This window comes from Chryseobacterium sp. CFS2 (assembly GCF_036543225.1).
Lineage (GTDB): Bacteria > Bacteroidota > Bacteroidia > Flavobacteriales > Weeksellaceae > Chryseobacterium > Chryseobacterium culicis_A.
Window position 1 is genome coordinate 576,716 of record NZ_JAZHQU010000001.1, and the last position, 57,671, is coordinate 634,386.

Annotated in this window: 50 protein-coding genes and 1 riboswitch (1 of these 51 cut by a window edge); of the genes, 27 read left to right on the plus strand and 23 right to left on the minus strand. The window is 37.0% G+C overall.

Annotation, left to right across the window (positions count from 1 at the left end):
- The first annotated feature begins 201 nt into the window (after positions 1-201).
- Positions 202-1,212 carry an SDR family NAD(P)-dependent oxidoreductase gene (locus tag ODR02_RS02545; protein WP_309511528.1) on the plus strand — a complete coding sequence of 337 codons (1,011 nt, stop codon included), beginning with the start codon at positions 202-204 and terminating at the stop codon, positions 1,210-1,212.
- A gap of 42 nt (positions 1,213-1,254) precedes the next feature.
- On the plus strand, positions 1,255-2,061 hold the full coding sequence (locus tag ODR02_RS02550; RefSeq protein WP_209785354.1) for a helix-turn-helix domain-containing protein: 807 nt from the start codon (positions 1,255-1,257) through the stop codon (positions 2,059-2,061).
- A 255-nt stretch (positions 2,062-2,316) separates the two neighbouring features.
- Here the strand turns inward: ODR02_RS02550 and ODR02_RS02555 are convergent, their stop codons facing one another.
- Positions 2,317-3,483, minus strand: a complete 1,167-nt coding sequence (locus ODR02_RS02555; protein WP_309511529.1) for a THUMP domain-containing class I SAM-dependent RNA methyltransferase — start codon at positions 3,481-3,483, stop codon at positions 2,317-2,319.
- Between the two features lie 137 nt (positions 3,484-3,620).
- Here ODR02_RS02555 and ODR02_RS02560 point away from each other — a divergent pair, with 137 nt between their 5' ends.
- Together ODR02_RS02560 and ODR02_RS02565 are read left to right on the plus strand one after the other, a co-directional pair.
- On the plus strand, positions 3,621-4,346 hold the full coding sequence (locus ODR02_RS02560) for a class I SAM-dependent DNA methyltransferase (protein WP_309511530.1): 726 nt from the start codon (positions 3,621-3,623) through the stop codon (positions 4,344-4,346).
- Complete coding sequence (locus tag ODR02_RS02565) at positions 4,346-5,077, plus strand: ZIP family metal transporter (RefSeq protein WP_209785442.1); 732 nt, start codon at positions 4,346-4,348, stop codon at positions 5,075-5,077. The genes ODR02_RS02560 and ODR02_RS02565 overlap by 1 nt, the downstream gene beginning before the upstream one ends.
- 60 nt (positions 5,078-5,137) lie before the next feature.
- Here ODR02_RS02565 and ODR02_RS02570 read toward each other — a convergent pair whose 3' ends face one another.
- Both ODR02_RS02570 and ODR02_RS02575 read right to left on the minus strand, forming a co-directional pair.
- A complete protein-coding gene (locus tag ODR02_RS02570) occupies positions 5,138-6,523 on the minus strand; it encodes an OmpP1/FadL family transporter (protein WP_309511531.1) in 1,386 nt (461 codons plus the stop codon).
- A gap of 53 nt (positions 6,524-6,576) precedes the next feature.
- Complete coding sequence (locus ODR02_RS02575) at positions 6,577-7,686, minus strand: prolyl-tRNA synthetase (RefSeq protein WP_209785444.1); 1,110 nt, start codon at positions 7,684-7,686, stop codon at positions 6,577-6,579.
- A 144-nt stretch (positions 7,687-7,830) separates the two neighbouring features.
- Between ODR02_RS02575 and proS the strand changes: the two genes are divergently transcribed.
- The 6 genes from proS to ODR02_RS02605 all read left to right on the plus strand — a co-directional run bounded on the left by proS (position 7,831) and on the right by ODR02_RS02605 (position 15,249).
- Positions 7,831-9,306 carry a proline--tRNA ligase gene (proS, locus tag ODR02_RS02580; protein ID WP_309511532.1) on the plus strand — a complete coding sequence of 492 codons (1,476 nt, stop codon included), beginning with the start codon at positions 7,831-7,833 and terminating at the stop codon, positions 9,304-9,306.
- Positions 9,307-9,424: 118 nt separating this feature from the next.
- On the plus strand, positions 9,425-10,756 hold the full coding sequence (locus tag ODR02_RS02585) for an OmpA family protein (protein WP_209785446.1): 1,332 nt from the start codon (positions 9,425-9,427) through the stop codon (positions 10,754-10,756).
- Between the two features lie 113 nt (positions 10,757-10,869).
- Positions 10,870-12,204: an Nramp family divalent metal transporter gene (locus ODR02_RS02590; RefSeq protein WP_209785447.1), complete on the plus strand. Its 1,335-nt coding sequence runs from the start codon at positions 10,870-10,872 to the stop codon at positions 12,202-12,204.
- Positions 12,205-12,716: 512 nt separating this feature from the next.
- Positions 12,717-13,253: a nucleotide exchange factor GrpE gene (locus ODR02_RS02595; RefSeq protein WP_309511533.1), complete on the plus strand. Its 537-nt coding sequence runs from the start codon at positions 12,717-12,719 to the stop codon at positions 13,251-13,253.
- Between the two features lie 101 nt (positions 13,254-13,354).
- Entirely contained in the window at positions 13,355-14,473 is a 1,119-nt protein-coding gene (gene dnaJ / locus ODR02_RS02600) for a molecular chaperone DnaJ (protein WP_309511534.1), read from the plus strand.
- Between the two features lie 95 nt (positions 14,474-14,568).
- Positions 14,569-15,249 carry a DUF4304 domain-containing protein gene (locus ODR02_RS02605; protein WP_309511535.1) on the plus strand — a complete coding sequence of 227 codons (681 nt, stop codon included), beginning with the start codon at positions 14,569-14,571 and terminating at the stop codon, positions 15,247-15,249.
- Positions 15,250-15,421: 172 nt separating this feature from the next.
- Here ODR02_RS02605 and ODR02_RS02610 read toward each other — a convergent pair whose 3' ends face one another.
- Positions 15,422-16,306 (minus strand): DUF808 domain-containing protein, encoded by an 885-nt coding sequence (locus ODR02_RS02610; protein ID WP_209785451.1) that lies wholly within the window; start codon positions 16,304-16,306, stop codon positions 15,422-15,424.
- Between the two features lie 155 nt (positions 16,307-16,461).
- On the opposite strand from ODR02_RS02610, the gene ODR02_RS02615 reads away from it, so the two are divergent.
- The 3 genes from ODR02_RS02615 to ODR02_RS02625 all read left to right on the plus strand — a co-directional run bounded on the left by ODR02_RS02615 (position 16,462) and on the right by ODR02_RS02625 (position 19,376).
- On the plus strand, positions 16,462-16,944 hold the full coding sequence (locus tag ODR02_RS02615) for a tetratricopeptide repeat protein (protein WP_245169750.1): 483 nt from the start codon (positions 16,462-16,464) through the stop codon (positions 16,942-16,944).
- 120 nt (positions 16,945-17,064) lie between these two features.
- A complete protein-coding gene (locus ODR02_RS02620; protein ID WP_309511536.1) occupies positions 17,065-18,456 on the plus strand; it encodes a serine hydrolase in 1,392 nt (463 codons plus the stop codon).
- Between the two features lie 50 nt (positions 18,457-18,506).
- Complete coding sequence (locus ODR02_RS02625; protein WP_209785454.1) at positions 18,507-19,376, plus strand: alpha/beta hydrolase; 870 nt, start codon at positions 18,507-18,509, stop codon at positions 19,374-19,376.
- Positions 19,377-19,706: 330 nt separating this feature from the next.
- Here ODR02_RS02625 and ODR02_RS02630 read toward each other — a convergent pair whose 3' ends face one another.
- The 5 genes from ODR02_RS02630 to ODR02_RS02650 form a co-directional block, all read right to left on the minus strand.
- Positions 19,707-20,405: a DedA family protein gene (locus ODR02_RS02630; protein WP_105683992.1), complete on the minus strand. Its 699-nt coding sequence runs from the start codon at positions 20,403-20,405 to the stop codon at positions 19,707-19,709.
- Between the two features lie 86 nt (positions 20,406-20,491).
- Positions 20,492-21,604, minus strand: coding sequence for a peptide chain release factor 2 (prfB, locus tag ODR02_RS02635; RefSeq protein ID WP_105683991.1), 1,113 nt, complete (start codon positions 21,602-21,604; stop codon positions 20,492-20,494).
- A gap of 130 nt (positions 21,605-21,734) precedes the next feature.
- A complete protein-coding gene (locus ODR02_RS02640) occupies positions 21,735-22,223 on the minus strand; it encodes a hypothetical protein (protein WP_209785455.1) in 489 nt (162 codons plus the stop codon).
- A gap of 28 nt (positions 22,224-22,251) precedes the next feature.
- Positions 22,252-23,358 carry an NAD(P)/FAD-dependent oxidoreductase gene (locus ODR02_RS02645; protein WP_309511537.1) on the minus strand — a complete coding sequence of 369 codons (1,107 nt, stop codon included), beginning with the start codon at positions 23,356-23,358 and terminating at the stop codon, positions 22,252-22,254.
- A 103-nt stretch (positions 23,359-23,461) separates the two neighbouring features.
- On the minus strand, positions 23,462-24,817 hold the full coding sequence (locus ODR02_RS02650) for an AAA family ATPase (protein WP_209785457.1): 1,356 nt from the start codon (positions 24,815-24,817) through the stop codon (positions 23,462-23,464).
- 116 nt (positions 24,818-24,933) lie between these two features.
- On the opposite strand from ODR02_RS02650, the gene ODR02_RS02655 reads away from it, so the two are divergent.
- The 3 genes from ODR02_RS02655 to ODR02_RS02665 all read left to right on the plus strand — a co-directional run bounded on the left by ODR02_RS02655 (position 24,934) and on the right by ODR02_RS02665 (position 27,437).
- A complete protein-coding gene (locus ODR02_RS02655) occupies positions 24,934-25,836 on the plus strand; it encodes an ABC transporter ATP-binding protein (RefSeq protein WP_209785458.1) in 903 nt (300 codons plus the stop codon).
- Between the two features lie 2 nt (positions 25,837-25,838).
- Positions 25,839-26,684, plus strand: a complete 846-nt coding sequence (locus ODR02_RS02660) for an ABC transporter permease (RefSeq protein WP_309511538.1) — start codon at positions 25,839-25,841, stop codon at positions 26,682-26,684.
- A 162-nt stretch (positions 26,685-26,846) separates the two neighbouring features.
- A complete protein-coding gene (locus tag ODR02_RS02665) occupies positions 26,847-27,437 on the plus strand; it encodes a hypothetical protein (protein ID WP_309511539.1) in 591 nt (196 codons plus the stop codon).
- Between the two features lie 43 nt (positions 27,438-27,480).
- Here ODR02_RS02665 and msrB read toward each other — a convergent pair whose 3' ends face one another.
- The 4 genes from msrB to ODR02_RS02685 form a co-directional block, all read right to left on the minus strand.
- Positions 27,481-28,578 carry a peptide-methionine (R)-S-oxide reductase MsrB gene (gene msrB / locus ODR02_RS02670; protein WP_309511540.1) on the minus strand — a complete coding sequence of 366 codons (1,098 nt, stop codon included), beginning with the start codon at positions 28,576-28,578 and terminating at the stop codon, positions 27,481-27,483.
- Positions 28,579-28,601: 23 nt separating this feature from the next.
- Positions 28,602-29,039, minus strand: a complete 438-nt coding sequence (locus tag ODR02_RS02675; RefSeq protein WP_309511541.1) for a DUF417 family protein — start codon at positions 29,037-29,039, stop codon at positions 28,602-28,604.
- 79 nt (positions 29,040-29,118) lie between these two features.
- Positions 29,119-29,388 carry a hypothetical protein gene (locus ODR02_RS02680; RefSeq protein ID WP_309511542.1) on the minus strand — a complete coding sequence of 90 codons (270 nt, stop codon included), beginning with the start codon at positions 29,386-29,388 and terminating at the stop codon, positions 29,119-29,121.
- A 5-nt stretch (positions 29,389-29,393) separates the two neighbouring features.
- Positions 29,394-29,948 carry a sigma-70 family RNA polymerase sigma factor gene (locus tag ODR02_RS02685; RefSeq protein WP_209785464.1) on the minus strand — a complete coding sequence of 185 codons (555 nt, stop codon included), beginning with the start codon at positions 29,946-29,948 and terminating at the stop codon, positions 29,394-29,396.
- Positions 29,949-30,225: 277 nt separating this feature from the next.
- On the opposite strand from ODR02_RS02685, the gene alaS reads away from it, so the two are divergent.
- From alaS to ODR02_RS02715, 6 genes are all read left to right on the plus strand, one after another.
- Positions 30,226-32,829, plus strand: coding sequence for an alanine--tRNA ligase (gene alaS, locus ODR02_RS02690; RefSeq protein WP_309511543.1), 2,604 nt, complete (start codon positions 30,226-30,228; stop codon positions 32,827-32,829).
- Between the two features lie 608 nt (positions 32,830-33,437).
- The gene (locus ODR02_RS02695) at positions 33,438-34,916 is read left to right on the plus strand and encodes a hypothetical protein (protein WP_309511544.1); all 1,479 of its coding nucleotides are present in this window, start codon (positions 33,438-33,440) and stop codon (positions 34,914-34,916) included.
- 65 nt (positions 34,917-34,981) lie between these two features.
- Complete coding sequence (locus ODR02_RS02700) at positions 34,982-36,796, plus strand: cytochrome-c peroxidase (RefSeq protein WP_309511545.1); 1,815 nt, start codon at positions 34,982-34,984, stop codon at positions 36,794-36,796.
- A gap of 297 nt (positions 36,797-37,093) precedes the next feature.
- Positions 37,094-39,421: a hypothetical protein gene (locus ODR02_RS02705; protein WP_309511546.1), complete on the plus strand. Its 2,328-nt coding sequence runs from the start codon at positions 37,094-37,096 to the stop codon at positions 39,419-39,421.
- A 73-nt stretch (positions 39,422-39,494) separates the two neighbouring features.
- Complete coding sequence (locus tag ODR02_RS02710; RefSeq protein ID WP_047381259.1) at positions 39,495-39,731, plus strand: hypothetical protein; 237 nt, start codon at positions 39,495-39,497, stop codon at positions 39,729-39,731.
- A gap of 8 nt (positions 39,732-39,739) precedes the next feature.
- Positions 39,740-41,209 (plus strand): M20/M25/M40 family metallo-hydrolase, encoded by a 1,470-nt coding sequence (locus ODR02_RS02715; protein WP_209785469.1) that lies wholly within the window; start codon positions 39,740-39,742, stop codon positions 41,207-41,209.
- Between the two features lie 504 nt (positions 41,210-41,713).
- Here ODR02_RS02715 and ilvA read toward each other — a convergent pair.
- From ilvA to folP, 7 genes are all read right to left on the minus strand, one after another.
- The gene (gene ilvA, locus ODR02_RS02720) at positions 41,714-42,976 is read right to left on the minus strand and encodes a threonine ammonia-lyase (protein ID WP_309511547.1); all 1,263 of its coding nucleotides are present in this window, start codon (positions 42,974-42,976) and stop codon (positions 41,714-41,716) included.
- 11 nt (positions 42,977-42,987) lie between these two features.
- Positions 42,988-44,034, minus strand: coding sequence for a ketol-acid reductoisomerase (gene ilvC / locus ODR02_RS02725; RefSeq protein WP_105683973.1), 1,047 nt, complete (start codon positions 44,032-44,034; stop codon positions 42,988-42,990).
- 46 nt (positions 44,035-44,080) lie between these two features.
- Positions 44,081-44,362 (minus strand): hypothetical protein, encoded by a 282-nt coding sequence (locus ODR02_RS02730; RefSeq protein ID WP_062671248.1) that lies wholly within the window; start codon positions 44,360-44,362, stop codon positions 44,081-44,083.
- A 5-nt stretch (positions 44,363-44,367) separates the two neighbouring features.
- A complete protein-coding gene (gene ilvB, locus ODR02_RS02735) occupies positions 44,368-46,098 on the minus strand; it encodes a biosynthetic-type acetolactate synthase large subunit (protein ID WP_309511548.1) in 1,731 nt (576 codons plus the stop codon).
- 6 nt (positions 46,099-46,104) lie between these two features.
- A complete protein-coding gene (gene ilvD / locus ODR02_RS02740) occupies positions 46,105-47,787 on the minus strand; it encodes a dihydroxy-acid dehydratase (protein WP_309511625.1) in 1,683 nt (560 codons plus the stop codon).
- Positions 47,788-47,966: 179 nt separating this feature from the next.
- Positions 47,967-48,839 (minus strand): branched-chain-amino-acid transaminase, encoded by an 873-nt coding sequence (gene ilvE / locus ODR02_RS02745; RefSeq protein ID WP_209785473.1) that lies wholly within the window; start codon positions 48,837-48,839, stop codon positions 47,967-47,969.
- 369 nt (positions 48,840-49,208) lie between these two features.
- Positions 49,209-50,075, minus strand: coding sequence for a dihydropteroate synthase (gene folP, locus ODR02_RS02750; protein WP_209785474.1), 867 nt, complete (start codon positions 50,073-50,075; stop codon positions 49,209-49,211).
- Between the two features lie 312 nt (positions 50,076-50,387).
- Here folP and ODR02_RS02755 point away from each other — a divergent pair, with 312 nt between their 5' ends.
- The 4 genes from ODR02_RS02755 to tpiA all read left to right on the plus strand — a co-directional run bounded on the left by ODR02_RS02755 (position 50,388) and on the right by tpiA (position 53,310).
- Positions 50,388-50,954, plus strand: a complete 567-nt coding sequence (locus tag ODR02_RS02755) for a DUF1599 domain-containing protein (RefSeq protein ID WP_209785475.1) — start codon at positions 50,388-50,390, stop codon at positions 50,952-50,954.
- Position 50,955: 1 nt separating this feature from the next.
- The gene (locus tag ODR02_RS02760) at positions 50,956-52,065 is read left to right on the plus strand and encodes a BT_3928 family protein (protein ID WP_209785476.1); all 1,110 of its coding nucleotides are present in this window, start codon (positions 50,956-50,958) and stop codon (positions 52,063-52,065) included.
- Positions 52,066-52,166: 101 nt separating this feature from the next.
- Complete coding sequence (locus tag ODR02_RS02765) at positions 52,167-52,514, plus strand: TerB family tellurite resistance protein (RefSeq protein ID WP_209785477.1); 348 nt, start codon at positions 52,167-52,169, stop codon at positions 52,512-52,514.
- A gap of 37 nt (positions 52,515-52,551) precedes the next feature.
- Positions 52,552-53,310: a triose-phosphate isomerase gene (tpiA, locus tag ODR02_RS02770; protein WP_209785478.1), complete on the plus strand. Its 759-nt coding sequence runs from the start codon at positions 52,552-52,554 to the stop codon at positions 53,308-53,310.
- A gap of 96 nt (positions 53,311-53,406) precedes the next feature.
- Here tpiA and ODR02_RS02775 read toward each other — a convergent pair whose 3' ends face one another.
- Positions 53,407-54,675: an esterase-like activity of phytase family protein gene (locus tag ODR02_RS02775; RefSeq protein WP_309511549.1), complete on the minus strand. Its 1,269-nt coding sequence runs from the start codon at positions 54,673-54,675 to the stop codon at positions 53,407-53,409.
- A 234-nt stretch (positions 54,676-54,909) separates the two neighbouring features.
- A riboswitch (cobalamin riboswitch) is annotated at positions 54,910-55,099 on the plus strand.
- A 64-nt stretch (positions 55,100-55,163) separates the two neighbouring features.
- Between ODR02_RS02775 and ODR02_RS02780 the strand changes: the two genes are divergently transcribed.
- Positions 55,164-56,270: a T9SS type A sorting domain-containing protein gene (locus tag ODR02_RS02780; RefSeq protein WP_309511550.1), complete on the plus strand. Its 1,107-nt coding sequence runs from the start codon at positions 55,164-55,166 to the stop codon at positions 56,268-56,270.
- Positions 56,271-56,597: 327 nt separating this feature from the next.
- Here the strand turns inward: ODR02_RS02780 and clpP are convergent, their stop codons facing one another.
- Together clpP and dnaG are read right to left on the minus strand one after the other, a co-directional pair.
- On the minus strand, positions 56,598-57,284 hold the full coding sequence (clpP, locus tag ODR02_RS02785) for an ATP-dependent Clp endopeptidase proteolytic subunit ClpP (protein ID WP_027373257.1): 687 nt from the start codon (positions 57,282-57,284) through the stop codon (positions 56,598-56,600).
- Between the two features lie 111 nt (positions 57,285-57,395).
- A protein-coding gene (dnaG, locus tag ODR02_RS02790) for a DNA primase (RefSeq protein WP_309511551.1) crosses the window boundary here: on the minus strand, positions 57,396-57,671 show its 3' portion. Its footprint extends 1,713 nt past the window's final position; only the last 276 of its 1,989 coding nucleotides appear in the window; its start codon lies off the right edge, out of view; it ends in the stop codon at positions 57,396-57,398.

Sequence of the window (57,671 nt, forward strand, 5' to 3'; positions counted from 1 at the left end):
ATTTTTCAAAATTACTTATTCGCAGAACAATCTACAAACAGTTTAACAGCTTATTCAGAGAAATTAACGAAGTTCTATTTTATCCTTCTCATTGTATGGGTTTTACTGATGAAATTCTGAGCCAACAAATTTGACATTTTAAACAAAATGAACACAGGAAATCCATCCTAATTTTGCTATAGAAATTTAAAACAATAAAAAATGGAATTTACAATCAATGCATTGCAACAGCCTGTTCAATCAGGATTCAATGCGTATTCAACAGCACAGGAGGTTATTAAAGGAATCGATCTTACCGGAAAAACAGTGATCATCACCGGCGGTTATGCAGGAATTGGTCTTGAAACCACAAAAGTATTGATCTCAGCCGGAGCACAGGTTATTATTCCGGCAAGAGATATTGAAAAGGCACGAAAAAATCTCTCAGGGATTGAAAATTTTGAACTTGAAGAAATAGATCTGATGAATCCATCTTCTATTGATGCTTTTGCAGAACGATTTACAGCATCAGGAAAAAGCCTGGATCTGCTTATTAATAATGCTGGAATCATGTGGGTTCCTCTTCGCAGAGACAGCAGAGGTTTTGAATCTCAGTTGGCGACCAATTACTTTGGGCAGTTTCACCTTACCGCAAAATTATGGCCGGCTCTGAAAAAAGCTAACGGCGCAAGGGTGATCAGTGTTTCTTCTTATGGACATCAGATGTCGCCTTTTGATTTTGAAGACCCTAATTTTGAGAGAAGAGACTATGATACCCTATCCGGATACGGACAATCCAAAACAGCCTGTAATCTGTTTGCTGTAGCACTGGATGAAAGAGGAAAAGAGTTCAATATCAGAGCCTATTCTCTTCATCCCGGTTCTGTATATGGAACTGACCTGGGCAGAGAAGAGCCTATTGAACTTTTTAAACAGCTTGGAACCCATGATGAAAACGGAAATATCAAACCAGAGGTTGAGGCAAGATTAAAAACTGTTCCCCAAGGGGCTGCCACTACAATCTGGTGTGCCGTAAGCCCACAGCTTAAGGAAATTGGCGGTGTGTACTGTGAAAACTGTGATATTGCAGAAATAGACCATGGACAAATAGAGCACCGGTTTGATGAACCGGCAACCATCCGGGGAGTCCAGTCCTATTCCATTGATAAAAAAAATGCTGAGCGTTTATGGAAATTAAGTGAAGAAATGCTGGGTTTCCGGTTTGATGCCTAATAATTGTTTTTTAAATACATTTGTAATGCAAAACTTCTGACAATGGATTTCCAGATACAATACCTCACACCGGATATCAAGCTTTCCAGTTATGATGATAAGCTGTTCAAAACCGAAACAGTGTTTGAATACCATATGCTGGTTTGGTTCATATCAGGAGAAACGAAGATTATTCAGGCCGATAAAACCTATATTTTCAAAGCAGGAGATATTTTTCTGATCCCAAGGAATCATCTGGCCACGATTATTAATTATCCTAAAGACGGACTTCCTCATAAAGCAGTAGCCATGCATCTTACCACAGAACGTCTGAAAGATTTTTACCGTTCGGTTGGGGAGCAAAGAAAGACAGGATATCGGGAAGCCAGCATCCACAGCTTTGACAGTCATCCGCTTTTGAACAGCTGTCTTGCTTCTCTAATCCCCTATTTTGAGATGGAAGGGCCGTTTCCTGAAAATATTGCTCATCTAAAGATTACTGAGGCGATCAGTATTGTAAGGGAAATTGATCCGGATATAGATTCTGTACTCGCCGATTTCGATGAGCCTGGGAAAGTGGATCTGATTCATTTTATGGAAAAGAATTATATGTTCAATATGCCTTTGGAACGGTTCGGATATCTTACGGGAAGGAGTTTATCTACTTTCAACCGTGATTTCAGAAAGATTTTTCAAACGACACCGCAGCGTTGGCTCACCCAAAAGCGTCTTGAACTCGCCTTTTATCATTTGTCTGAAAAGAATAAAAAGCCTTCTGATGTTTTCCTGGAAGTAGGTTTTGAAGATCTGTCGCATTTTTCGCACGCATTTAAAAAGCAGTATGGCTTTGCGCCTTCACTGGCACGATAAAATAAAATAGGTTGTACTTATGGGTACAACCTATTTTTTATTATTTTAATAAACTGATCATCTACTGCAGTTATTTTTCCTTAGAAATATCCGGATCTTTCGGATTCTTCTTTTGAGATATCACATTATGATTTAAAGCCTTTCTTTCAGGTTTTGAGCGTGGCGATTTGGATCCGGAACTAAACAATCCAAACGCATCCAAAACTATATCAAATACATCTAAAAAATTCCAGGACATTTTAATCTCAAAGTTTATTAATTATTACCTTCCAGTTTATGTACTTTCTTCGTTCCCTCATACATTTCGTACTGTAAAAATCTCGTTTCCAGTTTTCCGTTGAAAAGTTTGATCTTTCTTGAAGGACGTAAACCGATTTTCTTCACCGCTTCAAGGTCAGAAGAGATCAGCCATGCTAAGGTATTCGGATAATTGGTTTTAAAAGTATCTCCGATTTTCTTGTAGAAATCATCATCATTGATGGAAATTCTCTCATCATACGGAGGGTTGAAGACCATTAATAATGGGAACAATTCTTTTTTAGAATCAAAGAAATTCTGTTTTTTGATCTCAATTACATCTTCCATCTCTGCCGCTTCTACGTTCATTCTTGCAGCATTCAGCATTCTTGCATCAATGTCATACCCAACAATTTTTCCATCAAACTGTCTTACTCTGTTAATTCTGAATTCTTTGATTTTCGAGAACAATTCTGCATCATAATTATTCCAGTTCTGGAATCCGAATCTTTTTCTGAAGATCTGAGCCGGAAGATCCATTGCAATCATTGCTGCTTCAATCAATAATGTTCCGGAACCGCACATAGGATCCAGGAAATTTCCTTTTCCGTCCCAGCCCGCCAGCTGAAGCATTCCGCTTGCCAACACTTCATTAATAGGGGCTTCTCCTTGTTCTGTTCTATATCCTCTTTTGAATAAAGGGTCTCCTGATGAATCCATTGAAATCATCACCAATTCCCTGTCAATATGAAGGTGGAATTTGATATCCGGATTTCTTGTTTCTACATTCGGACGTCTTTTGAATTTGTCCTGAAAATAATCCACGATGGCATCCTTCATTTTTAAAGTCACAAACTGAGAATGTTTGAACGTTTCAGAATTTACTGTAGCATCAATAGAGAAAGACTGGTCAACATCCATGAAGTTTTCCCATTCAAATTTGAACAGTCTGTCATAAAACTGATGTTGATTAAAAGCCTTGAACTCATGAATCGGAACCAGAATCTTCAATGCTGTTCTCGCAGAGTAATTGATTTTATAAAGAAAACCAAGATCTCCTTCACAATTTACTGCTCTGTTTTTGATTTCAACATTTCTTCCCCCCAATTTTTTGATTTCTTCTGCCAGAATTTGCTCCAATCCGAAGAATGTCTTTATCTGTATTTTAATATTTTCTGTATCCATAAGTATGAATTAAAAGATTTAAAGTTTTAAAAATTAAAAGATTAGCTATCCAACTTCTTGTCCAATTGAAATTTTCAATCTCTTAATGTTGTAAAATACTTTGCTTTTAACCGCACAAATTTAGTTATTTTTGCATTATGGAATGGTTTGAATCTTGGTTTGATACCCCTTATTATCATTTGCTTTATAGCAACAGAGACTATACTGAAGCTGAAAACTTCATTACAAAGCTTACTGCGGACCTTCAGCTTCCGCCTCAGTCGAAAATCATAGATCTTGCCTGTGGAAAGGGAAGACACTCTGTTTTCCTCAATAAATTAGGGTATGATGTTTTGGGTCTTGACCTATCAAGACAAAGTATTGAATCTGATAAACAGTATGAAAATCAAACACTTATTTTTGAAGTTCATGATATGAGAAACCCAATTGATGCGGATCCTATGGATGCTGTATTCAACCTATTTACAAGTTTTGGGTACTTTGATAATGAAAATGATGATAAAAAAGTATTTCAATCGGTTTATAATGCATTGAAGCCCGGAGGATATTTTGTCCTTGATTATCTGAATGAAGCGTATGTAAGAAATACACTGATCCCTGAAACAACAGCCACACGCGGTGATATTGATTTCAGGATCCTGAAAAACATCGAAGGCAGACATGTCATCAAAGATATCCGTTTTGAAGCTGACGGTAAACCGTTTCATTTTTTTGAAAAGGTAAAGCTTCATACATTGGAAGCCATTCACAACTATGCCTCTGAATGTGGCTTTGAAAGAATAAAAATCTGGGGAGACTATCAGCTGAATGAATTTAATAAAGAAAATTCCCCACGTTGTATCAATTTATTTAAGAAAAAATAATGACAACAGTACTTTTACTGATTTTAAGTGTCGTAACAGGCGTATTTCTGGGAAAACACTTTGGTAAAAAAGAAAAACTGGCTAAAAATCTTTTGATATTGAGTGCCGGTTTTTTAATTACGATCTGTCTCAATGAAGTTTTCCCTCAGGTGTATACCTCTGCCGGAAGCAGTAATCTTGGGATATTCGTCATCGGAGGAGTTCTTCTTCAGATGATTCTGGAAGCACTTACCAAAGGTTTTGAACACGGACACTTCCATCATCATAGTGAACATAATATCCTTCCCGTTGCCTTAATGGTAGGATTATTCATCCATGCTTTCATTGAAGGAATTCCTCTTGCCAATGAAACGCACGAGATGTCTCCTTACCTTTGGGGGATTGTATTTCACAATCTGCCTATTTCATTTATTCTGGGGGCATTTTTATTTAACAGAAAGGGAGAATCAAAAAGTTCGTCCTCTTATCCTTCTATTCTCATTGTAGCATTATTTGCCCTGGCTTCTCCAATGGGAATGTTATTAGGAAACTATTTCAATCCTGATCTTCAGCCCTATTTTCTGGCTATTGTAGGGGGAATATTCCTTCATATTTCCTCTGTAATCATTTTTGAAAGTAATAAAAATCATAATATAGACTGGGTAAAAATCGGACTGGTAGTTTTAGGAGTTTCACTTGCATTGATGATGCATGTTTTTCATCAGCATCCTACCGCTGTTCATTCTCATTAAAAAGTAAAAAAGCTCCGGAATCCGGAGCTTTTTATGGTATAACGCTTTAATTATCAAAGCTTAGAATTTCCATCCTAATGTAAGGAAGAAATTATTTCTGTTACTTTTTACATCACTTACTGCATAAGCATCACTTTGGAAGCTGTTTTTAGCAGAATAATAAGATGAATCAAAATTACCATCCATATATCCTCTCATGAAAGGATTACTATATTTGGATGAGATATTCTGATAAGAAGCATCCACATAGAATGATTTGAAATCATATCCGATACCCAGTGAAAGTGTATTTCTGTCACTTAGCATAAGATTGCTGTAAGACTGATCACCTACAGTACCAGCATCATTAAATCTGCTGATGGTAAGTGCATCAAAAGGACTTGACTGGTAAGAATAACCACCTCTCAATCTGAACTGCTGTACTCTGTACTCCGCCCCTACTCTTACTTCTGAAAGATTCTTGTAATTATCTTTAAAGAAATCATTCAACTCTCTTTCTGCTCCTCCATATACTTTGTAATCAGGTTTTGTAAGTCCAAGCGTATAGTCTACGTTCAAAGAGAAGTTTTTACTTGCTACAAAGGCAGCACTCACAGTTGCTTTAAGCGGTGAAGTAAACTTTCTGTTCTCAGCTCCCATATCATCCCCGTAAACAGGATCATTATAGAAATAATAATTTCTGTCTATTGTCCAGAATGTAGGCGTTTCAAGAGATGCTCCCACTCTGAAATTAGGACTTAGCTTTCCGATTACCCCTAATGAAGCTGAAAAACCAGAAGATCTTTCTGAATAAGGAGTATCTTGTTTACTGAATCCTTCTGTGGAATTATTGGTCAGATTTCTGTAAAACAAGCTGTCATACTGATCCAGTGAAGCATTGAAAAAATTGAAACCTGCTCCTAAATATAAATTATGATTATAGTTGGCACCTACCCCAAAACTCATCTTTGACAAGTTTCCATATCTTTCATACAGATGACCCACCAATGCTGCATCTTTGGTAATATCATCTTTATCAAAAGCATAAACGATATTATTATTTCCCGGGGACTGGATGACATTGTCCAGAGTCTGGTTAGAAAAATTAATACCAATATTGATAAACTTCCATCCAGTTTCTGTCATTAAAGGAAAAGCAATTACTCCTCCTGCATTCCCAAGATCTCCTTTGGTTTTGCTATAATCTATTGTAGATCCTCCTAAAGAACTGGTGTTTTTATTTCCTAAAATAGATAAAGTTCCTGAAACCTCTCCTGAAATAGCGACTCCTAAACCTGCCGGGTTAGTAAGCAAAGAGTTTGCATCACCACCTAGCGCACCATTAGCTCCAGCCATCGCATTAAACTTAGCTGATCCCACCATAGGAGTACTTGAGTAAACCTCTACAGTATTTCTTATGACAGAAACATCCTGAGCCTGCGCATAAAATGCAGCAGAAATACTCATTAATACTAAAGATTTTTTTAACATTATTTTTTTATAGTTTATTAATTTGAAAATTATCTGAAGCCACCTCTGCCGCCGCCACCGGATCTCATTCCGCCGCCGCCTGAAGAACCGCCTCTGAAGCCGCCTCCACCAGAGTTGAAGCCACCACTGGATCTGAAACCTCCTGAATCATTAGATCTGAAGCCTCCATTATTGTTGTTATATCTTGGCTGTGGTTGCTGATAATTATAATTAGGTCTTGTTTGTGGTGCAGAATTACGGAATCCACCATTGGAATTCGTATTTCTGAAACCACCCGAATTGGTATTTCTGAAGCCGCCCGAATTGGTGCCATTACTGTTTCTGAAGCCACCATTTGAGTTTGCATCTCTGAAACCACCATTATTATTGGTATTTCTGAAACCACCGTTACTATTTCTGAAACCTGAATTAGCGGTATTGGTTCTGTACACTGCATTACCTACCCCTGTATTCTGGAATCCGCCTCCGCTGATACCACTTCTTCTGTAAACAGGTCTGTTGTAGTAGCCACCACCCCAGTAACCTCCTCCGTATCCCCAATATGGGTTTCCATAGTATCCGCCCCAGAATGGATCATAGTATCCTCCATAACCATATCCCCAGTATGGACTTCCCCATCCGATAGAGCCTCCCCAGCCCCAGCCGAATGATCCGCCCCAACCCCAGGACATACTTGCACCCCAGCCCCAGCCACGGTTCATACCCCAGCCCCAATACGGGCTATAACCACCATACCATCCCCAAGGAGATCCCCATCCCCATGAGTTGTTGTCATAATAGTTGGTTTGAGAACCTGCATAAAGTCCCCAATCTGAATCTGTAGCATTGGAGTTCCAGTTTGTATTGGTATTACTCCAGTCATTATATCTGTTTTGCTGCTCTCTGGAATTCGTTTGTGCATTTTGAATTACATTGGAATCCTGATAGTAGTCATAATATTCTCCTACTCTGTTTCCGCTATCATTAATGATAACTCCTTCAGGTAGCGTATCCTTATTGGGGTCGTAATACACCCCATCGGTCTCGCTATACCCTCCCATCTGAGCACCACAAGACACAAGTAATAATCCGCCTGATATAGCCAATACCCCTTTGGATCTTAGCAGACCAAGCAAATTTTTATGTATATTTCTTTTCATGATAACGTAAAAATTTTTAATTTAAATTATATTTGCAATCTGTACCAAAAATGTACCAAAATACTGGTAAAAAAATCTATCAAAAATAGATTTTTATTTTTAGATAACAATAATGTACAAAAGTTAAAAAAATTTTAAAAAATAATGGCAAAATTAACCTCAAGAAGCGAAGATTACAGCAAATGGTATAATGAGCTGGTTGTAAAAGCTGATTTAGCTGAAAACTCAGGCGTGCGTGGATGTATGGTGATCAAACCGTATGGCTATGCGATCTGGGAAAAAATGCGTGATGAAATGGATAAAAAATTCAAAGAAACAGGTCACGTTAACGCATACTTCCCGCTTTTTGTGCCCAAGAGCTTATTTGAGGCTGAGGAAAAAAATGCAGAAGGTTTTGCAAAAGAATGTGCTGTTGTTACCCACTACAGATTAAAAACCGACCCGGACAATCCTTCCAAACTGATTGTAGATCCGGATGCAAAACTGGAAGAAGAACTTATTGTTCGTCCTACTTCAGAAGCAATTATCTGGAATACTTACAAAAACTGGATTCAGTCTTACAGAGACTTACCAATATTGATCAACCAATGGGCGAATGTTGTTCGTTGGGAAATGAGAACACGTCTTTTCTTAAGAACCGCAGAGTTTTTATGGCAGGAAGGTCACACCGCTCACGCTACAAAAGATGAAGCTGTGGAAGAAGCAGAAAAGATGAATAAAGTATATGCAGATTTTGCAGAAAACTTTATGGCAATGCCGGTAATTCAAGGATTAAAAACTCCATCTGAAAGATTTGCAGGAGCTGATGAAACCTATTGTATTGAAGCATTAATGCAGGACGGAAAAGCTTTACAGGCAGGAACATCTCACTTCTTAGGTCAGAATTTCGCAAAAGCATTTGACGTAAAATTCACCAATAAAGAAGGAAAGATAGAACATGCATGGGCTACCTCATGGGGAACATCCACTCGTTTGATGGGAGCTTTGATTATGACACACTCTGATGATTTCGGATTGGTACTGCCTCCTACGCTGGCACCAATTCAGGTGGTGATTGTTCCGATCTTTAAAGGAGAAGAGCAGTTAGAACAAATCAGTGAAGTAGCTTTGGACATTCAGGCTAAACTGAGAGCTAAAGGTATTTCTGTGAAATTTGATAATGATACTCAGAACAAACCAGGATGGAAATTTGCAGAATATGAATTGAAAGGAGTTCCTGTTAGAATTGCAATGGGACCAAGAGATCTGGAAAATAAATCTGTGGAAATCGCGAGAAGAGATAATCTGACGAAAGAAGTTCATTCTATTGAAGGGCTTGATTCGTACATTGAAGAGCTATTGAAAACAATTCAACAGGACCTTTACAATAAAGCATCTGAATTCAGAAAAGATAATATGACGAAAGTTGATACTTATGAAGAGTTCAAAAAAGTTCTCGAAGAGAAAGGTGGATTCATCTATGCTCACTGGGATGGTACAGCTGAAGAAGAGGAACAAATCAAGGATGAAACGAAGGCTACGATCCGATGTATTCCTTTCGATGACGATGTAGAAGAAGGAATTTCATTAATTTCCGGAAAACCTTCTAAGAGACGTGTATTATTCGCAAAAGCTTATTAATAATTTTAATGATTTAGAAAAAAAACGTTAATTTTTAAAGAAATATTCAAAAAAAAGTGACATTTGGACGGATTTTTGTTTAATTTTATCTCAACATTAATCAAAAAAATTTATTATTATGTCTTTAAATGTCATTGATTTAATTAAAGGACAATTAGGTCCCGCTTTAGTTTCACAGGCTGCATCGCAGTTTGGAGAAAGTGAATCCGGTATTTCTAAAGCAATTGGCGGATTATTACCTGCTGTAGTAGGTGGATTAGCCAATAACGCAGATAAGCCTGGCGTTGTGGATGCTATTACACAAGCCTCTTCAAGTGGAATTTTAGGAAATTTATTAGGTGGCTCGTCCAGCAATCCTATTATTTCGAACTTGTTGTCTTCAATTTTTGGAGATAAAGTAAGTGCATTAGTTAATTCCATTGCCAGTTTTTCAGGAGTCAGCAATACCTCTGCAGGTTCTTTGTTAAACCTGGTGACTGGAGCTACAGTAGGCACTGTTGGAAAATATGCAGCAGACAATAATTTGGGTGCTTCAGGTATTTCCAGCTTACTGAATGATCAGAAAGGCGTTATTTCTTCTTTATTACCAGCAGGTCTTTCTTTGGCTTCCTTTGGATTAGGAGCTGAAAATTGGTTTGGTCAGGCGAAAGAAACAGTTTCTTCAGTAACTTCTACTGCTAAAGATAACCTTGCAGAAGGTGTTGCTACAGCAAGAGAAAATGTTTCCGAAGGAGCTAGAGAAGTAAGAGAAAGATTTGAAAATAATAACAATAATAATCAAGGCGGAGGTTCAATCTGGAAATGGTTGCTTCCGCTTTTATTATTGATAGCCGCTGCTTATTTCTTATGGAAACAGTGTGAGAAAAAACAGACGACTACAACTACGACCACTACGTCTGATTCTGCAGCTACCAGCTCCACTACAGATACAGCAGCTACTACAGGAACAGTAACTCCTGCTCCTGCAACAGCTAAAACGGATGAAAACATTGATCTTAACGGAGTGATGTTAAAAGGTTACAAAGGAGGAATGGAAGATCAGATGATTACTTTCCTGAAATCCGGAGCTTACAAAAACGCCGCTGATGATTCAGCATTGAAAGATAAGTGGTACGATTTCGATCACGTAAATTTCAAAATGGGAAGTTCTTCTGAACTTGAAGCAGGTTCACAAGGACAGCTGGATAACTTAGTGGCTATCCTTAAAGCTTTCCCTGATGCAAAAATCAAAATCGGAGGTTATACTGACAAAACAGGAAATGAGGCTAGCAACGTAAAACTGTCAAAAGCCAGAGCTGAATTCATCAAAGCTGCTTTAGCAAAAGCAGGAGTTGGTGCTCAGGTTCTGGAAGCAGAAGGCTATGGAAGTCAATTTGCAAAAGTAGATGCAAAAGCTTCTGATGCTGAAAGAGCTGCTGACAGAAAAATGTCTGTAAGATTTGCAAAATAGTCTTTAGATTTAATAAAAATTAGATCCCGGGAATCAATTTCCGGGATTTTTTTATGCTATGATTTTTCTGTTTACATTTATTTAATTAAATTTGTTAGTCATTTCTAACATTTATGAATTTCAATATAAAAAGCGCCTGGCGAAAAGATAAAACAAACCATTCCTTATCAGAGGTTTATTCATCTATCAAAGTACCTAAAAATGCCACTTTCTGGAGAAAATATCTGGCATTTGCAGGACCAGGACTGATGATTGCTGTAGGCTATATGGACCCCGGAAACTGGGCTACCGATATTGCCGGAGGCGCTCAGTTTGGATATACACTCCTTTCAGTAATTCTTATCTCCAATATTTTTGCGATGGTTTTACAGCACTTATCTGTAAAGCTGGGAGTTGTTGCAGAAAGAGATCTTGCACAGGCATGCAGAGACCACTTTAGCCCTACGACCAATTTTATTCTGTGGGTATTCTGTGAAATCGCGATTGCCGCCTGTGATCTCGCCGAGGTTATTGGTTCAGCCATTGCACTGAACCTGCTATTCCATATCCCGTTAACCTGGGGAATTGTCATTACAACAGTAGATGTTTTGATTATTCTTTTACTTCAGGCCAAAGGCTTCCGATGGATTGAAAGTATTGTAGGTGGCCTTATATTTATCATTCTGGCTTGTTTCGTGTATGAAATTGTCATTTCACAGCCTGCTTTCAATGAGATTCTGGGAGGCTTGGTTCCACAAAAAGAAATTATTCAGAATCCGGCTATGCTTTATATTGCCATCGGAATTTTAGGAGCCACGGTAATGCCTCACAATTTGTATCTTCATAGCAGTATTGTACAGACCAGAGATTATACCCGTGACGCTGAAGGAAAAAAAGAAGCGATAAAATTTGCCACCCTAGACAGCACAGTTTCATTAATGCTTGCTTTCTTCATCAATGCAGCAATCCTTATTCTGGCAGCCGCTACATTCCATACTACAGGAAACGAACATGTGGCTGATATTCATGATGCCTATAAAATGCTGACTCCTATTCTGGGAGCTTCTATGGCAAGTATTGCGTTTGCCATTGCTTTATTAGCATCCGGACAAAACTCTACATTGACTGGAACGCTTGCCGGACAGATCGTCATGGAAGGATTCCTGAACATCAGATTAAAACCGTGGCTGAGAAGGCTTATCACCAGACTTATTGCTGTAATTCCTGCACTTATTGTTGCCATTCTTTACGGAGAACAGGGAACTACTGAATTATTGGTTTTAAGCCAGGTAATTCTATCCATGCAGTTGAGTTTCGCCGTTGTTCCATTGGTGATGTTTACCAATGATAAAGCCAAAATGGGTGAATTTGTCAATAAGCCTTTCCTTAAAATCTGTGTATGGATTATTTCCATCATTATCATTGTTTTAAACCTGTACCTGCTATACCAGACTTTTACAGGAGAATAGAAAATACAAACTATAGTTTTTAAATTGACTATTGGCCATTATTAAGTGAATGGTCAATAGTCAATTTTTGCTTCGCAAAGTCAATTTTAATTTCACACTACAACAAATTCACAAGCGTAGCGGATTGACTTATTCACAATTGACAAGTGAATGGTCAATGGTCAATTTTTGTTTTGCAAAGTCAATTTTTAATCTCACACTACGACAAATTCACAACCGTAACGGATTGACATATTCACAATTGACAAGTGAATGGTCAATAGTCAATTTTAATTTCACACTACGACAAATTCACTAGCGTAGCGGATTGACTTATTCACCATTGACAAGTGAATGGTCAATAGTCAATTTTTGCTTCGCAAAGTCAATTTTTAATCTCACACTACAAAAAATTCACTAGCGAAGCGGATTGATATATTCACTATTCACCGCTACTCATTTTTCTGCCTTAATGTCCAGATTTTGGATTTGGCAGGCTCTTTGTCAAACAATCAGTAAATAAATATTGAATTATGGAAAACCAGGATATTAACGAAGAAAGCATCAATAATCACGAAGAAAACACTGTTCAGAATGACGCAACGTCTCAGGACAATGTGACAGCAGCACCTTCTCCAGAAGAACTTTTGGCAGAAGAAAAAGACCGTTACATCAGATTGTACGCTGAATTCGAAAACTATAAAAAAAGAACAAGCAAAGAGAAGATGGAATTCTTCCAGTATGCCAACCAGGAGATGATGGTTTCAATGTTAGGGGTTTTAGATGATTTTGAAAGAGCATTAAAGGAAATCGCTAAAAACGGAAACCCGGCTGACCTGCAAGGTGTAGAGCTTATCTATCAGAAATTCAAAAATAAACTTACCGAAAAAGGCTTAAAAATGATGGAAGTAAGAGCTGGTGACAGCTTTAATGTTGATTTCCATGAAGCGATTACTCAGATCCCTGCTCCATCGGAAGATTTGAAAGGAAAAATCGTAGACGTTATTGAAACTGGATATACTTTAGGTGATAAAGTAATCCGTTTTGCAAAAGTAGTAACAGGAAATTAAAATTCATAAATGATAAATGATGAGTGATAATTGATGAATGTTTCACTTATTAGCTTTACAATATCTTTTATCATTTATCAACAATCAATTATAAAATTGTCATGTCAAAAAGAGATTATTACGAGGTTCTTGAGATCAGCAAATCTGCATCCGCCGACGAAATAAAAAAAGCATACCGTAAAATGGCCATCAAGTTTCACCCGGACAAAAATCCCGGTGATAAAGAGGCTGAAGAAAGATTTAAAGAAGCTGCTGAGGCTTACGAAGTTCTGAGCGACGATCAGAAACGTGCCAGATACGACCAGTTCGGTCATGCCGGAATGGGCGGAAATGGCGGTTTCGGAGGTGGAGGCTTTGGAGGCGGAATGAACATGGAAGATATTTTCAGTCAGTTTGGAGATATTTTCGGTGGTGGTTTCGGAGGATTTGGCGGTGGCGGCGGAGGCCGTCAGCAGGTAAAAGGTTCTAATTTAAGAATCAGAATCAGGCTGAATCTTGAGGAAATGGTAAACGGTACTCAGAAAACCATTAAAGTAAAGAAAATGAAGATGGCAGAAGGCGCCACTTCAAAAACATGTCCTACCTGTAACGGTTCCGGTGTTCAGTTAAAAGTAATGAATACCATGTTTGGCCAGATGCAGACTCAAACAACCTGTAGTACTTGTCAGGGAATTGGAAAAGTTGCTGACAAAATTCCGGCAGGAGCTAATGCCCAAGGCCTTATTAAAGATGAAGAGGAAATTACCATCAATATTCCGGCAGGAGCAAGAGACGGTATCCAGCTTAATGTAAGAGGAAAAGGAAATGACGCCCCATTTGGTGGAATTCCGGGAGATTTATTGGTGATTATTGAAGAGGAAGTAGATCAGGTGATCAAGAGAGAAGGTGATAATCTTCATCAGGAACTGTATGTTTCATTTGCTGAAGCCGCTTTAGGAACTAAAAAAGAAATTCCTACAGTAGGTGGAAAAGTAAAAATTACCGTTGATCCGGGCACTCAATCCGGAAAGATCTTAAGATTGGCTGGAAAAGGACTTCCAAGTATCGACAGTTATGGTAAAGGAGACATGTTCATCCACATCAATGTATGGACGCCGCAAAAGCTTACTAAGGAACAGAAAGACTTCTTTGAAAAGCAGATGTCCAGCGGAGAAATGGTTGCAGAACCATCCGGAAAGGAAAAAACTTTTTTTGATAAAGTAAAAGATTTATTCAATTAATATAAGAGAGGCTTTTTAAGCCTCTTTTTTTATGTTCTTTAATTTTTTATATTTTTGTCCGTTATTTGATTGACTCAAAAGACTTCTGGAAATCCATGGATACAAGAACAATATTTTTAAATGCCTGTAACGAAATCGCCACTCAGCTTGATGGCTTCAAAACACTTGAAAAAGGACAAAGGCTTAAGAAAGTATCTCTTGATAAAGATATCTATTTTGAAATTTATTTTCAGTCGAGTTTTAGGAATGATTCTTCATCCATTCAGCTCCTTCCTCATATTACTATCTATTCTAAAATTTTAAAGAAATGGCAGATAGAGCAAACTAAAAATGAATATGCTCAGGGATTAATTTTTGGAAATCAGATAGGGTATTTAATGCCCTATAATAATTGGAAAGAATGGAATTTAGCAGGATTGTCTTATGAAAAATCAATTCTTGAAATCACAGAAAATATAGAGAAATATATACTTCCAATTTTCGAAATTTTTAATTCTAAGAAAATCGCCATCGAGTTTTTAAAGAACAAGGGAACAAAGTTTAATCAATGGTCAGAAGATTCAATTTCTCCTTTAGATTTCCTTCTATGTTTTTCAGAAAAAGAGACCTCTGAAGTTTTTCTAAATAATTTTGTAAACAGCTGTCCATATAAAGGGAAAATTCTTAAACTTTACGAGAGTCTAAAAACGGAAAATGAAATTGATCTCAATTATTCTGAATTTCATGGAGCTCAAACCATTAAATTAGCCTACATGAATGGGTTGAAAATAAAATAAGGTTAGTACAAAACTATATCTTAATAAAGGATAAAAATCTCAGAAATGCCTATGCAAAAAATGCGATTATAACTTTTAATATATCAACCGATAAATTCTCTACATGTATTAATAAAAAATCCTGCACTCTCACGAATACAGGATTTTTTGGTTATTTAATTCTAATTCTGTTTTATTTTTTGGTTGCCAGAGCGTAAATCCCTTTTCCTAAAGTAAATATGGCAACCGCTACCAATCCGCCAACAACGCCAAGCGTAAGCTCTTTTAAAACATCCGGCCAGGTTGGAAGTATACCATGAAGAAATTCTACTCTGTGTAGAAAAATTCCACCAGCAACCATTATTAAAGCAATTGTTCCGACAACTCCTAATATTTTAATAACAATAGGTAAAGCCTTCACTAATAAATGCCCAAGCCTCCCGAAAAAACCTTTATCATTACTTTTCTTTATTAATTTAAACCCTGCATCGTCCATTCTTACAATCAAAGCTACAATTCCATAAACTCCAACAGTCGCAATAAATGCAACCAAGCTCGTTACTAAAATCTGCGTAATGAAGGGATGACTTTCTTCCAATACGGTTCCTAAAGCAATAATAACGATCTCGATGGATAAAATAAAATCCGTTGTAATGGCCGATTTTACTTTCTCTTTTTCTATTTCTTCAGAACTTTTTTTATCTTCTTCAATTTCCTCTATAACTTCATGACCCTTTTTGTCACGGTGAAAAAGAAATTCTATTACTTTTTCAACCCCTTCAAAGGCCAGATAGAATCCTCCAAGGATCAATACATAATTAATAGCCGGAGCATACAACCAATTAAGTAAAAAAACGATGGGAAGAATGATCAGTTTATTGATAAAAGAACCTTTTGTAATTGCCCATAAAACCGGAATTTCTCTTGAGGAAAGAAAGCCTGTGGCTTTTTCTGCATTTACAGCCAGGTCGTCTCCTAAAATTCCTGCTGTCTTTTGGGTAGCGACCTTACTGGTAACCGCTACATCATCCATCAATGCTGCAATATCGTCCAAAATAGCAAAAAAGCCTGATGCCATATTTTAATAATTTTTTAATCTTTGTTAAGTTCAGCAAAAATAAATATTTAATTCCGTTTTTAGATTCATAATATGACAATAATTTTGAAAATTATGAGAAAGATTAAGCAATGCTCCATTTTCAATATTTTATATCTTTGTTTAAAATCTATTCCATGGATGAAAACTGGGAAACCCAGCTACAAAGTATCTGGCTAAAACTTGGAACAATAAGCAGTGAAGCGTTTATTCAACAAATTAAAAATCATGTAGAATTACTTACAGTGGCAGATTCCCGGGCTATTGCAGATTTTGAAAGAGCCTGCGCTTTTGACTCTACCGGACATGAAAAAGAGGCTGAACCTTTGTACAGATCTGCGCTAGATAAAGGACTCACCGGTTTACGAAGAAGAAGAGCAAGAATTCAGCTGGCAAGTACCTTACGAAATAATGGGAAAATAGAAGAAAGCATCCATATTTTAAGGGAAGAAAAAGCTAATGAGTCTGATGAACTGAATGATGCGGTAGATTCTTTCTTAGCACTGTCTCTTTCCTCAGCAGGAGAGCACAAAGAAGCACTATCTATCGCTTTAAAAGCACTATCAAAACATTTGCCCAGATACAATAATTCTTTAAGCCGCTATGCTGAAAACCTTTAATTCTAAACTATATTCCGGCGTTTCAACCAGATATGACATTCAAGTCCAGTCCTTACAGACACAGAATTGTACACGATCAATATTAAGCTTAATTTTAACCGTTTTTTAAAACCTGATACTATGCGACGTCAATTTCAATCTTTAGCTTTAGGATGTTTATTTTGTCTGTTCAGTACCATCTGCCCAACTTTAAAAGCTCAGACAGAAACTTATCCCAATACTATTAATCAGGAAAAGAAAAAACAGGAAATAGACAGCATTATACAAGCATACGCTGCCATTAATAAGTTTAATGGAACCGCCCTAATCCATTATGAGAACAAAAATATTTTCGAAAAGTCATACGGCTGGCAGGATGCAGAGAAAAAGATATCCAACCAGAACAAAAGTGTATATCAGATTGCATCTTTAACCAAATCATTCACAGCCCTGGTTATTGTAAAACTAAGTGAGGAAGGGAAACTTTCTTTTAAAGATCCGGTTTCAAAGTTTATTCCCGATTATCCGAGAGGAAATGAAATTACGATTGAACACCTGCTCACCCACACGTCGGGTATTTATGAAGTACTGCGAAATAAAGAATATGTCAGCCTGCTTCACACCGGAAAATCAATAGCCAAAAATAAAGAACTCTCCTTTTTTAAAAATGAACCCCTGGATTTTGAGCCCGGCACTCAATTTTCGTATACCAATTCAGGATATATTGTATTGGGGCTCATTATTGAAAAACTCACAGGACTTTCCTATGAACATGCTGTAAGAAAAATCATCTTAAATCCTCTGAAGATGAACCATACCGGATTTAATTACATGGCTTTGAAAAGTACTTACAAAACAGTTCCTTATTCTTATATTTCAAAGACAAGACAGGAAAAAACTGAAGTATGGAATTCCACATTAACCGGTCCTGCAGGACAAATCTATAGTACTGCGGAAGACCTGTACAATTACTATATCGGATTGAGGGATTATAAAATTGTTTCCAAAGAAGCTTTTAAAAAAGCTACCACACCTTATTTAAGCGGTTATGGTTACGGTTGGTTTATTGATGATCTTTACGGAAAAAAACTCATTAACCATGGTGGAAATATAGAAGGCTCTACAAGCTATTTTGCTATGCTTCCTGAAGATGACCTCTGCATTATCCTTTTGAATAATATCACAAGTAAAAGACTGGAGAAAGTAGGAAATACTATTTTAGCAGCCCTGTTAGGACAGCCTTATACCCTTCCACAGCCCAAGAAAGACATCACTCTGGGAGCTGATATTCTTAAAAAATATGTTGGTGACTATGCTCTTTCTGATAATAATGTTATTCATATTCTGGACAAAAACGGTCAGCTTTTTATACAGAACAATAAAGATCCTAAAGTAAGAATGCTGGCTGAAAAAGAGGATGTATTTTTCCTGCAGGATGATGACACCGAAATTACTTTTATTTTCAAAAAAGGAGAAAAGGATGTTATTACGATCAAAAAAGGGCTTTCATCAAAGACCGCAGAACGACTTTAATTCAACATTAATCATTTCATAATCAATAGAATTTTCCGTAAATTTAAGTAATGAAAAAGCTCATTCTCAGGTATCATTTTTTTGTCATGGGATGCATTGGTTTCCTCTTGCAGTCCTGCAATACCAAATTCAGAGTATGGGTTGGTCCCGGAGGTCAGCAGAAGATTTACAATTTGAAATATGGTGAGCATAAAAGACAGAAAATGGATGTCTTTCTTCCCAAAGATTATGCTGAAGATTCTCCTGTAGTTCTTATTGTTCACGGCGGAGCATGGACGTTAGGTAAAAAAGAGCATATGATTCAGGTTCAGAAAATGCTTTTTGAAAACCGGATTCCGAGTATCAATATGAATTATAGATTGGTTTCTACCAAAGAAAAAATCACTTATAAACAACAGCTTGAAGATATTGCCCTGGCTATTGAAAAATTCAATTCTTTAGCAGAAAAGGCGGAACTTCAACCCAACAATTATATTCTTTTGGGAGAAAGTGCAGGTGGGCATCTGGCCTTACTTTACGGATATCAGTATCCTGAACAGATCAAAAAAATCATCTCTTTAAGCGGCCCGACAGATTTTTATAGCCCGGAATATCTTAAATCTTTTTATTCCAAATACACCTCTCCTACTTTTCAAAAGGTAGTAGGAACTAAATTTGACCGGAAAAATATATCCGAAGCTTTCAAAGAAGCCAGTCCCATCGCCAATATTACCAATGTACCTACCCTGATATTTCAGGGAAATAATGATATACTGGTTAATCAGCACCAGGGAATTGCTATGGATTCAGCGCTTACAAAAATGAAAGTTCCACACAAATTCATTTTTATGAAGGGCGCCGGGCATGCTCCAAGGTTTTTCAGCAAAAGAAAAAGAGACAGCATTATCTATCCGAATATTCTGGAATGGATTAAAGAATAGTTATCTATTTAAATAATTAAACAACTATTCTAACCAATTCGTTCATAAGAATCTTTTAAATATTCAGTATAAAAAAAACAATTTTTGCCTGGTAGATGTATTTAAAAACGCTATGGGCGCAAAAGAATTTTAATGCTTATATCTCTCGGTCGCAAAGACACTTCGTTCAGCTAGGCAGGTGACTTAGCTAAGTGAAACGCCTCTGCGAACGAAAAAATAACAGATCATCATAATAATCTTGCGAGCTTTGCGGGGTAAAAAAAAATTCTTATGCATAAAAAAGCCATCTCATTGCTGAGACGGCTCTGTATATTTTGATTGAATTATTAATTATTCAAAGTCCTGATCTTCATATTTTTTAGAAAGATCTTCTTTTTTTCCAAAAACAAATTTAAAGATCACCGGAAGTGTAGTGACTAACACGATGACAATAATGATGTATTCCAGCTTTTGTTTTAAGTTGATTCCAAACTGTTCCATAAAAAGTTTGTCCAGATAATGCCCTGCAAAGATCAGAATGAATGACCATAATACGGCACCAATGATGTTATCTCTTAAAAATTCCTTTTTATCCATTTTTACAATACCTGCTACAATAGGGGTAAAAGTTCTCACAACAGGTAAGAATCTTGCCATAATAACAGCTAATGCGCCGTGTTTTTCAAAGAAATCGTGTGCCTGATAAAGGTATTTTTTCTTGAAAAGCATTGAGTCTGGCCTTTTATATAAAGCAGGTCCTGCCTTTCTTCCAAAATAATATCCTACCTCATTTCCGATAATAGCTGCAAGAGCTACCCCTGAAGCTAACAATGTGGTATCTAAGAAATCGCTTCCTGTAGACCCAAAAGTCTCTTTGATGATTTCAACAGCATAAATCCCCGAAACGAAGAGTAGTGAGTCCCCAGGTAGAAAAAATCCTACAAAAAGACCTGTTTCAGCAAAAACAATAAACAAAATCAGCCAAAACCCTCCCATTTTTATATAAAACTCCGGGTTTAATAAATCCTTCCAGCTATTGAAATCTTCCATAAATATCGATGAACAACAAAAGTAAGCCTAAAATGTCTGAAACAAAAATTAATTATAAGATTTTAACTAAAATTCAAACATGATTTTTATAAGTCCAGATCATCATCGGAAACTGCCGTTCCATCGGCCATTAAGAATGCTTTTAAGAAAGGAGTGATATTTCCGTTCATTACGGCATCCACATCAGACGTTTCATGACCTGAGCGTACATCTTTCACCAATTTGTAAGGGTGCATTACGTAGTTTCGGATCTGGCTTCCCCACTCGATCTTCATTTTATTGGCTTCTATCTCATTTCTGGCCTTCATACGCTCTTCCAATTCCATTTCGTAGAGTCTTGAACGAAGGAGCTGCATTGCTTTTTCTTTATTCTGAAGCTGAGAACGGGATTCTGAGTTTTCAATAATAATCCCTGTTGGGGCGTGACGAAGACGTACGGCAGTTTCTACCTTGTTTACGTTCTGTCCTCCTGCGCCGGAAGCTCTCATGGTTTCAAAACTGATGTCTGCAGGATTAATATTAATTTCAATAGTATCATCCACCAAAGGATATACGTAAACAGAAACAAAACTTGTATGGCGTTTTGCATTACTGTCAAAAGGAGAAATTCTTACCAATCGATGTACTCCATTTTCGCCTCTTAAATATCCAAAAGCAAATTCCCCTTCAATTTCCAGGGTAACAGTCTTCACACCTGCCACGTCTCCTTCCTGAAAGTTCAGTTCACGGATTTTATAGCCCTGCTTTTCGGCCCACATCGTATACATTCTCATCAGCATGGCTGCCCAGTCACAACTTTCCGTTCCTCCTGCACCTGCTGTAATCTGAAGAACAGCCGAAAGCTCATCTCCTTCATTGGAAAGCATATTTTTGAATTCAAGATCCTCAATTTTCTCTACCAACTGCGGGAATGTTTCATCCAGTTCTTTTTCAGAATCCGGATCTTCTTTCGCAAAGTCAGCTAAAACCTGAAGATCTTCAAACTGTGTCTGAATTTCATCATAGCCTTCTACCCATTTTTTCTTGGAACGAAGCTGTTTTAGAAATGCTTCAGCAGTTTTTGGATTGTCCCAAAATTCGGGTGCCGCCGTTTTTTCATCATCATTGGCAATTTCAATCTTCTTTTTTTCAATCTGAAGGTATCTGTGTAAGTCTTCAATTCTGGATTGAACTTCTTTTATCTGGTCGTTGTTAATCACGAATTTTTCTTTTTGCAAAAATAAGGAATTCTTTTAGAGTGGAGCGCTTTGAGTTTAAAGTTCCAGGTTTTAAGTTTTGGGTTCGGATTGGAGCTTTATTAAGGTTTCAGAAGATGATTAGAAGTTACGATTATTTGATAATTTCAGCTTCAAAGCTTCTCCTAAGGAATTCTTTTGATTGTTTACTTTCAGATTTGAAACCTACCATAGTTAAAGCATAGACAAACAAAAGCATACCTAAAGGAAGAAAAAGTTCTACCGATATTTCTTTTTCTCTTATAGCTCTTATGGAAACACCTATGAAGAAAATCAGGGCAAATGAACACCAGACTATTAAAAAAAATAATACAAATGCATGTAATGATAGAGCCACGTGTATTTTTACTCCATCATTTTCCTTTTGAATTCTACCATTTATCTGAGGAAGAAAAGAATTCCTGTATTGTATCACTTTGCTGATTTCAAAGCTGTTATTATGGATAGATCCTTCATATTCTTTCATATAATTTCTCCCTAAACCGAATTTTTTAGGTTCTACAAAACCGGAGAGCCTTGTTAAAACTTCCTGTTCGGATAAATGGGTTCTGTAAGTAATGCGTTCAAAAGGCAAATATTTCATGTATAATGCACGTGTATTTATATCATTTTTATATCATTTCTGCTATCATTTCTCCAATCTTCGGAGCTAAGGCAACTCCCATTCCTGAAAGTCTTACGGCACAAAACTGTCTTTCTGAAAGTTGTTTTACAATAGGTGTTTTTTCATCACCCATGGCCATAATTCCTGACCAGCGAAGTGCTATTTTAAAATCTGTATAAGGAAGTATGACTTCTTTTAAAAAATTTTCCAAATGATTTTGCAGAAATTCTGTCGTTCCAAAAGCCGTCGTTTCTTCTGTCTTAAAATCCTGATTTCTTCCACCACCCAGCAATATTCTGTTTCCTACATTTCTGAAATAATAGTAGCCTTCGTCATAATGAAACGTTCCTTTAAGTTTTAAATCTTCTATAGGCTCAGTCAGAAGAATTTGTCCGCGGGCAGGAATAATATTTTCATCTTCCAGAAACTTTGAAGTGAATGCATTGGTACAATAGATGAGTTGATTGGCTTTTACACAAAGATCAGTGGAAAGATAAACCTCAACTTCATCTGTTTTTTCTTCAATATTCTGAACTTCTGTTCCGAATAAAAATTCAATTTTCAGTTCATGGCATTTTTCCAGCAATTTCTGTAACAGCTTTCCTGAATGCAGGCTTCCTTCACAAGGATTCTCCACCAGAAATGCAGATTTTTCTAATCCGAATTCCTGTATTTTATTCTGTTTCAGAATATATGTTTGATTCACGCCGGTTATTGCTTTCAGCTTTTCATTCACGAAATCGATATGAGATAAAGGTTCTTCGTTATTGAGAATTTCATAGCCTGCATTCAACTCAAAATCAATTTCTTCATGGGTAAAATAATGTCTTATTTTCTGCAATCCGTCAAACCTCATTTTAACAAGTGCCAGCGTTTTCTCCCAACCCATTTTATGAGCATCTGCAATAACTTCAGTAAGGCTTCCAAAACAGGCAAATCCGGCATTTCTCGTGGAAGCACCCAATGGAATGGCATTCCGTTCAATAATCAAAACGGATTTTTCAGGATATTTTTCTTTGATGGATATTGCTGTCCATAGTCCGGAAAACCCCGCACCTATAATGATGATGTCTCTTTTTCTGTAGAAAGTGTTCAGTTCCCAGATGCTGTTCATGAGTAATTTTTTGTAAAATGTATAATGTAAAAAGTATTAATGTACGATACAGCGCAACCTTAAACCTTAAACCTTAAACCTTAAACCTTAAACCTTGAATATCTTACCCTTTGTCTTTCTCTTCCTCATTATGCTGGAATCCGATTGCTCTTACCGGTTCTTCAACAACTCTGTAGGTTTCCAGCTCGCTCTTCAATGCCTGAATTCTGAATTGGAAGTCATCAAAATTATTGATAATGGCATCAGCAAGAAATCTAGCTACCTGATCAAGATATTCTTCCGTAAGCTTTGATCCGGCATCTCTTAATGCGCTGTCTAAAAGTTTCTGATCAATTTTCAGCTTTTCGTTTCTGGTTCTTTGGTAAAGGTTTTTAATTCTTTTCTTGAGGCTTTGGGTAAAATCTATCAGCATCGTATTGCTGAATGCTTTCATTTTTGAAGAGATTTCATGCCAGAAAGGAATTTTATCCGCTTTGTTATTTTTAAGTATTTTATAGAGTAAAGAATCTTCCTCAAGTCCTCTGGTCATGGCGTAAAGAATAATTTCTGAACGCTCTGAAGCATTAGGTGGAAAGATCGGTATCATCACATCAAATCTTCCCGGAGCAAGAATTTCCTCGTCAATTTCTGAAACAGAATTGGCAGAACCTACCATCAAAACACCTTCTTTTTCAAATTTCCCGATGTAATGAAGAATCAGCTCCTGAGCTTCCAGGTTGCATGATGCAATATCGTTTTCAGCTCTTCTCTGCATCATAATTTCATCAAAATCATCCATGAAAAGCAGCATTTTATTTTCCTTCATCATACTCAACAGGAAATCACTGAAGTTGATTTCATTCCCGTCAATCAATGAAGTTCCTAAATAGTGCTTTTTGACTTCTTTAAACTGATAGCCAATGATTTCAGCAATTTTATTAGCCCAGAATATTTTCCCGCTTCCCGGAGGTCCGTAGAGAATAATTCCTGCAGGTTTATTAATGCCCCAGTCTTTGATCTGTTGTGGATTCAGAAAAGGTTCCAAAACCGTAGAGGTATAAAAGAACAAGTCTCTGTATCCTATAAAATCTCTTTGTTTAAGGCTTGTTTTATGCCCAAAATAATCATAGACAAACTGATAGTTTCCCCCCAGTTTGTTATCAATCCCATAGCTTGATATAGAAGATTTGAAAAAGCCATTATCGAAAATATTAAGATTATTATCCTTGATTACTTTTTCCACCTTGTCTTTTGGCTGCTTAATTACTTCGGCAATCTGCTCCAGGGTTTTATTTTTATCAAGATCTTTTTCGTACAGCCTTAAAAAATCTAAATTTTCGCGGGCAAATTTTTCAAAATCTTCTTTTACTTCAAAATTGGTACTGATGCATTCTACCAATTCAAGATCGAAATCCTGTATAAATTGTTTTATGGCTTCTGCAGAAACATTAAGTTCTTCTGCCAGTTCAATTAGCTTCATAAGTCTTGATTAATTCTATCAAATTTAATGTATTTACATTTAAACTTATATTGATTTATGATAATTCTGTAACATTATCTAATTTATATAGACTACTACTATGTAAAACAAATTACATGGAAAAGATTTTATCAGTAAAAAATTTGACAAAGAAATTCAAAAGAGTTGTAGTCAACAATATTTCTTTTGATGTTGAAAAAGGAAACGTTTATGGGCTATTGGGGCCGAATGGAAGTGGAAAATCCACCACTTTCGGAATGTTGCTTTCCACCATTAATCCTACCAGTGGAGATTGGTTCTGGTTTGGGAAAAAGGGAACAGACCCGGAAACCTTAAAGAAGATTGGAGCTATTATTGAACAGCCTAATTTTTATCCTTATTTAAGTGCAGAAACCAATCTTAAGATTGTGGCAGAAATCAAAAAAACACCCTATTCCAGGATTGATGAAGTTCTAAAGACCGTTAATCTGTATGAAAGGAGAAAAGATACTTTCAAAACTTTTTCTCTGGGAATGAAACAGCGTCTTGCTATTGCTTCAGCGATGTTAAATAATCCTGAGGTAATGATATTGGACGAACCCACCAACGGATTGGATCCTGAAGGAATTATTCAGATCAGAGAAATCATCAGCAATATTGCCAAGCAGGGAATCACCATTATTATTGCCAGCCACCTTTTGGATGAAATTGAAAAAATCTGCAGCCATGTTATTGTATTGAAAGAAGGAAATTCTATTTACTGTGGAAGAGTAGACGAAATGACTTCCAACAACGGATATTTTGAACTGAAAGCTGATAATAACATATTACTTTTCAATACATTGAACGAATTACCGTGGTTTAGCTTCGTCAATCAGGACAGGGATTATATTAAAGCCCAGATCCGTGATGATGTGTCAATTTCAGCTTCAGCACTGAATCAGAAGCTGGCGGAAAAAGGGATTTTCTTATCTCATTTGGCCAAGAAAAAACTATCTCTTGAATCACAATTCCTTGAACTTGTAAAAAACACCAATTAGTCATGATAAAATTATTAAAACTGGAATACTACAAAAACCTGAACTATAAGCCGTTTAAGGTTTTTACGATACTTTATTTTGCCATTCTTGTCGCTTTGCTTTTCATCGGATTGGTTGATTTTGATCTTTTCGGAAGTACCATCAATTTAAAAGAACAGGGCATTTATAATTTCCCCGAAATCTGGAATTTCACGACATGGATTGTTGCTTTATTGAAAATTTTCCTGGGACTGATTATTGTTTTTTCCATTTCGCAGGAATTCAGCAACCGAATGTTCAAGCAAAATACGATTGACGGATTAAGCAGAAAGGAATTTATCACTTCAAAATTGCTGACCATAAGTATCTTCACCATTGTGTCAACGGCAATTGTATTGGGTCTTACGATATTGCTTGGATATCAGTATTCTAATACAACCGAATCTACAAAGGTTTGTGCGGAGATTTTCTTTATCGGAAATTACCTGGTAAAATTATTTACGTTCTTCTGTTTCTTAATGTTCCTTTCTATTTTATTGAGAAAATCGGTATTTGTATTTCTTGCCCTATTTGTTTTCTGGATTGGTGAGGGAATTTTAACAGCTGTTGAAGTTTTCACCAAAGTAAAAGGACTGCAGGGAGCACAAAGAAACGAAGTTCTTCAGAATGACTTTTTTATCACGCATCTTTTGCCGTTGGAAAGTATGTCCAGCCTTATCCCTAATCCAATGATGAGATTGAATATGGTGAAAATGATGGGCGTAAAATATGAATTCCACTACCCTACGGAAAGCCTTATTGCCTGTCTGGTTTGGTCTGCCGTTTTCATCTTCGGGTCCTACTGGATTCTGAGAAAAAGGGATTGGTAGAGGTCAATATTAAGAATTTAAAGATTTAATCATTAAAATATTTAAAGATTCTTTTTAAGTGGTTCGGTTTCGGATCACTTTTTTTGGCTTAAAATTTTCATTCTGCTTTTTCAAAAACTAACCCTGAAAAAAATATTCTACGTACCCGGATTAATCAGTGCCGTGCTGATTCCTATTTTATTCTGGTATTATGGAAATCAAAAGTTTGAAGACATTAACGTTTCTGTTATGGATATCGGACTTCCTGCTAAAGAAAGAGAGGGAGATAAAAATACTTTTGCCAGTTTTGAACCTTACAGAAGCTGGGATTACAGGAAAATAAAAGTTGTTCCCGGAACAGCTGAGCAAAATTCAAAATTATATGTTTCCGAACTGAAAAATCTTCAAAAAAGAAATGAGAAAAAATCTGGTATTGAGTTTATTTTAGATCAAAAAAATAGCTATGGTGATTTTATCTCAGTTTTGAATGATCTGGCAATAGCTCAACAAGAACAGTATGCGGTTGACTTGGAGAAAACAGGACATATTTTTGCGGTTTATAACTATATTACCCCCAATGTCCAGGCTCCCGAATATGAATGTTTACTTTGTTATGATGTTATCAGACCAGAATATAAACCTGATTTTTTTGAAAAAATACAGTTGTTTCTCACAAAACTTCCAAAAGATACCTATTACTTTATTTTTGGATTTCTCATATTTCTGAATATCTGTATGCTCAGCATTAAAGAACGATTTCAGCTATATCATTAGTTTTAAAAATAAAAGGCTGCCATTGGGCAGCCTTCCTTTCACATTACTTTTTATCTAACAACGGAAGATATTTTCCGTATCCTTTACTTTCCATTTCTGCCTTCGGAATAAATTTCAGAGAAGCACTGTTGATACAGTAGCGGAGTCCTCCTTTATCCTGTGGTCCATCTGTAAAGACATGTCCCAAATGGGCATCACCTGTTTTACTTCTTACTTCTACTCTATCCATACCATGGGTACGATCCAGCTTTTCGTCAATCAAAGCCTTTGTAATAGGTTTTGAGAAACTTGGCCAACCACATCCGGATTCAAATTTATCGGTAGAAATAAACAAAGGCTCTCCGGTGGTAATATCTACATAAATTCCTTCACGGGTTTCGTTCCAGTATTCATTTTGAAAAGGTCTTTCTGTACCGTTTTCCTGAGTGACATTATATTGCTCTGCAGTCAGCTTTTCTTTTAAAACTTTTTTATCCTGCTTTTGATAGGTTGGTTTTGGAAGTGGATTGGCTTTTTTCGCCATTTCAAAAAGTCCCGGTTCAATGTGGCAATATCCGCCTGGATTTTTATCCAGATAATCCTGATGATAATCTTCTGCTTTGTAGAAATTTTTCAATGGAATTGTTTCTACAAGCAATGGCTTGTTATAATTTTTTGCCAGTTTCAGAACTTCATCTTTTACCACAGCTTCATCTGTTTTATTGGTGAAATAGATTCCCGTTCTGTACTGATTTCCTCTGTCATTTCCCTGCTGATCTTTACTTGTAGGATCAATGGTTTTGAAATATAAATCAATCAACAGTTTCAGATCCACTTGTTCCGGATCATATTTTACTTTTACCGTTTCTGCAAAACCTGTTGTATGACTTACCACCTCTTCATAAGTAGGATTTTGAGTATTCCCGTTGGCATAGCCCACTTCTGTTCCTACCACTCCTCGAATCTGTTGAAAAAAATGTTCTGTCCCCCAGAAACATCCACCTGCAAAATAAATCTCTCTAACGTTTTTGTTATCCATAATTTTCTCATTTTCTTTTTTAATTTCCACTACATTAGGCTTGTTTTTCTTAAAAAGCCCTGATCCCGCAGCAAATACTGCTATACCCAGAATGATTCCGAGTACAATGAATATATTTTTCATATTTACCTTTTTATTCATTACTATTATTTTTGAACGATCATGAATCCGAATCCTAAAAGCATAAGGTCTTTTAAAATAAAGAAATCCGTCACAGGCACTCCATCTACTATTTTCCACATTCCCGGTGTTGTAAATAAATAGCTTAATGTTACCAGAAAAGTTACCATCATTCCTATCCCTGCATACTTTTTCAATACAGCAAATTTCGCACTAAATATCAGGAGTAATGCAATGATAATTTCTATCGTTCCGATAAGATTTGACACTGCCTGGACGCTCATAATCTTATATACGAAAAAAGTTAAGAAATGGTTTTCCACCAAAGGTTTTATGGCAGCGGCTTCTGTAGGGGTAAATTTGAAGATACCAATCCACAGCAATATAAGCGCTGCTCCGAAAAGCGAAATGTAATACCCGGTTCGGGTTAATTGATTTTTAGATTCCTGTACTGTTCCGACCATGTTTTAAGATTTTAATTGAATACTTTATTGTTTTCAAAAGTATAGTCGGAGCATTTTTAAAATCCTGACAGAAATTTTCTTAGAAATTTAATTTATCGATCATTTTATTTTTAAAGACCTGAATTTCAGAATCATTAATTTCGGTTTTCTCTTCAGAAAATTTCTTTTTAAACACTTTATCCAGAAGTGCCAGCTTTTCATTGTACATTCTGCACCATTTGCAGATCATCAGGTGCATGCTCAGCATCCTGTTTTCTCTGGCAGAAATGGATTGGGCATTCCTTTTTTCCATCAGTAAAGTAGCTTCACTGCATGGTAAAAATAATATATGTAGTATTCTTCTTATCATTTTTCTTATGATTTTGAAAACCAGTTAAACTCCAGACATTCTCTCAACTGCATTCGGCTTCTTTGCAAAATCTTCCAAAGATTAGTCGTAGAAACACTCAATTCCTGACTGACTTCCGGTGCTTTTTTTTCTTCGATATAATACATTTTCAGCAGAATCTTCCATCTGGAGGGCAATTCTTCGATACATTCCTCCAATGTTTTATTAAAATCTGCACTGTCTAAAAGTTCATCTCCTTCCCTTGAGACATTCCAGTCATTCAAAACATCATTATTTTTCCAGGATCCTGTTTCGTCAAAAAAATGATCGAGTCTGACATTGGGTTCGGATTTGTATTTTTTTCGGTAAAAATCTGCCACTTTCCTGTTCAGAATAGCCATCAGCCAGGTTAGAGGATTGCTCTTCCCTTCAAAAGAATCATGGGCTGAATAGGCCGCAAGAAAAACTTCCTGAACAACATCCTGTGCGTCTTCCTTATTAGAAAGTACATACAGTGCCCGCTTCAAAAGCGGCCCGGAATACTGCTCTATCCAGCTTTTCAATTCTTCATCTTTTGTCATGGGAAGGATTTTTTGTCTTATCTCAGATCACGGCTAAGGTAATAAGTTAAACGGAAAATTGCAAAATTAATAGATAATCATTGGTTACAGACTCTGCAAATTGTACAGTCTTTGAAACCCTATACAATTGATGGAAAGCGATTAAAAATTCTGATGCACATTTATTATCAAAACCCATCACCATTCAAAACATAGTATAAAATTATTACAAATCGCTTAAAAATCTTAAATTTGCATCTTATCAAAATTTGATACTAAAAAAAGCAAAAGCAATACTATGACATCACAAGAGATACGTCAAAAATTTTTAGATTATTTTAAAAGTAAGGAGCACTTAATCGTTCCTTCAGCTCCTATTGTGCTGAAAGACGACCCTACCCTTATGTTTTCCAACTCCGGAATGACGCAGTTCAAGGATTTTTTCCTTGGCTACAAAACCCCTACCGCCCCTAGAATTGCCGATACACAAAAGTGTCTGAGAGTTTCAGGGAAACACAATGACCTGGATGATGTAGGTAGAGATACTTACCACCACACCATGTTTGAGATGTTAGGAAACTGGTCTTTCGGGGATTACTTCAAAAAAGAGGCTATTGCTTTTGCCTGGGAATTACTGACTGAAGTATACGGAATTCCAAAAGAAAATTTATATGTAACGATTTTTGAAGGAGACGCTTCTGAAAATCTGGACAGAGACCAGGATGCTTTTGATTTCTGGAAATCTCACATTTCAGAAGACAGAATCATCAACGGAAATAAAAAAGATAACTTCTGGGAAATGGGTGAAAGCGGACCATGCGGACCGTGTTCAGAAATCCATGTTGACTTAAGAACACCGGAAGAAAAAGCTAAAGTTTCAGGACTTGAGCTGGTAAATAACGACCATCCTCAAGTTGTAGAAGTATGGAACCTGGTTTTCATGGAGTTCAACAGAAAGGCAGATAAATCTTTAGAGAAACTTCCTGCTCAGCATGTAGATACAGGAATGGGCTTTGAACGTCTTTGTATGGCGCTTCAAGGAAAATCTTCCAACTATGATACAGATGTTTTCACCCCGCTTATTTCTAAAGTTGAAGAGCTTTCAGGTAAAAAATATACAGGAGTTTTAGAAGACGAAAAAGATATTGCCATCCGTGTTGTGGTAGACCATATCAGAGCAGTTTCTTTTGCTATTGCAGACGGACAATTACCATCTAATGGAGGTGCAGGTTATGTAATCAGAAGGATTTTAAGAAGAGGAATTTCTTATTCTTACCGATTCTTAGGAATGAAAGAGCCTTTCCTTTACAAATTGGTTGCTGTTCTGCAGGAACAAATGGGGCCTTTCTTCCCGGAACTTGAAAAACAAGGAAAACTGGTTGCTGAAGTAATCAAAAGTGAAGAGGATTCATTCTTAAAAACAATTGAAAATGGTTTGATCAGAGTTGAAAAACTGATTCAGCAGACCATTGCAGATAATCAGAAAGTACTACCAAGTGAAGAAGTTTTCGAATTGTATGATACCTATGGGTTCCCTGATGATTTAACAAGAATCATTGCTGAAGAAAAAGGGTTGACTATTGACGAAGCGGGTTTTAAAGCTGAAATGGAGAAACAGAAACTTCGTTCAAAAGCTGATTCTGCTCAGAAAGTATATGACTGGGTAAACCTTGAATCAAAACCTGAAACCTTTGTAGGATATGATCAGACTGAATCTGAAACGTATATTACCAGATACAGAAAGGTAGAAAACAAAGACGGAGAATTTTACCAGGTGGTATTAAGCAATTCTCCTTTCTATCCTGAAGGAGGTGGACAGGTTGGAGACAAAGGTGTTCTTGAAAATGCTGTTGAAAGCTTTGAGGTACTGGAAACTAAAAAAGAAAACGGATTGATTATTTCATTGATCAGTGGACTTCCAAAGGATGCAGGTGCTGTTTTCTATGCGAAAGTAAATGCTTCCGACAGAAAGAATTCTCAGGCTAACCACTCTGTGACTCACCTTCTGCATGAAGCTTTAAGAGATGTTTTAGGAACTCACGTAGAGCAGAAAGGTTCTTATGTAGGTCCTGATTATCTTCGTTTCGACTTCTCTCACTTCAACAAAATGACTGAGGAAGAACTGGCATTAATTGAAGAAAAAGTAAACAAAAAAATCAAAGAAAGTATTGCTTTGCAGGAGTTCAGAAATATTCCGATTCAGGAAGCTTTGGAAAAAGGGGCAATGGCTTTGTTTGGTGAAAAATATGGTGACAGTGTGAGAATGATTCAATTCGGAAGTTCAAAAGAACTTTGCGGAGGAACTCACGTTAAAAACACCAGCGAAATCGGTCATTTCAAAATCACTTCTGAAGGCTCTGCAGCAGCGGGAATCAGAAGAATTGAGGCTATTTCAGGAGATAAATCTGAAGAATATTTCAACAATCTTGAAAAACAGATCACTGAACTTTCTCAACTGTTAAAGTCCAAAGATGTTGTAAGATCCATCGAAAAACTGATTGAAGAAAACACTTCATTGAAAGCTGAAGTAGATGCTCTTAAAAAGGAGAAAGCAAAAGGAGAAATCGGAGAATGGAAGAATGCTTATGAGCAAAAAGGCAACAAGCAGCTTCTTGTAAAGAAAACTTCTCTGGATGCAGGTTCTGTAAAAGATATCGTATTCCAGCTAAAGAGAGAGATCCCTTCTTCCGTGACGATTATTCTTTCTGATGCAGACGGAAAACCAATGATTACTGTTGGCGTTTCTGATGATCTTGCAACAGATTATCAGGCTGGGGCTATCGTAAAAGACCTTGCAAAAGAAATCCAAGGCGGCGGTGGCGGAAACCCAGGTTTTGCAACAGCAGGTGGTAAAAACCTTGATGGTTTGGAAAACGCTTACCAGAAAGCTTTGAATATCTAAAATAGGAAGCTCTATTATAAATTTTAGCCCCGGCTGTCTCAGAATTGAGACAGCCGGGGCTGTTTTTATTGTATATCATATTTTTCGACGCAGAGTATTTTCTATATTATTTTATATTTCAGGAGGCAAAGATTGGAATCAACTTCATTGATCCTGACGAAGCTGATGTACTAATCATACTCCGATCTAGTTTTCCATAAACATCTGTGTAATTCGTGTAATCTGTGGGAAATTAAAATAATTTAGGAAACCAAATATATGTTTTATTTAATGCTAAGAATCGCAATAAAAGGCTCATGCTATCATAAATATTTCCGATCGCAAAGGCGTTACACTCAGCTATGAAATGATTTCGTTTTTTGCTAAATAGAATGCCTTTGCGAACGAAAAAGTAGATGGACAGAAACCTTAGCATCTCTGCGTTATAAAATCCCATTCTTTATGACTCAGATTTTCATCAAAGACTCTTTTTATTTATATCCGTTCTAATTATTGACCTTACCTTAACAAATCATCACTTAATCTTAAACTATTTGTTTTGTCTTCTTAAAACTTAGTTAACACCAGACCGTTAGTTTTGTCGTAATCGAAATTCAAAAAATATAATTATGAAAATTAACAAAACTATTGGAGCTCTATTCCTTACAGCAATTGTTTTTCAAGGCTGTAATAATGACAATAACGGGGATTCCAACACCCCTGCCAATGACAAAATAAAGATTGAAAATTTTTCTAAAGAGCCTGCTTTCGTTTATGGAATGCAAGGTTTTGAAAATTTAAATATTACCACCCTTATTTCCAGTTCTGATGTTCTTCCAGGTTCTCCTGACTTCGTTTTCGGAGGTCAGCCGGACGGAATGGGAATTATGAAAGATCCTAATTCTGATGGTTACCTGATGATCACCAACCATGAGATCAAACAATCGGTATCCAGAGTATATTTAGACAAAACGTTTAAGCCTGTAAAAGGAGAATATATCTTAAATGGAACAGGAGGAATGACAAGGTTATGTTCCGCTACCCTGGCAACTCCTGAAATTCATGGCTTCAGTGCCTTCCTTACTGCTGGAGAATCAGGTGAAGAAAGTATGGTTCATGCTTTAAATCCTTTGGCTCCTGTATCGCAGGCAGCAGATAAAACAAGAGTAAAACCAGCTTTAGGAAAGGCTTCAATGGAAAATGCAGTTCCGCTTCCTAAAGATGTTTCTAATGGAAAATCTTATATCGTTATCGGGGAAGACCAGTCTTATTCATCTTCTCACCAGTCTGCAGGACAGTTGATCATGTATGTAGCCGATACGCAGGGAGATTTGGATAACGGTAAGTTGTATTCTTTAAAAAGAACAAACAACAACTATACTGAAACGGATATGACGAAAGGAAGCAGCTACGATGTAGAATTTGTTGAAATTCCGAATGCCAAAAACCTTACAGGAGCTCAGATCAATCAGAAAAATATTGATAATAATGCCATTCGCTTTTCAAGAGTGGAAGATGTTGATTACAGAAAAGGAGCAGGAAAAGGAAGAGAAATTTATTTTACCGCTACAGGAGAATCTTCTGACGGTGTGAATCCGAAAGCAGGATTAACCATGTGGGGAAGAGTTTACAAACTTGTTTTGAACGCTAACAATATGCTGACAGGAAAACTAGAGGTGGTAGCAGAAGGAGATTCCAATCCTGGAAATAACCTTATCAACCCTGACAACTTATGTGTAACTGAAAACTTTGTGTACATCCAGGAAGACGGAGATTCTTATTACAAAAATGCAAACCATGATTCTTATATATGGCAGCTGAATATCGCTACAAAACAATACAAGCCATGGCTGAATATGAGACACAACAGAAATGATTCTGCATGGCAGACGGCTTATAACCAATCCGGAGATCTTCAGAAATTCGGTTCATGGGAATTCGGTGCTATGGTTGATATTTCAGATATCATTGGAGTTCCGAATACATTCTCTGTGAATATCCATTCTCATACCTGGCAGCTGGATAAATTCAAAAATCCTGACGGTTCCGGAATCAACACCAATAAAGAAGGTGGACAGATTGTAATCATCAGAAACGTAGAAAAATAGTTTTAATTTCTTCATATCAAATTAAAGTATCAATAGAAAATCTCTGTTGATACTTTTTCATACCTATGCATAAACTTTCAAAATACCCGATACTCCTTTTCTTATACTCTGCAGCAGCACTTTTTACACTCTATTATTGTAAAAATGATAAACAGCAGCCTGTGTACGAAGATCTTGGTTCTGTAAAAAACAGGATTATCAAAACCAATACTGATTTTGAAAAACAAATCAACGAGCTTAAAACCCTGGTCGCTAAAAGTTCCGATGAAAAACTTCTTCAGCAAAAGTTTCAGGATATCAGAAAAACCTACAAAAAAATGGAATGGGCTGTAGAATATTTCCTGCCTCACTCTGCAAGGTTTATCAATGGTCCTGCCCTTCCTGAAATAGAAATGGATGAACACACCGAAATAGAACCGGAAGGATTACAGGTTTTGGAAGAGATGTTTTATCCCTATGACCAAGCAAACAAAGAGGAAGTAACCCGAATGCTTAATAAACTCATCAATAAAAGCAATACGATAGCCACCAACTTTCAGGTAATTACCATCAGTAAAGATCAGGTTTTTGATGCTTTAAGACAGCAAGCTTTCAGAATTTCCAGCTTAGGAATTTCAGGTTTTGACACGCCTGTTTCTGGTGTGTTTTTGCAGGAAATGCCCTCTTCTCTGGAAGGGATTAAAGAAACGCTGAAGCAAATTTCTACGGATCGGTCAAAAGATAAAGCTTTAAAAAATATTGTGGCAGAAATCAATTCAACGATTGAAGTTCTGAAGAAAAACACAGACAAGAATACGTTTGATTATGTCAATTTTATCCCTGATCACCTGAATAAAATCACTGCTCTGATGCTTGATTTTAAAAATCAGGAGAATATTCCGGATGTGGAAGTAACCACTGCCTTGAACAAAAATGCTGCTACTTTTTTCTCTAAAAATGCTTTTAACCCTAATGCTTTCACGCCGGGAAAGGAATATGCCTATTCTGAAGAAAAAGCAGCTCTAGGTCATCAGCTTTTTAATGATAAAATTCTTTCCAACAGCAACAACCGGAGCTGTGCCACCTGTCATATTCCTGAGAAGGCATTTACTGACGGACTTGCCAGATCTATGTCTCTTGAAAATTCAGAACTTGCCAGAAATGCTCCATCGCTTAACTATGCAGGATATCAGCATGGTCAGTTTTGGGATATGAGAAAAGATGATCTGGAAGGCCAAAGCTCGGATGTGATCTCCAATAAGGAAGAAATGCATGGTGATTTGAATGTCATCCTTGCAAAAATCAATCAGGATAAAAACTATCAGGCAGCCTTTAAAAAGATTTATCATTCTCAGAAAACTGAGGTATGGCAACTGCAGAATGTACTGGCAAGTTATATCCGTTCTCTGGCGAAATTTAATTCTGACTTTGATGAATATATGAGAGGGAATAAATCAGCAATGACAGAAAATCAAAAGCGTGGTTTTAATCTTTTTGTAGGAAAAGCTCAATGTGCCATCTGTCATTTCTTACCTTTATTCAATGGTACGGTTCCTCCGAATTTCAAAAAAACGGAACAGGAAGTACTGGGAGTCGCTGTAAATGGAGAGAATCAAACATTTGACAATGATCTGGGAAGAGGAAAATTCCATGAAACAGTAGCTTCATTACAGCATTCTTTCAAAACTCCAACACTTAGAAACATCAGCAAAACAGCACCTTATATGCACAACGGAGGATACAAAACGTTGAAGGAAGTCATGAATTTTTACAACAAAGGCGGAGGAAAATCTTTTGGATTTAAAATAGAAAACCAAACTCTTTCTGATGCTCCATTACAACTTACGGATAAGGAAATAGATGATCTTATCGAATTTATGAAAGCTTTGGATGATCATTAAGTCCCCGGAAAACAACAAATAATTAAAAAACTCCTGTACCTTATATGTTTAGGAGTTTTTTTATTGGAAATCTCCAGAAAATACAGAAAGACTATCTGAATGATTTTGTCATTTAATTTTATCAGAGGAAAGTCCCATGAAAACATTAGATTAAATCAATGTTATACTCTGTTAAAAACTTTTTTACCATCATAAATATTATTAATTTTGACGTAGTTTTTTTACATGAAAAGGGGTTTACTGTTATTATTTTTTATAATCAGCTTTTTGGGGTATTCGCAATCAAAAATTAAGGTTGTGGATGACGCCAGTCAAAAACCTGTCTTTAATGCTAAAGTGTCATGCGACAATACAATCATTGGATACACCAATGAACAGGGCATTCTCGAGTTTAAAACGGGATGTAAAAACATTGATATTGACGCTGATTCTTACCAGAAAGAAACCATCACAGTAGAAAGCAGCATGGAGGTTTCCCTGCTCAAAAAAACTTCAAAAACCACCAACATTGAAGCGGTAGTTATTGAAGATAAAAGTGATCCCAGAGCATTGGAAATCCTTAAAAAAGTAAATAAATTATTTAAAGAGAATTCTCCAAAAAGCTTAGGTTCCTATTCCTATAAATCTTATGAAAAAATATCTCTGGATATTGACGAAGACAGTCTTTCCCAGTTTAATCAGTACTTCAATGATTTAAATATTTTCAAGAAAAAAAGAGAAAAGGACTCATTGAATAATATCAACGCAAAAAAGATATTTTCAAAAAGCAAACTTTTTCTTTGGGAAAGGGCGCAAGAGTTTTTATATTCTAAGAAATATGGTGAAAAAATCAATATCCTGGACAACAGAATCTCAGGTCTGAAACAGCCTATCTATGAAATGATCGCTCTTCAGCAAAGTAACAGAGATGTTGTTCCCGAGCAGTTGAAACCGGAAAACAGAGGATTGTACAGATTTTTCCTTTCAGATACCGTTACCCTGGACGGAAGAAAAAACTTTGTGATCCGTTTCCGTGAAGTAAACTATAAAAAGCCAGACAGGAAGCGAAAATATAATGGAGCTATTTATGTAGATACTGAAACGTACGGAGTTAAAAAAATTGAGAATTTCAGTAAAAACAAAAACGAAGGAATTATCACCAGCACCTGGGTATTTTACAATAACAAATGGTTTCTTGCCCATGAAAAAGCCAAGCTTAAAATGGGTAAAATGGCGATGGATGACAAAGAACATGCTGATGATAAGAAAGATAAAAGAAGCTTTGGAACCTATGCATTCCTGACCTCAAAATATTTTGATTTTGAAGCACCTATTGAGGAAAATCCAAAAGATTTCAAAGGCTATACCTTCTCTGTAAAAAATATTGACGGGCACTCTCTGGATCAGTACAGAACCGATCCTCTTACTGACAGGGAGCAGAATACCTATAAAACCATTGACAGTTTAGGTAAAAAGTATAAAATCGACAGCAAAGCACAGATTTTATCAGGATTACTGAACGGACAGATCAGAGTGGGTTCTGTAGATTTTGCTGTAGATGAAATTGTCAATTACAACTCTTATGAAGGCTTCAGATTAGGGTTAAAAGCCAAGCTTAATGAAAACTTCAATCCTTATTTTTCACCGGATTATTATTTCGCATATGGTGTGAAAGACAGAAGGTGGAAATACGGAATGGGGCTTGATATGAAAACTACACTGGAAAAAAATTCATTTTTCAGGTTTGAGGTTTATGATGATGTAACAGCGTCGGGAGAATTCAACCGGAAGCTTTGGAATTTCAAAATGAGAATGATGAATTTCGGGAATAACTTAAACAACGACCGATATTTTCACTTTAAAGGATTTTCATTATCCTATCTGAATGATGTCACTAACGGACTTACCGTTGCCCTTGCAGTAAGAAGAAATACAGAAGCGGCAGAGTTCGACTATCAGTTCAGAGACAGAGGAACTTCATACAGGAATTTTAATACATTATTTACCTTAAAGTATTCTCCGAATTCTACCAATATTATGACTCCTCAAGGGAAATCACTGATTGACCAGAAATACCCTGAGCTTTATTTTAATTATGAACAGAGCTACAAAATACTGCAGGGAGACTTCAGTTATTCACGTTTTGATGCCCTTTTTGTTCATAATTTCAAAACACCCATCGGAACTACCGGTTTCAGATTGTACGGTGGAGTCGTTTTAGGAGGAGCGCCGATCTGGAAAAACTTTACCATGAACGGACTTGCCTCTCCGGGAAAAGATTTTAATTTCAACCTTACTTCTTACCTTGGTTTTGCAACACTGGAGGGCGGAAAATACTATAACGATAAATTCGTAGCCTATTACTTTACCCACAAACTGCCTTGGTATTTCAAAAGTTTCGGGCATAATGTTTCCAGCTTTGATTTTGTTCTGAGAGGGACAATCGGAGATATGAAGCATCCGGAATATCATCAGTTCAAGTTCAGAAAACTGGATCACCTGTATCAGGAAGTAGGTTTGGAATGGAACAATTTCCTTTCCAGCTATTTTAATCTGGGGCTATTCTACAGAGTGGGTTATTACGCAACACCGCATTTTAAAGAAAATTTTGCCATCCAGTTTAAACTGAAGTTTCTCGAGTTTTAATACCCCGGCAAATACAAATTCTTTATTTTTGAATCAGAATTCAGAAATATCCAACGATAATATAAAAAAGAGCATGCAGAAAATCGAAATCAAAGCAGAACAGTTTTTTGAATTATTAAAATTAAAAGACACTCCGATGTGGGAGATTTTCTCACAGATGATTGATGGAAATGAAAAGGAAATTATCTTTTTAGACAATGAAGACAAAATCCTTTTTACTTATATTTTACCTTCTACAAAGGAAAAACTGGAAGAAGACAGAAAGGAATTTTCAAAACAGTTTTCAGAGAAACTGGCTAACTTCAATTAAGAATTCCCATGAATAAAAATTATATTTTTTCTTTACTGGGCCTTTTCTTATTTACTATAGGAAGTGCTCAGAATTATAAAAAACCATTGGTTTCAGCCATCAAAGAATCTGATCTTCGTACCGATATGTATCAGCTTGCCGCAGACCAGTTCTGGGGCCGTGAAGCAGGAACACTGGATGAATTAAAAGTTTCTATGTGGCTTGCTGACAAAGCAAAAGAAGCAGGAATGAAACCGGCCGGAGACAATGGTACTTTTTTCCAGTTTTTTGATATGTACAGACATCAGGTGATTCCTCAAAGCAGCCTGAAAATTGGGGATACAAGTTTGAAATTATGGAAAGACTTCTTGGTTGCCGAACCTGTGAATGCTTCTGTAGATGCTGAAATTGTATATGCCGGAAATGCAGAACCTGAAGATCTGACTAAATTAAATATTAAAGGAAAAGTTCTTGCGGTGAATGCTTCAGACAAAAACATTTCAAAAGATATGACTCTTTTTGTAAGAAGATATCCCGGATTTGTAAGAAACAAATACTACAATAAAGCTGCTGAACTGGGAGCTAAGGCAATCATCTTCATTACCGATGATACTTCTGAACAAAGCTGGGTAGAAGTACTGCCTCAAATGACAAGAGGAAGCTACGGCGTGGAAGGACTAAGAGAGAAAATCACGAATAATATTCCTGTTTTATGGATTAAAAGAGAAAATGCTGCCTGGGTAAAAAATAATCCTAAAGCTTCTCTGAACCTGATCACTGAAACCTACAAATATCCGTCAGTGAATATTATCGGGAAAATAGAAGGTACAGATCCGGTTCTTAAAAATGAATATGTTTTGCTAAGCGGACATCAGGATCATGACGGAATCCGACATCCTGTAAAGAATGACACCATCTATAACGGAGCAGATGATAATGCAAGCACCTGTGTTGCAATGCTGGCTATGGCCAGAGCTTATAAAAAACAGCCGGGAAAAAGAAGTATCCTGTTTGTTTTCCATGGAGCTGAAGAAAGAGGCTTGCTGGGGTCAAGATGGCATGCAGCCCACCCTGTTGTTCCGAAAGAGAAAATTGTAGCCGTACTGAATGGCGATATGATCGGAAGAAATGATAATAACGAGGCAGCACTATTAGGAGGAAATGCTCCTCATAAAAACTCTGAAGAGCTTGTAAAAATGGCTGAAGATGCTAATAATGAGAGTACAAAATTCAAATACTTAAAGGATTGGGATGCTCCGAGTCATGCTGAGTATTTCTATTTCAGAAGTGATCATCTTCCTTATGCTAAAATTGGGATTCCTGCTATATTCTTCACCAGTGTACTGCACGACCAGTATCATACACCACAAGATGAATCTGAGAATATCAATTACAAAAAGCTTTATAAAATGACCGAATGGATGTACAGAACATCCTGGAAAGTAGCGAATGAAACTGAAAGGCCAAAAGTAATTTCCAATTTTTCGCTTGAAAGATAAACAATACTGAAAAAATTGAACCATTAAGAAGGATTTAGGCTGTAAGGAAAATTAAGATTCAAATCAATTTGAATGAAGCAATCTGCTTACTAAATATCAAAAGATATTCTTCTTCACTATTCTTAAAATTTTAATCCTTCTTAATGGTTCAAAAAAATAAAAGCTTCACAGATTGTGAAGCTTTTTTCATCATTGTGTTTTTAGAATCTGATTGTGTACGAAATAATTTAATATTTAATATTTAATATTTGTTATTGTTCTTTTGCCTTGAAGCAAAAGAACCAAAAATTCAAGACTTAGAAACTTCCGCTAAAAATGAAATCTGTTCTCTAAAAACTCTAAAACTCGTGCGGTAGCAATGGATGTTTAGAATCATATTATGTCCCGCACTCAGACAGTAGAGTTTTTTTAACGTTCTCAGAATTCATTTTTTTAACGCTGCAGTTTCTTATATCATTAATATGGTTGATAAAAGAAAATTTCTGTGTTTAATAAACATTCCTTTTAAATAAGAAGATTCATCAGAGAAGGATCATTATTCAGATAATTGACAAAAAAATCATACTGCTTCATCTTATCAATCAAAGGGGGAAAGTCTTTGTTTTGCTTCAATGCAATTCCTACGACTGCTATTCCTTTTTCTTTTGAGTTTTTCTGAGTATACTCGAAATAAGTAATATCGTCATCAGGACCGAGAACATCCATTACAAAAGTTTTCAATGCCCCGGGGCGCTGTGGAAATCTGACCAGAAAATAATGCTTTAATCCTGCATGCAGTAATGCTTTCTCTTTGATCTCTTCCATACGGGTAATGTCATTATTGCTTCCGCTGATAATACACACTACATTTTTACCTTTTATTTCCTCTCTGTATTTTTCCAGTACAGCCACTGAAAGGGCTCCCGCCGGCTCTACCACGATAGCGTCTTTATTGTATAACGACAATATGGTTTCGCAGACCAGTCCTTCATCTACAGTAGCCATATCATACAGGATATTTTTACAGCGTTCAAAAGTGAGATCTCCCACTTGTTGTACTGCTGCCCCATCTACAAAACGGCTTATCTTTTCAAGGAGAACAGGTCTTCCTTTTTCTAAAGCTTTTTTCATACTTGCAGCAGCGGAAGGCTCTACCCCAATGATCTTTGTTTGGGGAGATAAATGTTGAAACACCGTACAGATTCCTGCAGCTAATCCGCCGCCACCGATCGGAACAAAAAGATAATCAACACTACCTTCTGTCTGCTCCAGAATCTCGAGCGCAGTTGTTGCCTGCCCTTCAATAATGGCCGGATCATCAAAAGGATGAATAAATACACTGTTATGGTCTTTACAAAACCTCATCGCAGCATCTTTAGCATCATCAAAAGTATCTCCGAAGAGAATCACATCTATATATTCTCCACCGAACATTTTTACCTGTTCAAGTTTTTGTCCGGGGGTTGGCAAAGGCATAAAAATAGTTCCTTTCACCTTCATTTTCTGACATGCAAACGCTACTCCCTGCGCATGATTTCCGGCACTGGCACAGACTACTCCTTTGGATAGTTCTTCCTCAGACATCGTTGCCATCTTATTATACGCTCCTCTTATTTTATAGGATCTTACTCTCTGAAGGTCTTCTCTTTTAAAACTGATGTTCGCTTCATAAATGGCTGACAAATTATTATTGACAGCCAAAGGTGTTTTTACTACTACATTTTTTAATCGCTCCTCCGCTTTATAGACATTCTCTAAAACGGGGGAACTTACTTCCTCTTTCATCATCTGTTCAGTTATTAATTGTTTTCGGGTCTCAGACTTCGCACCGTCTTACCCGCTTTCCACATTTCACTTTCTCTTAGCTCAGTAAGCTCTAATTCTAATTTTTCACGATAATCAGGTTTACTGTTGCTGTCTATGGAACGCTGAGCTTCGTTTCCTTTAGCTACGTTGTCATACAGTTCTTCGAACAAAGGTGAAGTGGCATCTCTGAAACGCTTCCACCAATCCAGAGCCCCTCTCTGAGCTGTGGTACTACAGTTGGCGTACATCCAGTCCATTCCGTTTTCTGCCACTAAAGGCATTAATGACTGAGTCAATTCTTCTACCGTTTCATTGAACGCTTCTGAAGGGCTGTGTCCGTTTTTCCTCAATACATCGTACTGAGCGGCAAATATTCCCTGTACAGCACCCATCAATGTTCCACGCTCTCCGGCAAGGTCACTGTATACTTCTTTTTTAAAGTCGGTTTCGAACAGATATCCGCTTCCTATCGCAATCCCTAATGCTGTTACTCTTTCTCTGGCTTTTCCTGTAGCATCCTGATATACGGCAAAACTACTGTTCAAACCTCTGTCCTGCAGAAACATTCTTCTCAATGAGGTTCCTGAACCTTTAGGTGCTACCAGAAATACATCTACATCGGCAGGAGGAACAATTCCTGTACGCTCACTGAAAGTAATTCCGAAACCATGAGAGAAGTATAATGCTTTACCTGGGGTAAGATGCTGTTTTACTTTTGGCCAGTACTCAATCTGTGCAGCATCACTCAGAAGATAGCAGATAATAGTTCCTTTTTCTAAAGCTTCTTCAATTTCAAATAAGGTTTCTCCCGGTACAAATCCGTCTGCTACTGCTTTATCCCATGATTTGGAGTTTTTTCTCTGTCCTACAATGACATTAATTCCGTTATCTTTTTGATTTAAAGCCTGTCCGGGGCCCTGTACTCCATATCCGATCACTGCTACGACTTCATTTTTTAATACTTCCTGAGCTTTTTCCAACGGAAATTCTTCTCTTGTTACTACGTTCTCCTCTACTCCTCCAAAATTCAATTTTGCCATTTTTTTTGATTTTATAATTATTGATTATGATGTTTAATTTTTGTGTTTAGCTTGCATATTCTACAGCCGTCAGGTATGGATTTCTATGATAATGTACTTCCAGAACATCTACCTGTTTTTCCATTTGTCTGCTGATCTTCTGAACAGAATCTTCCGTTTCTCTGATCACAATGACAAACTTTTTTACTTTTTCTATTTCGGAAGGCCCTACATTGAAGGTCACCATAGAAATTCTTCTTCTTGAAAAAATAGCATTGATCCGGCTGATCAATCCTAAGTAATCTTCTGTATACGCGGTAATGGTATATTCTTTATGATCTGTTTTCATCTTTTTTATTTTTGAGTTTTATTATTTAATACAATCTCCGAAACACTTTTCCCCTGCGGAATCATCGGAAATACATTGTGTTCTTTTCCTGTCATGACTTCAAGGAGGAAAGAGCCTTTATGATCGAGCATTTCACGGAGAGCCGATTGCAAATCTTCTCTCTCAGACACTTTATTCCCTGATATATTGTAACCTTTGGCAACCTGAACAAAATCAGGACTCTGAATGTCTACTGAAGAATATCTTTCTTCGTGAAACAATTCCTGCCACTGCCTTACCATTCCCAGATAGCAATTATTAAGAATTAAAATTTTAACCTCAGGATGATACTGCATAATGGTTCCCAGTTCCTGAATATTCATCTGAGCCCCGCCATCTCCCATCACCGCAATCACAGGACGATTGGTCTCTGCATATGATGCTCCGATTGCTGCGGGAAGACAAAACCCCATTGTTCCCAGTCCTCCGCTTGTGACATTCGTTCGGGAATGTTTAAAATGAGAATAGCGGCATGTTGCCATCTGATGCTGTCCCACATCCGTTACAATCACTGCCTCACCGTCTGTCATCTCATTCAGGTGACGGATAACTTCTCCCATTGTGATCTCTCCTTCTTCAGGGTAAAGCTCAGTATTGATAAGATTGATACTTTCCACTTCATGACATTTTTTAAACTGATCATGCCAGTCATGATGTTCTCTTTTCATGATCCTTTCTGTAAGAAGAGGAAGCGTATGTTTACAGTTTCCAAGAACCGGAACATCAACTTTTACATTTTTATTGATCTCTGCGTTATCAATATCAAAGTGAATAATTTTTGCCTGTTTTGCATACTGATCCAGTCTTCCGGTTACGCGGTCATCGAATCTCATTCCGATGGCAATAAGAACATCACATTCGTTGGTTAATATATTGGGGCCATAATTCCCGTGCATTCCTACCATGCCTACAGCTTGAGGATGATGAGTAGGAATGGCACTCATTCCCAGAACAGTCCATGCTACCGGAATTCCTGATTTTTCGGCAAACTGCAAAAATTCTTTTTCAGCTTTACCCAGCATAATTCCCTGTCCAGCAATGACAAATGGTCTTTCTGCATTATTGATCAATTCTGCAGCTTTTCCTATGCTTTCCTTACATGGATGAGGATCTGGTTTATAGCTTCTCAATGAATGACATGGTGAATATCCTTTATAATCAACAGACTGGAGCTGGGCATTTTTGCTAACATCTATCAATACTGGGCCGGGACGACCTGATTTTGCAATGTAAAATGCTTTTGCCAGTACTTCGGGAAGTTCATTCGCATCAGTCACCTGATAATTCCATTTGGTGACCGGGCTAGTGACGTTCATTACATCTATTTCCTGGAAAGCATCCGTTCCGAGAAGGTGTTCAAAAACCTGTCCCGTAATGCATACCAAAGGTGTATTATCCAATAAAGCATCTGCCAGTCCTGTCACAAGATTGGTTGCTCCGGGACCGCTGGTAGCCAGAACGACACCTACTTCTCCCGATACCCTTGCCAGACCCTGTGCTGCATGTACTGCTGCCTGCTCGTGACGTACAAGAATGTGTTTCAGGTTTTCTTTATAATCATAAAGAGCATCATAGATAGGAATAATGGCACCTCCAGGATATCCGAAAACGGTTTTCACTCCTTCCTGAAGAAAAGCTTCAAGAATAATGCGGCTTCCGCTAAGTTGTATTTCTGTTGATAAATTCAGGTTTTCCATATACTTTTATTGAGTGATTTCGTCTGTTACACAGCCTTCTGCGGCTGATGATACTGTTAATGCATATTTATAAAGCAGTCCTTTCTGTACTTTAAGTGGTGGTTTTTGCCATCCTTTTTTTCTTCTTTCTATTTCTTCTTCTGAAACTTTGAGCTGTATGGTGTTGTTTACAGCATCAATTTCAATCAGGTCATCATTGTTTACAAAGGCTATCAGACCTCCTTCATGAGCTTCGGGAGTGATGTGTCCTACCACAAATCCGTGGGTTCCTCCGCTAAATCTTCCATCGGTAATCAAAGCAACGCTGCTTCCCAGACCGGCTCCTATCAAAGCACTGGTAGGTTTCAACATTTCCGGCATTCCGGGAGCTCCTTTGGGACCTTCATGGCGGATTACAATGACATCACCATGCTGTACAGTTCCATCCTGAATTCCTCTGATAAGATTTTTTTCGCCGTCAAATACACGGGCTTTTCCTACAAAGCGTTCACCTTCTTTTCCTGTAATTTTGGCTACACTTCCTTTCTCCGCAAGGTTTCCGTATAATATTCTCAGGTGTCCGGTAGCTTTTACAGGTTCTGACAGAGGTTTTATGATTTTCTGTTTATTAAAATCCAGATCGGGAACATTTTCTAAATTTTCAGCCAGTGTTTTTCCGGTTACAGTCAGGCAATCACCATGTAATAATCCTTGTTTTAAAAGGTATTTCATTACTGATGGTATTCCTCCGTGTTCATACAAATCCTGCATCAGGTATTTTCCGCTAGGTTTCAGGTCTGCCAATACCGGAGTTACATCGCTCATCTTCTGGAAGTCATCCTGAGTAAGAGGTACTCCGACACTTTTTGCCATGGCTATAAAATGTAAAACAGCATTGGTACTTCCTCCTAGAATAACAATCATGCGAAGAGCATTTTCAAAAGCTTTGCGGGTCATGATATCTGAAGGTTTGATGTCCTTTTCCAGTAATACTTTGAGATATTTTCCTGCCTCATGGCATTCTTCATGTTTTTCCTTGCTCAAAGCGGGATTGGAAGAAGAATATGGAAGACTCATTCCTAATGCTTCTATAGCGGAAGCCATGGTATTGGCTGTATACATTCCACCACATGCTCCGGCACCTGGACAGGAATTTTTCACAACTCCATCAAAATCTTCCTCTGTAATTTCTCCAGCAATCTTTTTACCCAGCGCTTCAAATGCAGAAACGATATTGAGCTGTTCCCCTTTGTAGCAGCCGGGAGCAATAGTCCCTCCGTACACCATGATCGATGGCCTGTTGAGTCTTCCCATCGCAATAATAGTTCCCGGCATGTTTTTGTCGCACCCTGGGAGAGCAATCAGTCCATCGTAGTATTGTGCGCCGCAGATCGCTTCGATACTGTCTGCAATAACATCACGGCTTACCAGAGAATAGCGCATTCCATCTGTTCCGTTGCTCATCCCGTCACTTACCCCAATGGTATTAAAAATCAATCCGGCTAATCCATGATCCCATGTTCCTTTTTTTACCATTTTAGCCAGATCATTCAGATGCATATTACAGGTATTCCCGTCGTAGCCCATACTGGCAATTCCGACCTGAGCCTTGTGCATATCTTCTTCTGTAAATCCTATCCCGTACAACATAGCTTTGGCTGCGGGTTGTTCACTGTTTTGTGTGAATGTTTTTGAATATTTATTTAACATATTTATCATGCATTTGATGTTCTTTCATCATTTAAAAATCTAGTTCTTTACTTAATTTTGCCCCAAAACTACAGCTTGTTATATTTTATTCATTTTCAAATTTCCTGAAAACTACAATATCCAATCGTTTCAAAAACAGACATATTTAATTAATAATCAATCATTTAAACTCTTGAAATTTACAATGACAAAACTCTTACCCGTTTCAAATAAGCTTGCTGTACTTTCTTACTGGCAGTCTCTTCCCAGTTTTTGCTAAAAGGAACATCATCAAGGGAATCCAGGGCAACAATCTCTGCAGCCGTACCACAGAAAAAACCTGCATCAGCACCACGCATTTCTTCCGGTTTAAAGAAGGTTTCTTTCACAGGAATGTTGAGTTCATCACAGATTTCCATAACCGTTTGTCTTGTGATTCCCGGAAGGATACTTCCTTTGCCCGGAGTAAATAAAACTCCGTCTTTTTCGTAGAAAACATTGGCACCTGAGCTCTCTGCAACATTTCCGTCCTCATCCAATACCAGCGCTTCATCATAGCCTTTGTCTTTGGCATCCTGACACGCCAGTATCGAGTTTACATAATGTCCACCTACTTTGGCTTCAACCTTAAAGGCTTTAGGATTAGGACGCTGAAAAGGCGAAGTCATGATTTTCATTTTGTCTGCCAGATATCCGTTATTCCATTCCCAGGCAAGAAGAGACAGATAAGATTTTTGTCCTTTTGAAAGTGACATATTGGGCGAACATGTAACCAATGGGCGGATATAAGCATCCGTAAAACCATTACGATCCAGAAGCTCATACGTAAGCTCTGTAAGCTGGTTCACGGAATAATCAAAGGGAATATGCATCAGTTCTGCAGATCTTTTCAGTCTTTCATAATGTTCTTTTGCTTTGAAAATTCTGGGTCCGTGATCTGTGCTATAGGATTTAATTCCTTCAAAAACAGAGTAACCATAGTGCAGAGATTGTCCGTAAAGGTCTGTTCCGGCTTCTTTGGCTTTCCTAAATTTTCCGTCAAAGTAGATGATCGTGTCGTCGTTGTAATACATGTTATAAGGTTTAAAAAATTTAAAAAATGGGAATAAAAAAAGCCCTCTCACAGTGTGAGAGGGCTCAATATATGTACAGTCATACATCTTCCTTCTCACAAACGCAAGGGAATAATAATGACGATAATAATTACTGATAATAACTGATACATATTTTTTACTATAAAAAATTAAAACAAAAAAAACCGTTTCATAATTTGAAACGGTTTTATATATAATTTAAATTAAAATCTATTTAAAATGCCGTTTCCTTACTGTTGTTAATGACAACAGCAATAATAGAAATGACAATAATATTTTTCTGATTCGTAAAATTCATATTGCAAATGTATAAACTTTTTAATTACTCACAAGTTTTTTTCACACTTTTTATTTTTTTCGTAAAAAATGAGTCAATGTTTCCTTTGCCTGAGCCACATCATGAACCCTTAGAATCTTTGCGCCCTGTTCCAAAACTTTTAGGTGCAGTTTCTGTGTTTCATCATTGATATCCAAAGAAGATTTCCCTAGCGGTTTATAGATAAATGATTTTCTGGAAATACCTATTAAAAGAGGAAATTTTCCAAATCCCAGATATTCAACTTCGTGGATCATTTTCATCTGATCTTCCACTGTTTTTCCGAACCCAAAACCGGGATCAAGAATAATATCCTTCACTCCTTTTTCTAAAAGTTCTTTTGTTTTTTTGGAAAAATACCGGTTCACTTCCAGCGTAATATCTTCGAACTTTATTTTATCGTGCATGGTTTCGTAGGAAGGATTTATATGCATCAAAATGTAAGGAAGTTTCGTTTCTGCAGCTGTATCAAACATTTCTGCATCATACTGACCGCCTGAGATATCATTAATCAGATCAATTCCTTCATTAAATCCGAATCTTACGGTTTCTGCATAAAAAGTATCCAGAGAAATCAGGGCTTCCGGAAATTCTTTTTTGATCAGAGAAATAAGATTTCCGATTCGTTTTATTTCTTCATCAGCGCTCAAAAATTCAGCATTGGGACGTGTAGACTGAGGACCGACATCTAATATTTCAGCACCTTCATTCAATAGTTTTTCCGCATGTTTTAAAGCTGAATTCTCATTATTGAATTTTCCACCATCAGAGAAAGAATCCGGCGTAAGATTGAGGATTCCCATGATTTTTGGAGTGTCGAGTTGTACTAAACGACCGTTACAGTTGATTGAATAGGTTTTAGGGTCTGAGGGTTGGAGAGTTGGAGGGTTGGAGAGCATGAGATTATTATTGATGAGTGATAAATGATAAATGATTTTGGCTATTCTGCAAAATTAGTGATTTATCAGTTTTTATGAGAAGTTAGAAGCTGGAAATTAGAAATTGCAAGCTGGAAGCATGAAGCTGGAGGCTGGAAGCTAAATGTGCACTTTCAAATCCTAAAACTCAGTAAATCGAATTTTGAAATTCTTATCTCTAACCCTAAAAACTCTCAAACTCTCCCACTCTCACCCCCTCTCACACACAAACTCAGCTCTTCAAATTCAAAAATCTAAAACCGAATTCGTATATTTGGAAGATTAAGAAAATTTATGCTAAAAACATCAGTACAGTTCGAGAAAATTATCAGTGAATGCCGTGATCTTTTCGGTAAAAAATTACAGGATTACGGTGCAGCATGGAGGGTTTTAAGACCCAGCTCTATTACAGATCAGATCTATATCAAGGTCAATAGAATCCGTACGTTGCAGATGACTGATAAAAAAATGGTGGATGAGAGTGAGGAAGGTGAGTTTATCGCAATTGTAAACTATTCTATCATTGGACTTATTCAGCTAGAGAAAGGTCTTTCCAATGATTTTAATGAAAATAAAGAAGAAATTTTAGGTCTGTATGACAAATATGCCAATGAAGCCAAAGCTTTAATGGAAAGAAAAAATCATGATTATGGTGAGGCCTGGAGAGATATGAGAATCTCTTCCATCACAGATCTTATTTATCAGAAAGTATTACGAACCAAACAGATTGAGGACAATCAGGGGAAAACAATCGTTTCAGAAGGTCTTGATGCCAACTATTTCGATATGCTGAATTACGCTGTCTTCTGTCTGATTAAGTTCTCAGAACAAGAAAATCAATTCGAACCCAAAAATATTTAATATGCTCAAAGGTTTATTACGCTTTATTATTGCTGTTATTTTTATCCTTTCAGGCTTTGTAAAAGCCGTGGATCTGGTAGGTTTTTCTTTCAAAATGGAAGAGTATTTTGCCCCTCCGGTTTTCAATATGCCGTTTTTAGAAAAGTTTGCCCTGCTGTTTTCCATCATTGTAGTGGTACTGGAGCTTTTCCTAGGATTTATGCTGCTGCTTAAATTAAAGCTTAAATTTACCTTATCCATATTAATTGCCCTGTGTATTTTCTTTGGATTCCTGACATTTTATTCAGCGTATTTCAACGTAGTAACCGATTGCGGATGTTTTGGTGATGCTATCAAATTCACGCCTTGGCAGAGCTTCCTTAAAGATGTTGTCCTTCTTGTAGGATTGATTATACTATTTGTTCTTTACAGAAAAGAATTCCGCAAAAAAGATGAGTATGGAGTTACGGAGAAAGAGCCTTCCAATACATTTAAATATATCCTTTTAACAGTCTTTTCACTGGGAATGATCTACGTGATGGCGCAAGGAATTATGCATGAACCGATCATAGATTTCCGTGATTATAAAATAGGAACAGATATTAAAGGTGAAAAAGTAAAAATCGAAAAAAATCCTTCTGAATACAAGACTTTCTATTCTCTGAAAAATCAGAAAACCGGAGCTGTTGTAAAAGTAAATCAGGATGATTATATCAAAAAAACAGAATATTGGGCAGAAGGTTCTCCATGGAAAATTGAAGAAGGCAAGAATGAATCTGTACTAACCAAAGAGGGCTACAAGTCTGAAATTGTGAAATTTAAGATTGAAGACCCTACAGGAATGGACGCTACCAATGAGATCATTAATGCTCCGAAAGCAATTTTGGTGTTCTCTTACCATCCCAAAGATGTTCCTGCAGATCTTCTTCAGAAAGTAGAAGCGAAAGTAAAAACTCAGAAAGGAGCTCTTCTCTATGGCGTTTCTACGGAACCCAATACTTTTAAAACCATCAAAAATTTAATGATGGACGGAACTGCCATCAAAACAATAGCAAGAAGCAACCCATTTGTACTGATTCTTGAAAATGGAAAAATCATTGACAAACAGCCTGCAAAGGACTACGTTAATTAATTATAAATGATGAATGATGAATTATAAATGATAGAAGGGATAATCATAGCTCAATTATCAATTATCAACTTTAAACACTAAACTTAAACATACAACTACTCATGCAAAAATCAAATAAATCAATCGCTGGTTATCACTTATCAATGATCCTTTCTTCTGTGGACGGAGAGTTTGCTCCTGAGGAGGGAATGCTTGTACAGCAGTACCTGGCAGATGAATTCCCGTTCAGAATGAATCTTGACAATGAGCTTGAGACCCTTGCTCTTTTACAGCCTGAAGAATGGAAAGATCATTTTGAATTCCATGCAAGATGTTTCCACGAAGATTCTACAGAAGAAGAACGTATAAAGTTTGTTCAGTTTGCAAAATCACTTATTAAAGCAGATAATAAAGTAACTGAAGAAGAGCATACTTTCTATGTTTTACTAAAGAACCTTTGGGGATTATAAACGCGAAAAAAGTAAATAAATCAATATAATAAATCTTATGAGAAGAAAAATAGTTGCAGGAAACTGGAAAATGAACAAAAATGTAATTGATGCACAACAATTGATGATTCAGTTACTAAGCTATAAAAACAATAATGCTACGAACTGTGAGGTTTGGATTGCACCACCAGCATTATATTTAATGATGGCAAAAGACATCTTTGAAAAGGATGAGATCGGAGTATTTTCTCAGGATATGAGTGAGCATGAAAGTGGAGCTTACACGGGAGAAATTTCTGCAGATATGCTGGAATCTATCGATGCTACCGGTTCATTAATCGGACACTCTGAAAGAAGACAGTATCACGGAGAAACAGATTCTCACTGTAACAGAAAAATCAAATTAGCTCTTGATAAAGGCCTTATTCCTGTTTACTGTAATGGAGAAACTCTTGAACAGAGAAAAGCAGGACAGCACTTTGATGTGGTAAAGAATCAGACTGAAGTGGCTCTTTTCACACTTTCTGCTGAAGAGATCAAAAAAGTAGTGATTGCTTATGAACCAGTTTGGGCTATCGGAACAGGAGAAACGGCAACACCTGAGCAGGCTCAGGAAATCCATGCACATATCAGAAGCATCATTGCTGCCAAATATGGACAGGAAGTTGCTGATGAAATTTCAATCCTTTATGGAGGATCTGTGAAGCCAGACAATGCAAAAGAAATCTTCTCTCAGCCGGATATTGACGGAGGTCTTATTGGAGGAGCTGCTTTGAAATTAGAGGATTTCTCTAAGATTATTGAAGGTTTTAACTAATATCAAAAAAAACAGGTCCCGGATTAAGTCTGCTCCTATTGATACATAAAAACGGCGGCATCTTCGATGCCGCCGTTTTCCGTTAAAAAAATCTAATTATTTAATATCGACTACATACATCGTTCCTTTATCGACCTTCCCTGTTTTAGGAAGAATCTTAGCTTTCGGATTTCCGTTTCCATCATCCACTACTCCAAAATCATCATCATTGAAAACAGCAAGTTTATTATTTCCCAAATAAACGATCCCTTCAAACTTATCATGCTCATACCCCAGTTTTGCAACAAGATCAACAGCCAATGTTTTGGTCACAGCTTTTATTCCGGCAGTGGTAATTTCATCCCATGAGCACTGTTCCAAAGCTTTTCCATTCACTTTCATACCGTCCACAGCAGTAATATCTGTTCCGTTTACATCCGTTGCATTGCTCAGATTGATTCTGTATACTTTTTTAATTCCTCCCTGGGAACCAAAATTTCCGTCTCTTTCGATCACTAAAAATTCGTTGTTACTTAACGCCGTAATATCACAAACCGAATCCGAAGCACCTCCATCCTGTTTATATAAAAACTGCTTGGTCTGCCCTGTAATAATATCAAATGTGACAATTCTCGTTAAAGTAGTATTGGTTGCCAATGCCTTGCTTGGTACCAGCATCATCGACTGTATGGTTCCTACCAGCGTTCTTCCGTCCGGAGTAATACACAATCCTTCCATCCCTCTGTTGGCCCTTCTTTTGGCTAAAACGGCAGGTAGTTTTCTGGATCCGGTATTTACACCTATCGGGCTTATTCTTTCCATTTCTACTCCCTCTGCACTGTAATGCACAATATGCGGTCCGTATTCATCGGAAACCCAGAATGTACCGTCGGCTGCTGCTACAATACTTTCACTGTCAAGACCGTACTGATCAGTACCTAAAACATTTCCGGAAGCATCATAAGCAATTTCTCCTGTACTTCCCATTCCTACAGGATTTGGAAGACCTGTAATAGGTTGTCCTGATGGATTTTTAAGCTTAATATATTTGATAACCTCTACATTCCCGTCAGCATTAATTTTAAAATGCATAATCGTTGGCGTAAAGTTAGGTGCTAAGAACTTTTTTCCATTCTGGAAGTCGGTATTTGGACCTCTGTCTGTAATGACATAAAATTCACCTTTTCTTGTAGGGTGGGCTGCGGCTCCGGAACCAAATCCGCCGTTGATAACATCCACTCCGTTAATCGTAGCCAGTTTTGTAAATGGAAACTCCTGAGGAAGTTTGGAATAATTAATATCCTGATTCATTATTGTTGTGTCATCATCACTTTTACATGAGGCCAATACTGCCAGTACTCCAACAGACCATAGTAATTTTTTCATATGCTATTTTATGGCTGCGAATGTATAAACTGATTGTAAACTGATCTTGAATATAATGATAATTGTATTTTAACATTAGAATCTACAAAATGAATTGAATATAAACAGAAAAATTCAGGATTTAAAAATAAAACAATAACAATACAATCAAATCATTAAACAATATTAAAATCAATTTTTTAAGGATATCTGAAAAAAAATAATTCACAAAACAGACTCATCAATTTATATGATATATTTGCAGCGTTTTAAGGCTGAACAATGTTCATTAATAGGGAATCAGGTGAGAATACTATTCAAATCCTGAGCTGTACCCGCAACTGTAAACTGTTTAAACTTATAGCATAATAATCCACTGGAGGGAAATCCGGGAAGGAAGCTGTAAGATGTGAGCCAGGAGACCTGCCTTAGAATACTGACTTCAGAGAAAGAATTGTTTCTCCCCCTGAAGATAAGTTTCGGGAATAAAACTTTAAATTAATGATATCATGAGGAAAATTTATCTTTTTTTCTTACTGCTTTGTATACAGCTCTTGTCGGCCCAATTTACAGAAAACGACATTAAATTTTGGGTAGGAACCGGTTCTAAAAAGGCCTATTTCATTGCAGATTTTAATGACAGCAGTACTCCCAATTCTTATGCATGGGGATACCGTTTTGATGGCAATGATTTATTGATGGAAGATCTTATCAATGCAATTGTGGCAGCAGAACCCCAAATGAACGTTGATATTCCCACAGGATATCTTTCTATTCTTAATTATAACCATCATACATCCACCATTGATGACAGCTGGATAACATGGTCCGGATCCAGTGCATCCGGCATGACATGGAACAACGGTGTAGGCTATACTCCTTTAGCGGACGGAAAATGGTATGGAGTTTCATATGGCATTGATCATTATGACATCCCTCCTTCTCCTCCTGTTCCGGCTTATAGTTCTTCATGGTTTACTCCCTCTCAGGTTACTCATTGGGTAGGAACCGGAAATAATAAAAGTCTCATAGTTATTGATTTTGGGACAGACAATGCCAATGGAAATGCCAATTCTTTTGTTTTTGGAATTAAATATAACGGAAGTATAACTGCAGAGCAGGCTCTACAGCTGGTTCAGACTCAGATTTCCTATTTTAATTTTACATCAGCGAACAATCAGATTTCTAACTTATCATTAAATTCATTTACCGGGAATACTTCCGGATCGGACAGCTGGAAATTGTATAAAGGAAAAGATTTATCAAGCTGGCAAATGAAAGCAAATCTATCTCAGGTTCAGCTGAGCAATAACGATTGGTTAGGATTAAGCTTCGGACAAAGAAGACCATTTACTCCAACTGAAGCACAACTGACATTGGGTACTTCATCAGTTACAAAGAAAAAATTCGGCATTTATCCAAATCCGGCCAGTGATTTTATTCAGATTGAAACTGATGAGAAACTGAAAGAAGTGAATATTTATTCTGCTACAGGACAGAAAGTAAAGACTTCCCAGCTGGCGAAGGTTAATATTCAAGCCTTGCAGACAGGAGTTTATTTTGTTGAGATTAAAACCAATAGAGGTTCTGTGATATATAAGATTGTTAAAAAATAAAGAAAAGTGCCTAATTGTTATTTCTTAAAGAATGCGTGTAGAAAACCACCCCGTCAAAAATTCTTTGAATTTTCGCCACCCCTCCAAAGGATGGGAATTTTTACGTCTTTAATTGAAATCTGGTCTGGATTGTAGATTATTTCTGAAGTATTTCTTCATGAATAATTGCGGCTGGATTCCTACGGAATGACAAACTTTATGTATAAACCATCATTTCAATTGTGTCGTTCCGCAGGAATCCACCCAGTCAATACAGTTTAAATCTATAATAAACCGAACAAAAAAACCGCACCTATTGGGTGCGGTTTTTTATGATTTTACAATCAATTATTTTTTCTCTGTAGATCTTTGAAGAACCTCATCTACCATTCCGTAGCCTTTAGCTTCTTCAGAAGTCATCCAGTAATCTCTGTCAGAAGATTTCTCTACCCACTCGTAAGTTTGTCCTGAGTGATGACCGATGATTTCATAAAGCTCCTGTTTCAATTTCAACATCTCTCTTAAGTTGATCTCCATATCAGAAGCAACTCCCTGAGCACCTCCTGAAGGCTGGTGGATCATTACTCTTGAATGCTTAAGCGCAGAACGCTTTCCTTTTTCTCCGGCAACCAATAATACAGCTCCCATTGAAGCAGCCATCCCTGTACAGATTGTTGCTACATCCGGCTTAATGATCTGCATGGTGTCATAAATACCTAAACCTGCATATACGCTACCACCAGGAGAGTTGATGTAGATTTGAATATCTTTTGAAGGGTCTGCACTTTCTAAGAATAAAAGCTGTGCTGTAACGATGTTTGCTACCTGATCATCAATCCCTGTTCCCAGGAAGATAATTCTGTCCATCATCAAACGAGAGAAAACGTCCATTTGAGCAACGTTTAATCTTCTTTCTTCCATGATGTACGGAGTAAGATTCGTTGGGCCATACATTCCCATATACTGATCGGTAACCAAACCGTTGTTTCCTAAATGTTTTACAGAGAAATCTCTGAATTCTTTTTTAATGTCCATATTTCTATTATGTATTATTTTTAACTATTCTCGAAGTTTAAATTACAATATTTATTCCTAAAATTTTATAGGACTTTTTGTCACAGAATATCAAAAAAACTGACTTAAAAACTATCTTCTTCTATCTCCATAGATTCCTTTGATAGGCGAATATTCGATGATATTACTCAATCGCATTGAAGCTTGTTTCAATAAGGTGATTTTCTTGATAAGTTCATAGTACTTTACTTCATCAGTATCCCTGTACACATCCAGCTCCTTATCTGTTTCGGTGATTAAATAATCAATATATCTGTATTTATGCAATAAAACATCTCCCTTGATCTGATCTGCCACTTTATCCCCGTAATTAGGTGGATAAATATTTCTGGAAGCCCAGTTTTCAAG

Bases quoted from the DNA above. Each gene is read 5' to 3' on its own strand.
- ODR02_RS02545 (WP_309511528.1), top strand. From the start codon at position 202: ATGGAATTTACAATCAATGCATTGCAACAGCCTGTTCAATCAGGATTC.
- ODR02_RS02550 (WP_209785354.1), top strand. From the start codon at position 1,255: ATGGATTTCCAGATACAATACCTCACACCGGATATCAAGCTTTCCAGT.
- ODR02_RS02555 (WP_309511529.1), bottom strand. From the start codon at position 3,483: ATGGATACAGAAAATATTAAAATACAGATAAAGACATTCTTCGGATTG.
- ODR02_RS02560 (WP_309511530.1), top strand. From the start codon at position 3,621: ATGGAATGGTTTGAATCTTGGTTTGATACCCCTTATTATCATTTGCTT.
- ODR02_RS02565 (WP_209785442.1), top strand. From the start codon at position 4,346: ATGACAACAGTACTTTTACTGATTTTAAGTGTCGTAACAGGCGTATTT.
- ODR02_RS02570 (WP_309511531.1), bottom strand. From the start codon at position 6,523: ATGAGTATTTCTGCTGCATTTTATGCGCAGGCTCAGGATGTTTCTGTC.
- ODR02_RS02575 (WP_209785444.1), bottom strand. From the start codon at position 7,686: ATGAAAAGAAATATACATAAAAATTTGCTTGGTCTGCTAAGATCCAAA.
- proS (WP_309511532.1), top strand. From the start codon at position 7,831: ATGGCAAAATTAACCTCAAGAAGCGAAGATTACAGCAAATGGTATAAT.
- ODR02_RS02585 (WP_209785446.1), top strand. From the start codon at position 9,425: ATGTCTTTAAATGTCATTGATTTAATTAAAGGACAATTAGGTCCCGCT.
- ODR02_RS02590 (WP_209785447.1), top strand. From the start codon at position 10,870: ATGAATTTCAATATAAAAAGCGCCTGGCGAAAAGATAAAACAAACCAT.
- ODR02_RS02595 (WP_309511533.1), top strand. From the start codon at position 12,717: ATGGAAAACCAGGATATTAACGAAGAAAGCATCAATAATCACGAAGAA.
- dnaJ (WP_309511534.1), top strand. From the start codon at position 13,355: ATGTCAAAAAGAGATTATTACGAGGTTCTTGAGATCAGCAAATCTGCA.
- ODR02_RS02605 (WP_309511535.1), top strand. From the start codon at position 14,569: ATGGATACAAGAACAATATTTTTAAATGCCTGTAACGAAATCGCCACT.
- ODR02_RS02610 (WP_209785451.1), bottom strand. From the start codon at position 16,306: ATGGCATCAGGCTTTTTTGCTATTTTGGACGATATTGCAGCATTGATG.
- ODR02_RS02615 (WP_245169750.1), top strand. From the start codon at position 16,462: ATGGATGAAAACTGGGAAACCCAGCTACAAAGTATCTGGCTAAAACTT.
- ODR02_RS02620 (WP_309511536.1), top strand. From the start codon at position 17,065: ATGCGACGTCAATTTCAATCTTTAGCTTTAGGATGTTTATTTTGTCTG.
- ODR02_RS02625 (WP_209785454.1), top strand. From the start codon at position 18,507: ATGAAAAAGCTCATTCTCAGGTATCATTTTTTTGTCATGGGATGCATT.
- ODR02_RS02630 (WP_105683992.1), bottom strand. From the start codon at position 20,405: ATGGAAGATTTCAATAGCTGGAAGGATTTATTAAACCCGGAGTTTTAT.
- ODR02_RS02640 (WP_209785455.1), bottom strand. From the start codon at position 22,223: ATGAAATATTTGCCTTTTGAACGCATTACTTACAGAACCCATTTATCC.
- ODR02_RS02645 (WP_309511537.1), bottom strand. From the start codon at position 23,358: ATGAACAGCATCTGGGAACTGAACACTTTCTACAGAAAAAGAGACATC.
- ODR02_RS02650 (WP_209785457.1), bottom strand. From the start codon at position 24,817: ATGAAGCTAATTGAACTGGCAGAAGAACTTAATGTTTCTGCAGAAGCC.
- ODR02_RS02655 (WP_209785458.1), top strand. From the start codon at position 24,934: ATGGAAAAGATTTTATCAGTAAAAAATTTGACAAAGAAATTCAAAAGA.
- ODR02_RS02660 (WP_309511538.1), top strand. From the start codon at position 25,839: ATGATAAAATTATTAAAACTGGAATACTACAAAAACCTGAACTATAAG.
- msrB (WP_309511540.1), bottom strand. From the start codon at position 28,578: ATGAAAAATATATTCATTGTACTCGGAATCATTCTGGGTATAGCAGTA.
- ODR02_RS02675 (WP_309511541.1), bottom strand. From the start codon at position 29,039: ATGGTCGGAACAGTACAGGAATCTAAAAATCAATTAACCCGAACCGGG.
- ODR02_RS02680 (WP_309511542.1), bottom strand. From the start codon at position 29,388: ATGATAAGAAGAATACTACATATATTATTTTTACCATGCAGTGAAGCT.
- ODR02_RS02685 (WP_209785464.1), bottom strand. From the start codon at position 29,948: ATGACAAAAGATGAAGAATTGAAAAGCTGGATAGAGCAGTATTCCGGG.
- alaS (WP_309511543.1), top strand. From the start codon at position 30,226: ATGACATCACAAGAGATACGTCAAAAATTTTTAGATTATTTTAAAAGT.
- ODR02_RS02695 (WP_309511544.1), top strand. From the start codon at position 33,438: ATGAAAATTAACAAAACTATTGGAGCTCTATTCCTTACAGCAATTGTT.
- ODR02_RS02700 (WP_309511545.1), top strand. From the start codon at position 34,982: ATGCATAAACTTTCAAAATACCCGATACTCCTTTTCTTATACTCTGCA.
- ODR02_RS02710 (WP_047381259.1), top strand. From the start codon at position 39,495: ATGCAGAAAATCGAAATCAAAGCAGAACAGTTTTTTGAATTATTAAAA.
- ODR02_RS02715 (WP_209785469.1), top strand. From the start codon at position 39,740: ATGAATAAAAATTATATTTTTTCTTTACTGGGCCTTTTCTTATTTACT.
- ilvA (WP_309511547.1), bottom strand. From the start codon at position 42,976: ATGATGAAAGAGGAAGTAAGTTCCCCCGTTTTAGAGAATGTCTATAAA.
- ilvC (WP_105683973.1), bottom strand. From the start codon at position 44,034: ATGGCAAAATTGAATTTTGGAGGAGTAGAGGAGAACGTAGTAACAAGA.
- ODR02_RS02730 (WP_062671248.1), bottom strand. From the start codon at position 44,362: ATGAAAACAGATCATAAAGAATATACCATTACCGCGTATACAGAAGAT.
- ilvB (WP_309511548.1), bottom strand. From the start codon at position 46,098: ATGGAAAACCTGAATTTATCAACAGAAATACAACTTAGCGGAAGCCGC.
- ilvD (WP_309511625.1), bottom strand. From the start codon at position 47,787: ATGTTAAATAAATATTCAAAAACATTCACACAAAACAGTGAACAACCC.
- ilvE (WP_209785473.1), bottom strand. From the start codon at position 48,839: ATGTATTACAACGACGACACGATCATCTACTTTGACGGAAAATTTAGG.
- folP (WP_209785474.1), bottom strand. From the start codon at position 50,075: ATGCTCTCCAACCCTCCAACTCTCCAACCCTCAGACCCTAAAACCTAT.
- ODR02_RS02755 (WP_209785475.1), top strand. From the start codon at position 50,388: ATGCTAAAAACATCAGTACAGTTCGAGAAAATTATCAGTGAATGCCGT.
- ODR02_RS02760 (WP_209785476.1), top strand. From the start codon at position 50,956: ATGCTCAAAGGTTTATTACGCTTTATTATTGCTGTTATTTTTATCCTT.
- ODR02_RS02765 (WP_209785477.1), top strand. From the start codon at position 52,167: ATGCAAAAATCAAATAAATCAATCGCTGGTTATCACTTATCAATGATC.
- tpiA (WP_209785478.1), top strand. From the start codon at position 52,552: ATGAGAAGAAAAATAGTTGCAGGAAACTGGAAAATGAACAAAAATGTA.
- ODR02_RS02775 (WP_309511549.1), bottom strand. From the start codon at position 54,675: ATGAAAAAATTACTATGGTCTGTTGGAGTACTGGCAGTATTGGCCTCA.
- ODR02_RS02780 (WP_309511550.1), top strand. From the start codon at position 55,164: ATGAGGAAAATTTATCTTTTTTTCTTACTGCTTTGTATACAGCTCTTG.
- clpP (WP_027373257.1), bottom strand. From the start codon at position 57,284: ATGGACATTAAAAAAGAATTCAGAGATTTCTCTGTAAAACATTTAGGA.